Annotated in this window: 40 protein-coding genes, 1 tRNA gene and 4 pseudogenes (1 of these 45 running past the window's edge); 23 read left to right on the top strand and 22 right to left on the bottom strand. The window is 67.1% G+C overall.

Annotation, left to right across the window (positions count from 1 at the left end):
• The 3 genes in view from phaR to KA711_17780 are tightly spaced (at most 44 nt apart) and all read left to right on the top strand, a layout consistent with a single transcriptional unit that may run on beyond the window.
• Positions 1–197: the final stretch of a polyhydroxyalkanoate synthesis repressor PhaR gene (gene phaR, locus KA711_17770; GenBank protein MCM0610814.1), read on the top strand. 244 nt of this gene lie to the left of the window's left edge; 197 of the gene's 441 nt are visible here — the last part of the coding sequence; its start codon lies beyond the left edge, outside the window; its stop codon occupies positions 195–197.
• Positions 198–241: 44 nt separating this feature from the next.
• Positions 242–1,684, top strand: coding sequence for a 30S ribosomal protein S12 methylthiotransferase RimO (gene rimO, locus KA711_17775; protein ID MCM0610815.1), 1,443 nt, complete (start codon positions 242–244; stop codon positions 1,682–1,684).
• Positions 1,685–1,689: 5 nt separating this feature from the next.
• Positions 1,690–2,853, top strand: coding sequence for a PLP-dependent transferase (locus tag KA711_17780; GenBank protein ID MCM0610816.1), 1,164 nt, complete (start codon positions 1,690–1,692; stop codon positions 2,851–2,853).
• Positions 2,854–2,873: 20 nt separating this feature from the next.
• Here the strand turns inward: KA711_17780 and smpB are convergent, their stop codons facing one another.
• Entirely contained in the window at positions 2,874–3,344 is a 471-nt protein-coding gene (gene smpB / locus KA711_17785) for an SsrA-binding protein SmpB (GenBank protein ID MCM0610817.1), read from the bottom strand.
• 50 nt (positions 3,345–3,394) lie between these two features.
• Between smpB and KA711_17790 the strand changes: the two genes are divergently transcribed.
• The 7 genes from KA711_17790 to KA711_17820 all read left to right on the top strand — a co-directional run bounded on the left by KA711_17790 (position 3,395) and on the right by KA711_17820 (position 15,644).
• Positions 3,395–3,847, top strand: a complete 453-nt coding sequence (locus tag KA711_17790) for a type II toxin-antitoxin system RatA family toxin (protein MCM0610818.1) — start codon at positions 3,395–3,397, stop codon at positions 3,845–3,847.
• 10 nt (positions 3,848–3,857) lie between these two features.
• Complete coding sequence (locus KA711_17795; GenBank protein ID MCM0610819.1) at positions 3,858–4,157, top strand: RnfH family protein; 300 nt, start codon at positions 3,858–3,860, stop codon at positions 4,155–4,157.
• A gap of 57 nt (positions 4,158–4,214) precedes the next feature.
• Entirely contained in the window at positions 4,215–5,687 is a 1,473-nt protein-coding gene (gene guaB / locus KA711_17800; GenBank protein MCM0610820.1) for an IMP dehydrogenase, read from the top strand.
• A 49-nt stretch (positions 5,688–5,736) separates the two neighbouring features.
• Positions 5,737–6,954 carry an MFS transporter gene (locus tag KA711_17805; GenBank protein ID MCM0610821.1) on the top strand — a complete coding sequence of 406 codons (1,218 nt, stop codon included), beginning with the start codon at positions 5,737–5,739 and terminating at the stop codon, positions 6,952–6,954.
• Between the two features lie 5 nt (positions 6,955–6,959).
• Positions 6,960–8,546, top strand: a complete 1,587-nt coding sequence (gene guaA / locus KA711_17810; GenBank protein MCM0610822.1) for a glutamine-hydrolyzing GMP synthase — start codon at positions 6,960–6,962, stop codon at positions 8,544–8,546.
• Positions 8,547–8,843: 297 nt separating this feature from the next.
• Positions 8,844–10,103: a tyrosine-type recombinase/integrase gene (locus KA711_17815; protein MCM0610823.1), complete on the top strand. Its 1,260-nt coding sequence runs from the start codon at positions 8,844–8,846 to the stop codon at positions 10,101–10,103.
• Positions 10,104–13,328: 3,225 nt separating this feature from the next.
• Positions 13,329–15,644, top strand: coding sequence for a hypothetical protein (locus KA711_17820; protein MCM0610824.1), 2,316 nt, complete (start codon positions 13,329–13,331; stop codon positions 15,642–15,644).
• Here KA711_17820 and KA711_17825 read toward each other — a convergent pair.
• The 5 genes and pseudogenes from KA711_17825 to KA711_17845 form a co-directional block, all read right to left on the bottom strand.
• A complete protein-coding gene (locus tag KA711_17825) occupies positions 15,641–16,054 on the bottom strand; it encodes an AlpA family phage regulatory protein (GenBank protein MCM0610825.1) in 414 nt (137 codons plus the stop codon). The two genes, KA711_17820 and KA711_17825, sit on opposite strands and share 4 nt — an antisense overlap.
• Positions 16,055–16,172: 118 nt before the next feature.
• Positions 16,173–16,649: pseudogene (locus tag KA711_17830) on the bottom strand (IS630 family transposase).
• A gap of 414 nt (positions 16,650–17,063) precedes the next feature.
• On the bottom strand, positions 17,064–17,831 hold the full coding sequence (gene istB / locus KA711_17835; GenBank protein MCM0610826.1) for an IS21-like element helper ATPase IstB: 768 nt from the start codon (positions 17,829–17,831) through the stop codon (positions 17,064–17,066).
• The gene (istA, locus tag KA711_17840) at positions 17,828–19,483 is read right to left on the bottom strand and encodes an IS21 family transposase (protein MCM0610827.1); all 1,656 of its coding nucleotides are present in this window, start codon (positions 19,481–19,483) and stop codon (positions 17,828–17,830) included. The genes istB and istA overlap by 4 nt, the downstream gene beginning before the upstream one ends.
• 151 nt (positions 19,484–19,634) lie before the next feature.
• Positions 19,635–20,288, bottom strand: coding sequence for an IS630 family transposase (locus KA711_17845; GenBank protein MCM0610828.1), 654 nt, complete (start codon positions 20,286–20,288; stop codon positions 19,635–19,637).
• A gap of 59 nt (positions 20,289–20,347) precedes the next feature.
• Here KA711_17845 and KA711_17850 point away from each other — a divergent pair, with 59 nt between their 5' ends.
• Both KA711_17850 and KA711_17855 read left to right on the top strand, forming a co-directional pair.
• Positions 20,348–20,983, top strand: a complete 636-nt coding sequence (locus KA711_17850) for a peroxiredoxin (protein ID MCM0610829.1) — start codon at positions 20,348–20,350, stop codon at positions 20,981–20,983.
• A 93-nt stretch (positions 20,984–21,076) separates the two neighbouring features.
• Positions 21,077–21,571 (top strand): DNA starvation/stationary phase protection protein, encoded by a 495-nt coding sequence (locus tag KA711_17855; GenBank protein MCM0610830.1) that lies wholly within the window; start codon positions 21,077–21,079, stop codon positions 21,569–21,571.
• Between the two features lie 39 nt (positions 21,572–21,610).
• Here the strand turns inward: KA711_17855 and KA711_17860 are convergent, their stop codons facing one another.
• Entirely contained in the window at positions 21,611–21,793 is a 183-nt protein-coding gene (locus KA711_17860) for a hypothetical protein (protein MCM0610831.1), read from the bottom strand.
• Positions 21,794–21,819: 26 nt separating this feature from the next.
• Here KA711_17860 and KA711_17865 point away from each other — a divergent pair.
• From KA711_17865 to KA711_17905, 9 genes and pseudogenes are all read left to right on the top strand, one after another.
• Positions 21,820–23,021 (top strand): IS3 family transposase gene (locus KA711_17865; GenBank protein MCM0610832.1). Its coding sequence is split into 2 segments (ribosomal slippage): positions 21,820–22,081 and positions 22,081–23,021, totalling 1,203 coding nucleotides; the frame shifts between segments, so codons are not numbered across the junction.
• Positions 23,022–23,060: 39 nt separating this feature from the next.
• Positions 23,061–23,402: pseudogene (locus tag KA711_17870) on the top strand (DUF932 domain-containing protein).
• 112 nt (positions 23,403–23,514) lie between these two features.
• Entirely contained in the window at positions 23,515–23,871 is a 357-nt protein-coding gene (locus tag KA711_17875) for a hypothetical protein (GenBank protein ID MCM0610833.1), read from the top strand.
• A gap of 244 nt (positions 23,872–24,115) precedes the next feature.
• Positions 24,116–24,400, top strand: a complete 285-nt coding sequence (locus KA711_17880; protein ID MCM0610834.1) for a prevent-host-death protein — start codon at positions 24,116–24,118, stop codon at positions 24,398–24,400.
• Entirely contained in the window at positions 24,397–24,708 is a 312-nt protein-coding gene (locus tag KA711_17885; protein ID MCM0610835.1) for a type II toxin-antitoxin system RelE/ParE family toxin, read from the top strand. Before KA711_17880 ends, KA711_17885 begins: the two co-directional genes overlap by 4 nt.
• Positions 24,709–24,848: 140 nt before the next feature.
• Positions 24,849–25,028, top strand: a pseudogene (locus KA711_17890) (hypothetical protein).
• 197 nt (positions 25,029–25,225) lie between these two features.
• On the top strand, positions 25,226–26,077 hold the full coding sequence (locus tag KA711_17895) for a ParA family protein (protein MCM0610836.1): 852 nt from the start codon (positions 25,226–25,228) through the stop codon (positions 26,075–26,077).
• Complete coding sequence (locus tag KA711_17900) at positions 26,061–27,050, top strand: ParB/RepB/Spo0J family partition protein (protein MCM0610837.1); 990 nt, start codon at positions 26,061–26,063, stop codon at positions 27,048–27,050. The genes KA711_17895 and KA711_17900 overlap by 17 nt, the downstream gene beginning before the upstream one ends.
• A gap of 196 nt (positions 27,051–27,246) precedes the next feature.
• Positions 27,247–28,377: a Fic family protein gene (locus KA711_17905; protein ID MCM0610838.1), complete on the top strand. Its 1,131-nt coding sequence runs from the start codon at positions 27,247–27,249 to the stop codon at positions 28,375–28,377.
• A 589-nt stretch (positions 28,378–28,966) separates the two neighbouring features.
• Here the strand turns inward: KA711_17905 and KA711_17910 are convergent.
• From KA711_17910 to KA711_17980, 15 genes and pseudogenes are all read right to left on the bottom strand, one after another.
• Positions 28,967–29,591: pseudogene (locus tag KA711_17910) on the bottom strand (IS1634 family transposase).
• 530 nt (positions 29,592–30,121) lie between these two features.
• Positions 30,122–30,955, bottom strand: a complete 834-nt coding sequence (locus KA711_17915) for an ATP-binding cassette domain-containing protein (protein ID MCM0610839.1) — start codon at positions 30,953–30,955, stop codon at positions 30,122–30,124.
• 5 nt (positions 30,956–30,960) lie between these two features.
• The gene (locus tag KA711_17920) at positions 30,961–32,184 is read right to left on the bottom strand and encodes a helix-turn-helix transcriptional regulator (protein ID MCM0610840.1); all 1,224 of its coding nucleotides are present in this window, start codon (positions 32,182–32,184) and stop codon (positions 30,961–30,963) included.
• Positions 32,181–32,765, bottom strand: coding sequence for a nitroreductase (locus tag KA711_17925; protein ID MCM0610841.1), 585 nt, complete (start codon positions 32,763–32,765; stop codon positions 32,181–32,183). The genes KA711_17920 and KA711_17925 overlap by 4 nt, the downstream gene beginning before the upstream one ends.
• Positions 32,765–33,193 (bottom strand): DsrE family protein, encoded by a 429-nt coding sequence (locus tag KA711_17930; GenBank protein ID MCM0610842.1) that lies wholly within the window; start codon positions 33,191–33,193, stop codon positions 32,765–32,767. Before KA711_17930 ends, KA711_17925 begins: the two co-directional genes overlap by 1 nt.
• On the bottom strand, positions 33,190–33,621 hold the full coding sequence (locus KA711_17935; protein ID MCM0610843.1) for a glycine cleavage system protein H: 432 nt from the start codon (positions 33,619–33,621) through the stop codon (positions 33,190–33,192). Before KA711_17935 ends, KA711_17930 begins: the two co-directional genes overlap by 4 nt.
• 39 nt (positions 33,622–33,660) lie before the next feature.
• Positions 33,661–33,753: transfer RNA gene (locus KA711_17940), tRNA-Sec, on the bottom strand.
• Between the two features lie 16 nt (positions 33,754–33,769).
• On the bottom strand, positions 33,770–35,713 hold the full coding sequence (gene selB / locus KA711_17945) for a selenocysteine-specific translation elongation factor (protein ID MCM0610844.1): 1,944 nt from the start codon (positions 35,711–35,713) through the stop codon (positions 33,770–33,772).
• A 4-nt stretch (positions 35,714–35,717) separates the two neighbouring features.
• A complete protein-coding gene (locus tag KA711_17950; protein MCM0610845.1) occupies positions 35,718–36,605 on the bottom strand; it encodes a putative selenate ABC transporter substrate-binding protein in 888 nt (295 codons plus the stop codon).
• Positions 36,606–36,704: 99 nt separating this feature from the next.
• Positions 36,705–38,147, bottom strand: coding sequence for an L-seryl-tRNA(Sec) selenium transferase (gene selA, locus KA711_17955; protein MCM0610846.1), 1,443 nt, complete (start codon positions 38,145–38,147; stop codon positions 36,705–36,707).
• On the bottom strand, positions 38,147–39,178 hold the full coding sequence (gene fdhE / locus KA711_17960) for a formate dehydrogenase accessory protein FdhE (GenBank protein ID MCM0610847.1): 1,032 nt from the start codon (positions 39,176–39,178) through the stop codon (positions 38,147–38,149). The genes selA and fdhE overlap by 1 nt, the downstream gene beginning before the upstream one ends.
• A 70-nt stretch (positions 39,179–39,248) precedes the next feature.
• Positions 39,249–39,872 carry a formate dehydrogenase subunit gamma gene (locus KA711_17965; protein MCM0610848.1) on the bottom strand — a complete coding sequence of 208 codons (624 nt, stop codon included), beginning with the start codon at positions 39,870–39,872 and terminating at the stop codon, positions 39,249–39,251.
• On the bottom strand, positions 39,872–40,762 hold the full coding sequence (gene fdxH, locus KA711_17970; GenBank protein MCM0610849.1) for a formate dehydrogenase subunit beta: 891 nt from the start codon (positions 40,760–40,762) through the stop codon (positions 39,872–39,874). The genes KA711_17965 and fdxH overlap by 1 nt, the downstream gene beginning before the upstream one ends.
• A 1-nt stretch (position 40,763) precedes the next feature.
• A complete protein-coding gene (fdnG, locus tag KA711_17975) occupies positions 40,764–43,904 on the bottom strand; it encodes a formate dehydrogenase-N subunit alpha (protein ID MCM0610850.1) in 3,141 nt (1,046 codons plus the stop codon).
• Positions 43,905–44,630: 726 nt separating this feature from the next.
• Positions 44,631–45,875, bottom strand: coding sequence for a GAF domain-containing protein (locus KA711_17980; protein ID MCM0610851.1), 1,245 nt, complete (start codon positions 45,873–45,875; stop codon positions 44,631–44,633).
• Positions 45,876–46,032: 157 nt separating this feature from the next.
• Here KA711_17980 and KA711_17985 point away from each other — a divergent pair, with 157 nt between their 5' ends.
• Both KA711_17985 and KA711_17990 read left to right on the top strand, forming a co-directional pair.
• Complete coding sequence (locus KA711_17985) at positions 46,033–48,165, top strand: PQQ-dependent dehydrogenase, methanol/ethanol family (GenBank protein ID MCM0610852.1); 2,133 nt, start codon at positions 46,033–46,035, stop codon at positions 48,163–48,165.
• Positions 48,166–48,598: 433 nt separating this feature from the next.
• Entirely contained in the window at positions 48,599–48,838 is a 240-nt protein-coding gene (locus KA711_17990; protein ID MCM0610853.1) for a hypothetical protein, read from the top strand.
• The last annotated feature ends 102 nt before the right edge of the window (positions 48,839–48,940 follow it).

The following is a 48,940-nucleotide window of genomic DNA, read 5'->3' on the forward strand; positions in this document are numbered from 1 at the left end:
CGATGCAGGGCGTGATGGGCCAGATGCTCGAGCACAACCTCGGCCAGTTCGCCGAGATCCAGAAGCAGTGGCTGGCCGGCCAGCCCGGGGTGGTTCAGGCGCTGATGGAAGGTTATGCCGAGCAGGGACGCAAGATGCTGGAGCAGATGCAGCGCGGCGGGGGCCTGTTCCCGGGGATGTTCCCGCCCTCGCGCTGATCGGCGGCGGCAGGCCCTCCTGCAGCCTGCGACACAATCCGCGCATGACCGACCCCACCGAGGCCGCCGCGCCGGCTGACGCCGCCCGCGCCCCCACCATTGGCTTCGTCTCGCTGGGCTGCCCGAAGGCCCTGACCGACTCCGAGCTCATCCTCACGCAGCTCAGTGCCGAGGGCTACTGCACGAGCAAGCGCTTCGAGGGTGCTGACCTGGTGATCGTCAACACCTGCGGCTTCATCGACGACGCCGTCAAGGAGAGCCTGGACACCATCGGCGAGGCGCTGGCCGCCAACGGCCGTGTCATCGTCACCGGCTGCCTGGGGGCCAAGCTGGCCGACGACGGCGGCAACCTCGTGCGGCAGATCCATCCCAAGGTGCTGGCCGTCACCGGCCCGCACGCCACGCAGGAGGTGATGGACGCCGTGCACCACCACGTGCCCAAGCCGCACGACCCCTTCGTGGACCTGGTGCCCGAGGTGCGTGCGCAGTTCCGCGGCGATCCGGCGGACCCCGGCAAGGGCGCCGGCATCAAGCTCACGCCGCGCCACTACGCCTACCTCAAGATCAGCGAGGGCTGCAACCACCGCTGCACCTTCTGCATCATCCCCAGCATGCGCGGCGACCTCGTCTCGCGGCCGGTTGGCGATGTCCTGGGCGAAGCCCGCGCACTGTTCGACAGCGGCGTCAAGGAGCTGCTCATCGTCAGCCAGGACACCAGCGCTTACGGTGTGGACCTGCAGTACCGCACCGGCTTCTTCGATGGCCGCCCGGTGAAGATGCGGCTCACCGAGCTGTGCGAACAACTGGCCCGGCTGGCGGAGCCCTACGGTGCCTGGGTCCGGCTGCACTACGTGTATCCCTACCCGCATGTCGATGAACTGCTGCCGCTGATGGCCGATGGCCGCATCCTTCCCTACCTCGACGTGCCTTTCCAGCACGCTCACCCTGACGTTCTGCGCCGCATGAAGCGGCCCGCCAGCGGCGAGCGCAACCTCGAACGGATGGCGCGCTGGCGCGCACAGTGCCCGCAAATCGTGGTGCGCTCGACCTTCATCGCCGGTTTTCCGGGCGAGACCGAGGCCGAGTTCGGGCACCTGCTCGAGTTCCTGCGCGAGGCGCAGATCGACCGCGCCGGCTGCTTCGCGTATTCGCCCGTCAAGGGCGCGGCGGCCAACGCGCTGCCCGGCCTGCCGCCGGTCGAGCTGCGCGAGGAGCGCCGCGCCCGCTTCATGGCCGTGGCCGAGGAAGTGTCGGCCCGGCGGCTTCAGCAGCGCGTGGGTGCCACGATGCAGGTGCTGGTCGACCATGCCCCGGCGCTGGGCCGGCGCGGCGGCGTGGGCCGCAGCTACGCCGATGCGCCCGAGATCGACGGCACGGTACGCCTGCTGCCGCCCGAGAAGGCCAGCCGGACGCTGAAGGTGGGCGCGTTCACCCGCGCACGCATTGTGGCCACCGAGGGCCATGACCTGGTAGCGGTGCCGGCGTGACCGACCTGGCCACCGCGCTGGTGCACGACGGCTACGAGCCGCCCGCGGGCTTCCGCGCGCCGCAGCCGGGCATCTTCAAGGCCAGCACCGTCATCTTCCCCAGCGTGGCCGCTTTGCGCTCGCGCGACTGGCGGCGCCGCGACGGCTACACCTACGGGCTGCATGGCACGCCCACGACTTTTCTGCTCGAGGAGCGCATCGCGCGGCTGGAAGGCGGGCGCCACACGGTGCTGGTGCCCAGCGGCCTGGCAGCCATCGCGCTGGTGGGGCAGGCGCTGCTGGCGCCGGGCGACGAGGTGCTGCTGCCCGACAACGTCTACGGCCCGAGCCAAGAGTTTGCGCGTCACGAGCTGGCGCGCTGGGGTGTCACGCACCGGCTGTACGACCCGCTCGACGCCGCCGGCTTTGCGGCGCTGCCAGGCCCGGCCACCAGGCTGGTGTGGCTGGAGGCACCCGGCTCGGTGACGATGGAGTTTCCCGACCTTGCAGCCCTGGTGGCCGCGGCGCGCGCACGGGGCGTCATCACTGCACTGGACAACACCTGGGGCGCTGGCGTCGCCCTTCGCGGCTTCGAGCATGGCATCGACATCGTGATGCAGGCGCTGACGAAGTACCCCAGCGGTGGCGGCGACGTGCTGATGGGATCGGTGACGACGCAGGACACGGCCCTGCACGAGCGCATCAAGCTCACCCACATGCGCCTGGGCCTGGGCGTCGGCGCCAACGACGCCGAGGCGGTGCTGCGCGGTCTGCCCTCGCTGGCGCTGCGCTATGCCGCGCAGGATGCCGTGGCCCGCCGCCTGGCCGCCTGGCTGGCCACGCAGCCGGCGGTGGCCCGGGTGCTGCACCCGGCCCTGCCCGGCGCACCCGGCCACGCACACTGGGCCCGCCACTGCCAGGGGGCGGCGGGTCTGTTCTCCGTGCGCTTCCGTCGCGACATCGAGACTGCGCGCGTGCACGCCTTCTGCGATGCCCTGCGCCTGTTCAAGCTGGGCTACAGCTGGGCCGGGCCCGTGAGCCTCGTCGTGCCCTACGACCTGACGCAACTGCGCGGCGCCGCTGCCGGCGCAGACGCCGGCACGGAGCTTGTGCGCTTCTCGGTGGGGCTGGAGTCGGCCGACGACCTGCAGGCCGACCTCGCGCAGGCGCTCGCGCTGCTGCCGGGCTGAGCCGCCGCCCCGAGCGCGCTTCAGCCGGCGCGGCCGGGCGACGACACCTTGTGGCGCATCAGCCGGCCCTTCTCGCGCTCCCAGTCGCGCTTCTTCTCGTCCTCGCGCTTGTCGTGCTGCGCCTTGCCTTTGGCCAGCGCGATCTGGGCCTTCACGCGGCCGCCCTTGTAGTGCAGGTTCAGCGGTACCAGCGTGTAGCCCTTCTGCTCGACCTTGCCGATCAGCCGCCGGATCTCCTGCTTGTGCATCAGCAGCTTCTTCGTGCGGTCGGGCTCGGGCAGCACGTGCGTGCTGGCGCTGCGCAGCGCGTTGATGCGGCAGCCGATGAGGAACAGCTCGCCGTCACGGATGTGCACGTAGCCGTCGGTGAGTTGCACCTGGCCGGCACGGATGGCCTTGATCTCCCAGCCGGACAACACCATGCCCGCCTCGAACTGCTCGTCGATGGCGTACTCGTGGCGGGCTCGGCGGTTCTCGGCGATGGCGCTCATGGGCGGGCAGGTGGGGGCGCTACCCCGTCTCTACAATCCGCCGATTCTCCATGAAGCATGTCAGCAAGTCCGTGCTGCTGTGGTACTCGCCGGCCGAGATGTACGCGCTGGTGACTGACGTGCAGCGCTACCCCGAGTTCCTGCCCTGGTGCGACCGCGCCGAGCTGCTGCAGTGCCACGACGATGGCGTCACCGCCCGGCTGGGTTTGCACTACATGGGCGTGCGCCACGCCTTCACGACCCGCAATGTGCAGCGCGCCCCCGAGCGCGTGGCGGTGCAGCTCGTCGACGGGCCGTTCTCGCGGCTCGAGGGTGAGTGGCTGTTCCGTCCGCTGGGCCGCGCGGGCAGCGGGCAGCAAGCCTGCAAGGTGGAGTTTGAGCTCCGCTACGCCTTCGCGAGCCGGGCACTCGAAGCGGTCGTGAGCCCCGTGTTCGACCGCATCGCCAACACCTTCGTCGACTCGTTCGTCCGTCGGGCAGAAGACGTCTATGGCAGCCGCTGAGCCGGGGATGCTGCGCGTCGAGGTGGTCTACGCGCCAGCGCCGCGGACGGTGCACCCGGTGACGCTGCGGCTGCCCGCCGGCAGCACCGTGGCCGAGGCGGTGCAGGCCAGCGCGCTGCTGGCCAGGCACGGGCGGCAGGGCCCGGATGGCCTCGTGACTGCGGTGTGGGGCCGGGTCGTCGAGCCGGCGACGGTGCTGCGCGACCTCGATCGTGTCGAGCTGCTGCGCCCTTTGCAGGTGGACCCGAAAGAGGCCCGACGCCTGCGCTATCGAAGCCAGGCTGAACGCACCGGGGCGCGGCGCCGCTGAGCGTCGCGCCGGGCGGGATTCCTATAATCCCGTTTTGCGTCCGGAGCCCATCTGCCCATGCGCCTACTCGGCAAAGCGCTCACCTTCGACGATGTGTTGTTGGTGCCGGCCTACTCCCAGGTGCTGCCGCGCGACACCCGCCTCGCGACCCAGCTTTCCCGCAACATCGCGCTGAATCTGCCGCTGGTCTCGGCAGCGATGGACACTGTGACCGAGGCTCGCCTGGCAATCGCCATTGCGCAAGAAGGCGGCATCGGCATCGTGCACAAGAACCTCACGCCGCGGCAGCAGGCGGCCGAGGTGGCGCGCGTCAAGCGCTACGAGAGCGGTCTGCTGCGCGACCCCATCACCGTGACGCCCGACACGCCGGTGCGCGAGGTAGTCGCGCTGTCGCGCCAGCACGGCTTCTCGGGCTTCCCGGTGCTCGAGGGCAAGCGGGTGGTGGGCATCGTCACCAACCGCGACCTGCGCTTCGAGACCCGCCTGGACGCGCCGGTGCGCGAGGTGATGACACCCGGCGAGCGCCTGGTGTGGGTGAAGGAGGGCGCCAGCCTCGACGAGGGCAAGGCGCTCATGCACAAGCACCGCCTGGAGCGCGTGCTGGTGCTGTCCGACGACTTCGAGTTGCGCGGCCTGATGACGGTGAAGGACATCACCAAGCAGACCGACTTCCCCAACGCCGCACGCGACGCCATGGGCAAGCTGCGTGTCGGCGCCGCCGTGGGCGTGGGCGAGGGCACCGAGGAGCGCGTCGAGCTGCTCGTGAGGGCCGGGGTCGACGCGCTGGTGGTCGACACTGCGCACGGCCACAGCCAGGGCGTGATCGAGCGCGTGCGCTGGGTCAAGCGCCAGTTCCCGCAGGTCGACGTCATCGGCGGCAACATCGCCACAGGAACCGCGGCGCGGGCGCTGGTGGAAGCCGGCGCCGACGCCGTGAAGGTCGGCATCGGCCCGGGCAGCATCTGCACCACGCGCATCGTGGCCGGCGTGGGCGTGCCGCAGATCATGGCCATCGACAACGTGGCCACGGCGCTGCGCGGCAGCGGCGTCCCCCTGATCGCCGATGGTGGCATCCGCTACAGCGGCGACATCGCCAAGGCGCTGGCCGCCGGTGCCGGCACGGTGATGATGGGGGGCATGTTTGCCGGCACCGAGGAGGCCCCTGGCGAGGTCATCCTTTACCAGGGCCGCAGCTACAAGAGCTACCGTGGCATGGGCTCGATCGGCGCCATGAAGGCGGGCTCGGCCGACCGCTACTTCCAGGAGAGCGACGAGACCGTCAACCCCAACGCCGACAAGCTCGTGCCCGAGGGCATCGAGGGCCGCGTGCCCTACAAGGGCAGCCTCGTGGCCATCGTGCACCAGCTGGCCGGCGGCGTTCGCGCCGCGCTGGGCTACTGCGGCTGCGCCAGCATTCCCGAGCTGCATGCCAAGGCCGAGTTCGTGGAGATCACCACCGCCGGCATCCGCGAGAGCCACGTGCACGACGTGCAGATCACCAAGGAAGCGCCGAACTACCGTGCGGAATGAGCCCGCGGCGGTCGCGAGCAGCGCGCAGGGGGCGCGGCAACCAGCCGCCATGCGCTTCATCATGCTGGTGGTGTTGTTGGACATGATGGCGGTGGGCCTGATCGTGCCGGTGCTGCCGGCCTGGGTGGGCCAGTTCACCAGCGGCCCCGACGAACAGGCCGCGGCCTACAGCCTGGTGACCTTCTCGTTCGCGCTGGCCAGCTTCATCGGCGCGCCGCTGCTGGGCGCGCTGTCCGACCGCTACGGCCGCCGGCCCGTGCTGCTGCTGGGCTTTTGCGGTCTGGCCGTCAACTTCTTCTGGACGGCCGCGGCCACCACGCTGTGGATGCTGGTGGCCTCGCGCGTCGTCGGCGGCGGCATGCAGGCCAACGCCGCGGTGGCCAACGCCTACGTGGCCGACATCACCCCGCCGGAGGAGCGCGCGCGCCGCTTCGGGCTGCTGGGCGCGATGTTCGGGCTGGGCTTCATCCTGGGCCCTGCGCTGGGTGGCATCCTGGGGGCGATCGACCTTCGCCTGCCGTTCGTGGTGGCCGGCGTGCTGGCGCTGGCCAATCTGGTGTACGGGTACTTCGTGCTGCCGGAGTCGCTGCCCGCCAAGCGCCGTGCGCCGCTGGACTGGAAGCGCGCCAACCCCATCACTGCGCTGAAGGCGCTGGCGCAGATCAAGGGCGTGGGCCTGCTGGTGGTGGTGCTGTGTGCGGGCTTCCTGGCGCAGTTCATCCTGTACACCACGTGGGTGCTCTACAACACCTTCAAGTTTGGCTGGGGGCCGGCGCAGAACGGCTGGTCACTGTTCGCGGTGGGCATCGTGTCGGCTTTCGTGCAGGGGGTGCTGCTGTCGCGGCTGCTCAAGCGCTTCACGCCGCAGCGGCTGGCGCTGATGGGCATGGCCTCGTCGACGTTGGCCTTCGCGCTGTGGGGCCTGGCCACCGAGGGCTGGATGGTCTACGCCGTGATCTTCGCCAACCTGTTGGGCGGCGTTGTCGCGGCGTCGTTGCAGAGCGTGATCTCCGGCGCCGCCGGTGTCGACGAGCAGGGCCGCACGATGGGCGCCGTCAGCTCGCTGTCGAGTTTGATGGCGGTGATCGCGCCGCTGATCGGGCCGCCGCTGCTGGCCGTGGTCTCGCACCTGCCCCAGGGCGACTGGCGCATCGGCGCGCCGCTGTTTGTGTGCGCCGCGCTGCAGGCCGTGGCGCTGGCCCTGGCCTGGTGGCACTTCCGCGGCCGCCACGCGCTCCCAGCCGCAAACCCACCGCCCGCGGTGTAGCCACCATGAACCACGACAAGATCCTCATCCTCGACTTCGGCTCGCAGGTCACGCAGCTCATTGCGCGGCGCATTCGCGAAGCGCATGTCTATTGCGAGATCCACCCGAGCGATGTTTCCGACGCGTTCGTGCGCGGTTTCGGCGCGCGGGGCATCGTGCTCTCCGGCAGCCACGCCAGCACCTATGAGGCCGAAGAGCTGCGCGCCCCGCAGGCCGTGTGGGACAGCGGTGTCCCCGTGCTTGGCATCTGCTATGGCATGCAGACCATGGCCGCGCAATTGGGCGGCACGGTCGAGTGGAGCGACCACCGCGAGTTCGGCTACGCCGAGCTTCGTGCGCGGGGTCACACGAAGCTGCTCGACGGCATCCAGGACTTCGCCACCGCTGAGGGCCACGGCATGCTCAAGGTGTGGATGAGCCACGGCGACAAGGTCACGGCGCTGCCGCCCGGCTTTGCACTGATGGCCAGCACGCCCAGCTGCCCCATCGCCGGCATGGCCGACGAGGCCCGCGGCTACTACGGCGTGCAGTTCCACCCCGAGGTGACACACACGGTTCAGGGCCGCGCCTTGCTCGAGCGCTTCGTGCTCGGCATCTGCGGCGCCCGGCCCGACTGGGTGATGCGCGACCACATCGAGGAGGCCGTGCAGGCCATCCGCGCGCAGGTGGGCGCTGAAGAGGTGATCCTGGGCCTGAGCGGCGGCGTCGACAGCAGCGTGGCCGCGGCGCTGATCCACCGTGCCATCGGCGAGCAGCTCACCTGCGTGTTCGTTGACCACGGCCTTCTGCGCCTCAATGAGGCGCAGGGGGTGATGGACATGTTCGTCGGCCGGCTGCATGCCAAGGTGGTGCACGTCGACGCCAGCGCCCAGTTCCTCGGCCACCTCAAGGGCGTGACCGACCCCGAGGCCAAGCGCAAGATCATCGGCCGTGAGTTCGTCGAGGTCTTCCAGGCCGAGGCGAAGAAGTTGCAGAACGCGAAGTGGCTGGCCCAAGGGACGATCTACCCGGATGTCATCGAAAGCGGCGGCGCCAAGACCAAGAAGGCCACCTCCATCAAGAGCCACCACAATGTGGGCGGGCTGCCCGAGACGCTGGGTCTGAAGCTGCTGGAGCCGCTGCGCGACCTGTTCAAGGACGAGGTGCGCGAGCTCGGCGTGGCCCTGGGGCTGCCGCCCGAGATGGTCTACCGCCACCCGTTCCCGGGCCCCGGGCTGGGCGTGCGCATCCTGGGCGAGGTCAGGCCCGAGCACGCTGCGCTGCTGCAGCGCGCCGACGCCATCTTCATCGACGAGTTGCGCGCCACCATCGACCCGGCCACCGGCAAGAGCTGGTACGAGCTCACCAGCCAGGCCTTTGCCGTCTTCCTGCCCGTCAAGAGTGTGGGCGTCATGGGCGATGGCCGCACCTACGAGCACGTGGTGGCGCTGCGCGCCGTGCAGACCAGCGACTTCATGACCGCCGACTGGGCCGAGCTGCCGTACGCGCTGCTCAAGAAGGTGTCGAGCCGCATCATCAACGAGGTGCGTGGCATCAACCGGGTGGTCTACGACGTCAGCAGCAAGCCCCCGGCGACCATCGAGTGGGAATGATTCGGCGTCTTTCAGCGTCTATCGATATCTATCGCAAATAGATGCTAAGTGCTTGTCCCGTATAGAAAAAGTCTGTCGAGATCTATCGAGATCTATCGGGGGGATGCCTTCCAGTTTGACGGTAAATCTGACGGTAAAAATCTGGCGCGAACATCCTCCAAAATTTTTACCGTCAGCGCTAAAAGGCTGTTGACGGTAAAAAAATAGTCTGAAACTTTATATAGATCAACAACTTAGCGAAGTTATAGCGGCCAAGTCTTCGTGACGGTAAAATTTCTCCGAGAGGAGGGACTGCCGATGCTGTCCGATGGCACGCTCAGGGGCATCAAGCCCCAAGCCACCACCTACAAGATCGCCGACCGGGACGGGATGTACGTGACCGTCTCCCCGAGAGGCACGATCACTTTTCGTCTCGACTACCGGCTCAACGGCCGGCGGGAGACGCTCACGATCGGCCGCTATGGGTCCAAGGACGGGATCTCGCTGCTCATGGCGCGCGAGCGCTGCATGGAAGCGCGCAAGGCGATCGCCGAAGGCCAATCCCCCAGCCAGGAAAAGCAGCGCGAGAAGCGCCGGATGTCCGAGGCCAAGACCTTCGACGAGTTCACCAAGCGCTGGCTCGAAGAAGCCAGGATGGCCGACAGCACCAAGTCGATGCGCAAGAGCATCATCGACCGGGACATCATGCCGGTGTTCGGCAATCGGGTGATGGCCGAGATCGGGCCGGAAGACCTGCGCAACCTTTGCGCCAAGGTCAAGGCGCGCGGCGCACCGGCGACCGCCGTGCACGTGCGCGACATCGTCAAGCAGGTGTTCGGTTTCGCGGCGCTGCATGGCGACAAGGCGCCGAATCCCGCGGACGAAGTCGGCCCCTCATCGATCGCCACCTTCGTGGCCAAGGACCGCGCGCTGTCGCCGTCCGAGATCCGCGTCATGCACCGGGTGCTGGACGCCACCGCGACCCTGCCGACCATCCGCCTGGCGCTGCGCCTGATCCTGCTGACGCTCGTGCGCAAGAGCGAGCTGATCGAGGCCACCTGGGACGAGGTCGACTTCGAAAACGCCGTCTGGACGATTCCGAAGAGCCGCATGAAGGCCGGCAAGCCCCACAACGTCTACCTGTCGCAGCAGGCGCTCGACATCATGGTGGCGCTGCGCACCTGTGCGAGCGGCTCGAAGTTCCTGCTGCCCTCGCGCTACGACGCCGATCGCTGCATGTCGAAGGCTACCTTGAACCGGGTCACCCAGACCGTCGCGGAGCGAGCCAAGGAAGCGAAGCTCCCGCTGGAACCCTTCACCGTGCACGACCTGCGCCGCACCGGCTCGACCATCCTGAACGAGTTGGGCTTCAACAGCGACTGGATCGAGAAGTGCCTGGCGCACGAAGACGGGCGCTCATCGCGTGGCGTCTACAACAAGGCGGAATACGCAGAGCAGCGGCGTCACATGCTGCAGGAGTGGGCGGACATGATCGATGCCTGGGTGGCGGGGAAGTCGCATACGCCGACCTTGCTGCCGCCGACCATGAAGGTGGTGACTACGGCGGCGCCGATATGAGCGGTTGCAACGCAACTCCTGCGATCGGGCGCTGCCACGGCGTCTCCAGACTGAACGCGGCTCACTTGCGGAGCCCCAGTCTAGGCACAGAATCGGGCACATGCGGCCAGTCGGTTCCCAGGATGAGGGCTGCTCAACTAATTCTTGAAGCGAGCGATGCCGCAATCACCTGAACTCGCCGGCGGCGAGGGTTTCACTTTTGAGGGCGACGCGGCTGCTTTCTATCTCGCCGCACTGCTCGCCGAGGCATACGCACCCGGCATCGATGATCGAATCGTTGTCGGCGTGTCGGTCCAGCAGCGGGACTTCGGCGAACCGCTCGATGATGTGATCGTCGACTTTGAAGACGCGGCAAAGAACCCCGCTCGCCTGAGCCTCCAGGTCAAGCGTTCGCTCACGATCAGCAAGGCGAAAACGAACACCGACTTTTGCGACATCATCCGCGACAGTTGGGCCACGCTCGGGAAGCCTAACTTCCGCATCAAATCAGACCGCTACGGGGCAGCAGTTGGCACGGTCGCCCCTTCCAAAGCGCGGACGCTTAAGACCCTTTGCGATTGGGCCCGTGAAAGCCTGACGGCTGCCCATTTCGACGCTCGCTTTGCACAGGGCGGTAGCGCGAGCGAAGACATCAAAACTGTCAAGAACGATGTCGCCGCCCTGCTGGAAGAGGCGAAAGGGGCACCGTGCACGAGTGACGAAGTGCATCTGTTTCTTGCTCACTTCGTGCTCATCCAATTCGACTTCCTTCGCGAAGGTGCCACCGATCCCCCTGACGCCATTAACCGCATCCGAGATTGCCTCGCACCCGATGACGCGGCCAAAGCGCCCCTCGTCTGGTCGCGGGTGGTTCAGCTAGCCCGCGCGTCGGCCGGCAAATCAGGCCACTTTGATCGAGCGCGGCTTGTGCGCTCTATCTCATCCGTCGCACGCCTTCGCGGCGCGACCTCTTGTCGCCTCGACCTCGACAAGTTGACGGCGCTCGCAAGGAGCTACGCGCATCTCATTCCGGACGATGTTGGCGGAACGAAGCTCGACCGAACCTCACTCCTTGAGAGCATAGACGCCAAGCTCGCCAGGGCGCGTGTCGTCCAGGTCCGCGGTCTGCCAGGAAGCGGGAAATCAGTTGTGGTGAGGCGCGCAGTAGAGCGCGCGATAGAACTCGGTCCGATCCTCTTCCTCAAGGCCGAGCAGCTCGAGGGCACAAGCTGGATCAGCTACGCGACCTCTCAGGGTCTCTCGGGTGCTCCCCTGGAGCAGCTTCTCGTGGAGGTCGGGGCAGCCGGCAGCCCCATACTTTTCATCGATGCGATCGATCGCGTCGAGAAAGAACACCAGCCCATCATCCTCGACGTGATCCACGCCATAGTGGAGTCGCCCCTGCTTGATAACTGGCGCGTTGTCGTCTCACTTCGCGACACTGGCATTGAAGTGCTTCGCAATTGGCTGGGCAACTACCTTGATGCCTTGAAGGTCGAGACGCTTGGCGTTGATCAGTTGAGCGACGACGAGGCCGAGACGCTCGCAAAAGCCAAACCGCACCTGAGGCCGCTTCTGTTTGGATCAGCAAGGGTGCAAGAAATCGTCCGACGCCCCTTTTTTGCGAAGGTGCTGAACCAGAGTTACGTGGCTGATCCCAGCGTCCCGACATTCGCTCCCCAGTCCGAGGTGGATCTGATCGAGAACTGGTGGCGTCGGGGCGGCTACAACGAGACTGGCCAAAGCGCGATTGAACGCCAGCGCGCATTGCTTGACTTGGCACGTGTTCGTGCGCGCCAGCTTAGCCAGCCGATTGGCATTAGCCAGCTCGCTTCGGTCGCACACATCGATGACCTACGATCGGATGGCATTCTCCAGAATGCTCGCGAAGGGATCTCCGTCCGCTTCGCTCATGATATTTTCTTCGAATGGGCCTTCTTCCATGTCCTGGCCGAGCGCGGGGCCCAATGGATGGCAGAGATCAAGGCCAGCGGCGAGCCGCCGGCGGTCGCGCGCGTCGTAGAACTTGTCTCCCAATGGGAGTACGCGCAGGGAAAGGACTGGTCTGCGTATCTCGCCCAAACTGAAGGTTCGGACCTGAGGTCGCAGTGGCTGCGAGCGTGGCTGGTTGGCCCTCTCGGAACCGCGAGGTTCGAAGCTGATGAGAACCAGTTCGCAAGGGCCGTCTTTGCCGACGACTTTCGGCTTTTCAGGAAGGCACTCGTCTGGTTTCAGGCTGAGAAGACGTCCCCAAATCCGAACATCCTCGCTGGTGCGTTTCCACAGGAGCAACGCGAACGCTTCGCTGTTCTTCTCGGTTGGCCTTCCGACTTCGCCGCGTGGCGTCGGCTTATCGACTTCATTCTGCGACGCATCTCGGACATTCCGGCGAGGCTCTATCCGGAGATCATCGCTATCTTCGAGGTCTGGCAGAACGCGCTAGCGGACTTTCGCAACCCAACGTCTCGCGCTCTTCTGGAGCAATGCGCAGCCTGGCTTACCGGCATCGACGCGATCAGCACCGCCGACGGCCCCGACGGGACCGTTGGGTACTGGGCGACGGTGCCAGACCTGGGTGCTTTCAGAAAGTCTCTGGGCCGGCTCATCCTCAGAGCATCGAGAGTCGAGCCGATCTTCGCGTCCGACTATTTGCAGCGGGTCACCAAATTCGAACGCATCCGTGACGATGTTTTCATTGACATCACCGCTTTCTCTCCCGTCCTTGCTCAATCGCTTCCCAAGTCAGTCGTCGAGCTCTCGCTGGCGTTCCTACGCGAGGAGCTTCCGAACGATCAAGTCGCCCGAGAAGAGCAGGAGCTTCGCAACGCAGCCGAGTGGCGAAGGGCCATTCTGGCCAAGCCGGAAGCAGAGCGTACGCGGCAAGAGCAAATGGCACTCTCGGGCGGGTTCCATCTGAGATCCATTGGCGACTTCAGTTACCACGACTGGGAAAGGCTATCGATTCACGACGACCACCGAAGCTTCTGGCCTCCTTCGCCGCTTCGAGAGCCCTTTCACTCGCTCTTCCAATCATCGCCCGACGAGGGACTGCGACTCCTTCGGGAACTCTGCAACCACGCGATGACCGCGTGGCGACAGCTGCATCGTCACTCACGGGAGCGTGGCGGCACCCCCATACCGCTCGAACTGACGTTTCCTTGGGGCAGCCAAAGGTTCTGGGGCACCGACCGCGAGTACCTTTGGTTTCGGTCGACGTGGGCGCCGAAGGCTATCGGTTGCGGGTTTATGGCGTTGGAGGAGTGGTGCTTCGCCGAGCTTGGGCGTGGCCGACCCGTTGACGAGCTGATCCAGCAAGTCGTCTACGGTAACGAGTGCATCGCGATCCTGGGCATTGCGTCGATGCTCGCCCTCCATACCGAGACGGTTTCCGAGGCGACCCTGCCGCTCGCCACCTCGCAACGCCTGCTGGCGGCGGACCACACCCGTATGGCGCAAAACCTATCGTCAACGACAAGCCTGATCGGTTTCACTCTCCGCGCCGATAAGCCCCACATTGAGGCGATCCAAGCAGCAAACGCGCGGCCGGTCCGCAAGACGCAGCTTAGTTGGATGGTGCCCAGGTTCATCTTTGCGACGGGGCCAATCCGCGACCGAGCCCGCGAAGCGATTCTCAATTTCCAGAACGATCTGCCCTACCAGTACGAAGAGCACCGCGACAATCCGAGGGCTCGGGAGCACCTCACAGCTCAGGCGCTTGAGTATGCCGAGCTGGCAGACACGAAAAACTATGAGGCCTACCGCACACGGGAGGATTCGAACCAGGTTGCGATTGTTCATGTCAGTCCTTCTGCCGCTAAGCCGGAGAACGTCGCTAGAGCAGAAGAGGCATCAATGCGGCTCAGGGAGATGAGCCTTTGGACGTGGGCGTCCAAGTCTCTCGAAGAGAGAGCATTGCACGGCATCTACACGGTCGAGGGTGCCCTCGGGGTGGCCAAGGAGTCGGATGCAAGTGACTTGTTCGAGCGCGCGAGCGACGAGAACGAAGAAGAGCAGCGGGGCATGCGTCGAGGTGCGGTCGCCGCTACTGCAGCTGTCGTGCTCAACTTCCGAGAAGGGCGCACCCAAGAAGATTTTGAGTGGGCTCGTGAAGTCCTAGGGCGTGCGATCCGTCTGCCTGAGAAGCCCGATCTGATGTGGTCGCCTGGTTCCGTGATTCCGTGGCATCAGGCGATATACGTGGCGCGAGGCCTCGCAGCGGATCTCCGCGAAGGAGCGGCCGCGCGCGGTGCGGCGCGCGATTTGCTCGGGCTGGTTGCGCACCCACTTGAAGTAGTTTCGTTGGCTGCGCTAGAAGAGGCTTGCAAGCTTTGGACAAACGACCCCAAGCTGACTTGGGCAGCACTGACTTTGGCACTCGCGCTCTGCCATGTTCCACCGCGGCCGCGCGATCAGCTCCGTCAACACGGTGAAGCGCTGCACTCGCCAAGTGAAGTGCGAACGGCGGTCGACGCGGCGCTCGATTTCTACGAGAACGGCAGCGGATGGGCCTTCCTTGCGTTGCCGCCTCCAGCTTGGGTGAAGGTCGAACCTGCGAATGACCTGCGTGGGCGTCAAGGCTATGGAGAGTACGACGCGAATGATGCGGCGAACTCGGCCGAGGTGTGGGGTGAACCCGATGTCTTCTGGCACTCAAAGCAGGCAGCAGAGATCCTCAAACGCATGCCCTTCGATGAGGTCCTGAGTAGTAGCGCGAGAAGTGTTCTCCTCAACTTCCTCAACGGTGTGCTCGACTGGACTAATCAGAAAAACGCGCCGCCTTGGGTGAAGGCGGGGCGGCGAGATCGTTCCGCGACCAGCATCTTTGAATGGACCCACGCCCTAGGGTCGAGTCTCGGCCGGGTGGCCGGGCTTCTCCCGCTGAGCGACTTTCAGGCGCGCTTCCTCGATCCGATTGTGGGACTCGAGGGCGACAATTGCTGGGCACTCCTCTCTCCGTTCGCGCGCACCTACGTCTGCGCCTACATATACGATGCGCCCGTCGTTCCTACCGACGCGGTCGCGACGCTTGAATTCTGTCTCGGGCGACTCCTCCGGGACTCGGCCTTTAAGCGCGACGCCTACCGTAGCGGAGAGTTCTCGGGCTTCGATCAGCCTGAGCTTGTTCGCACGTTGATGTTCGTCGCAGTCGAACGTGCGGATTTGGCCGCTCGCTACGTCAACGGCGACTGGTCCGAAATCGGCCGCATTCTGCCCCTGATTGATCGTTTCGTTCGCGCCGGCGGATGGGCTGCTTCCGTGATGGACCCGTTCTTGACGCTCTGTGAGCGCGCTAGGGCCAGCTGCCCGGCCGAAACTTTCGCGGACCAAGTGCTCGCAATTCTCGGGGACGGACCCGACAACCTAAAGGGTTGGCATGGAACGATTATTCCGGCGCGCATCGCGGAGCTGGTGCAGCACTTCGCACATCGTGACGCGCCGATGACGCTGGCTCTGGCTCAGAAGTGCCTGCGGATCCTCGACATGCTGGTCGACATGGGCGACCGGCGAAGTGCGGCGCTTCAGCTTGGTGAGGCCTTCCGCGAGATTCGTCTGTCGGCCTAGCTCTTCACCTGTATCGGCCGTCGCCCCCTTTGCCGGTAGTCCGGCATCGGCGCCTTCTTCGACCCATTGCTCCCGGCCTGCCGCCGGCTCTGGATCCAGGCCAGCACTTCGCCCAAGTCCCACACCACGCAGCGCGCGGTGAGGAAGAACCGTTGGGGAAAGTCGCCGCGGCGCTCCAGCTCGTAAATCGTCGAGTCCGCCAGGGGAACGATCTGACGTAGCTCGCTGCGGCGGATCGTGCGCCTCAGCCCCTTGGGGTCGGTAGGCGCGGCCTTGTACAGCTCCCGGATCGCCCGCGCGTCGAACGCGCCCAGTGGCTCGGTCTCGCGCACTGCCTCCCCGAGCACTTCGGCAGCGTCTCGGTCGGCGGCACGATCGTCATCGATCTCTCCGTCGAGCCGAGGAGCCATCCGCTCCGGCTTCGCGACTTCGGCGGCCCGAGCCGTGTACGTGAACTGACTTCCGCGTTTCATTCGCACCCCCGCTCTCGGTCGAGAAGCTGCCCTGGCTTCCGGCATCTGGCCGCACCTAGTGTAGTGTTGCGTTCTGTTTGGAACTTAAGCGCGCATTGGCCCGAATTACCTTCTGCAGGATGTCGGCGGCGCTCTTGGTCCAGATGAACGGCTTTGGTTTGGTGTTGTGCTGGGCGACGTACTTTTCAATGGCAGTGATCAACTCGGGCACGCTCGTGAACACGCCACGGCGCAGCCGATTGACTGTGATGTCCCGGAAGAATCGCTCCACCATGTTCAGCCACGACGCTGAGGTCGGCGTGAAATGCATGTTGAAGCGTGGGCGCTTGGCCAGCCATTCCTGCACCGCAGGGTGCTTGTGCGTGGCGTAGTTGTCGGCGATCAAGTGCAGCGTTTTGTCCTTGGTCGTTTCACGATCGATCTTGCGCAGGAACTTCAGCCACTCTGCGTGCGTGTGACGCTGTTGGCATTGGCCAATGACGGTGCCGTCCAGCACGTTGAGCGCCGCGAACAACGTGGTTGTGCCATTGCGCCCCTGATGGCCACTTCAAATTCCCCCACCTGTGGCCACTCAAACTCCCCCAGGCAGGACGGGCGGATTATGGGTTTCCTGACCCCCTGTGCGTTGATCGCAATGCCGCGATGCCGGCTGGCCGCCTGAGCGGGCTTCAGTCGCTGGTTGGGCTCGTGCGGGGCGGTGGCCATCGAGGGTTTTTCTATCCCCTTCTTCAACCGGCTGTTGAGGCAAGCGAAGCGCGTCAGGCCGTAGGCATCGGCCGGGGAGCGGTGGGCAAGCCACGGACCCCGCAGGGGCCGTCCACAGGCTTGTCCTGTGGGCGGGTGGCTTGTCCACGGCGGGCGCGAATGGCCTGGACTGGATCGGGGGGGTGTCGGCCCGGGCCGGGGCCTTCGCTGCGGGCCCCTGGCCGGCCAGGGGCCCAGCGGCTCAGGGGCTGGCGGCGGCGTTGAGCGCGATGCGCGCGGCGGCCTCCTTGAGGCGGTAGCTCTTGCCCTCGAACTCGAGCATTGCGGCGCGGTGCATGAGGCGATCGAGGATGGTGGCGGCCATGGTGGCGTCGCCGAGGTACTTGCCCCAGTCCTGCACGACACGGTTGGAGGTGACGACGATGCTGCGGCGCTGCTTGTAGCGTTGGTGCACGACGGTCTGCAGCAGTTCGGCGCTGGCCTCGGAGATACGCCTGGCCAGGAACAGGTCGTCCAGCACCACGAGGTCGGGCTCGACGAAGCTGCGCAGCAGCGCGGCCTGCTCGGCGGTGCTGCCCAGCGCGTAGCTGGCGAACTCGGTGTCGGCCTCGACGTAGCGCACGTCGAAGCCCTGCAGCGTGGCCTGGTAGGCCACGGCCTTGGCCACATGACTCTTGCCGGTGCCGGGCTTGCCAATGATCAGCGCGTTGCCGCCCTCGCCGATGAACTTCAGCGTGTGCAGCTCGAAGCAGGCCTGGCGCGGCAGCTTGGGGTTGAAGCGCCAGTCGAAGTCGTTCAAGGTGGGCCGCTCGTCCAGGCGCGAGTGCTTGAAGCGCCGCTCGGTCAGGCGCGAGCGGCGCCGGTCGAGCTCGTCCTGCAGCATGGCAGCGAAGGTGTCCAGGAAGGGTTCCTGCGTGCTCTGCGCCTGCATCACGCGGGTGCTCAGGGTGGCGGCGATGCCCGACAGGCGCAGCTCGCGCAGGGCGCGTTCGATCTCTTGCATGGTCATGTGTTGATCTCGGTGATGGTGGTGTTCGAGGTGCTGGTGTCGGTGCCAGGCTGTGCGGCGCCCCGCGCGAACAGCTCGGCGTAGTCGTCGGCGCTGCGGATCAGCGGGTGCTCCTGCGTCAACGCGAGCTCGCCCTGCACCGGGGCGGCATCGGCGTGGTCGATGGCCGCCAGGGCCTGGGTGACCAGCCGCTCGGTGGCGGCCTTGACGTGCCGGTAGCTGTAGATGCCGTCGGCCAGGGCCCGCGCGCAGGCGCTGTTGACCAGGCGGCGGGGGTAGCGCTCGGCCAGGCTGACGATGCCCCACAGCTTGCGTTGGCCGACACGACCCTCGATGGCGAACAGCAGCTCGCACAGCCGCGCCGCGTCTGCCCCGATGGCCTTGGCCTGGGACAGGATGTGGCGCGTCTCGCGCGACGGGTTGAACACGCGTTCGTCGGCGGGCAGTACCACGGTGCCCGGGCGTTCGGCGCGGGTGTGGGTCCGCAGCAAGGCCTGTGTCTTCAGCTCGCGGATCTCGATGCGGCGCTCGAACACGCGCACCAGCACCCGGCTGCCGATGGGTGCCGGGCGTGCGGCGTAGCTGCTGTGATCGACGCGCACGCAGCTGTCGTCGCAGACCGTTCGCTGGGCTTCGGTGAAGTACTGCATCCCCAGCAAGGGCAAGGGCTGCAGATGCGGCTTCTCTTCCTCGAACATGGCCTGCACCTGGCGGCGTTCGCTGCCGTGGATGCGCAAGGCCGCCCACTTGGCCTCCCAGTGCTCCAGGAAGGTGTTCTGCTCTTCGATGGACTCGAAGCGCCGGCCCTTCAGCGCGGTGGCCTGGGTGTGGCCGATGGCGTGTTCCACGCTGCCCTTGCGGTTGGGGTCACGCACCCGCGCCGGGTCGGCCACGACGCCGTAGTGCTTCAGGGTCGCGGCATAGACCGGGTTGAGTTCGGGCTCGTACAGGTCGGGCTTGAGCACGCCCTCCTTGAGGTTGTCGAGCACGACGTAATGGCAACTGCCGCCGAAGTGACGCCAGGCCTGCTCGTGCAGCCGGGCCCAGGCCTCCTGGCTGGAGCGCCAGACCACGCAGCGGTAGCTGCGCCGCGAGTAGCGCAGCGTGGCCACGAACAGCCGCGGCTTGCGCCAGCGGTCGCTGCCCGGCACGCGCGTGAGCGCACCCTCGCCGTAGTCGACCTGCATCTCCTCGCCGGGCAGGAAGGCCAGGCGGTCGAACTGCTCGGGCTCGCGGTGGCGCAGCCTGTTCGTAAAGCGCTTGACCGAGTTGTAGGCGCCGGCGTAGCCGTGCAGATCCACCAGGTCCTGGTAGATGGCCATGGCGTTGCGGCGCAAGCGCAGCTGGGCCTCGATGAAGGCGCGGTGAGGCTCGCAGGCCGATGCCGTCGCCGCAACCGGTGTCGGCGCTGATGGCGGTGCTGGGGCCGGTGGCCGGGGTGGGGGAATCTGCTGCGCCGGGCCGGCGGCCACCCCCAGGGAGCCGGTGGCCACCCCGGGGGAATTTGCCACAGCGGCGGCGGCGAACCGCTGCTGGTAACCGCGGATCGTCTTGCGATCGATCCCCGTCACGCGCTGGATCTCTCGCTGGCTGGCGCCGGCCTCCAGCAGGGTCCAGACGGTTGTCTGTAGATGTGGCTTCAAGACGTTCACTCCTTGTGTCCCCTCGACATTGAGGGGGCGGAAAGTAACGTCCTGCTCAGCCCTGACTGGCCGGCCTCGCCGGCCCGTTCAGCGCCTCATCGAAGCGCGATCAGGGTGGGGGAATTTGAGGTGGCCATGGGTGGGGGAATTTGGGTGGCCATCAGGGATTGCGCTTGTAGTCGTGCGTCATCGTCTGCGCGCGCCCCTTCTTCATCGGCAGGCCCGGCTGCGTGCGGTCCAGCGCCTGTACTTGGCTCTTCTCGTCGCAGCAAAGCACCAACGCGTGCTCGGGCGGGGACATGTACAGGCCCACGATGTCTTCGAGCTTCTCGACGAACTTCGGGTCGCGGGACACCTTGAAGCCGCGCACCAAGTGCGGCTTCAGGCCGTTGGCCTGCCAGTGGCGCATCACCGTGCTCGGGCTGACCTTCAGCACTGCAGCCATCTTGCGAGTGCTCCAGTGCGTGGCAGCCACGGGCGTGCTCTGCGTGGTCAGCTCCACCAACTTGGCAACGTCCATCTTCACGGGCGGGGCGCCGCGCGGCAGGTCCTGTTCAATCCCCGGAAGGCCGGACTGCAGATAGCGCTCGCGCCAGCGAGCAACCTGCACGCGCCCTACGCCCAGTTGCTCGGCGATGTCCTTGTTCTGAAGGCCCTGTGCGGCCAGCAGGACGATCTGTGCACGCTGGGCCAGCCTGACGCTGGTGCGCTTGGAGCGCGCAAGCCTCGTCAGTTCGACCTCTTGCTCATCCGTCAACTCTATCCCTGGGGCAACTCGCAATTTTTCGCTCCATTGCAAACCGAAGTAGAGCATTGGAGGTGGAAAACTCAATTAAGTTCCTTCAAGAGTCGAACACTACACTAGGAGCCGCCATGATCGCATCGAACTTTCCCCACCTCAACGAACCCGCGCCTGATTTCAAGGCGCTCACGACCCATGGCGAGCGCACGCTGGCCGACTACAAGGGCAAGTGGCTGATCCTGTTCTCGCACCCGGCGGACTTCACGCCCGTGTGCACCACCGAGTTCATCGGCTTCGCCAAGGCAGCCGGTACGTTCAAGAAGATGAATTGCGAACTTCTCGGCCTGTCGATCGACAGCGTGTTCTCGCACCTGGCCTGGACACAGAACATCCAGGAGAAGTTCGGTGTCGAGATCCCGTTCCCGATCATCGAGGACATCAAGATGGAGGTCGCCGGTGCCTATGGCATGGTGCACCCCGGTGCAGCCGACACGCAGGCCGTGCGCGCGACCTTCTTCATCGACCCGACCGGCGTGCTGCGCGCGATGGTGTACTACCCGATGAGCAACGGCCGCTCGATCGACGAATTCGTGCGCCTGCTGCAGGCCATGCAGACCAGCGACGCGAACAAGGTGGCGACGCCCGAAGGTTGGAAGCCGGGCGACGACGTGATCGTCCCGGCGCCGAAGACGCCTGACGCGATCGCCAAGCGCAAGGCTGAAGGGCTGAACATGGTCGACTGGTACTTCACGACCAAGAAGCTCTGATCCAACAAAGTAGCGCGGCCGCCTGCGATTTGCCATCATGAAGCGCCGCGCTGGACAGCGTACAAGCAAGCACCCCCAAAGGAGTCACGGACCATGAGCACCAAGAAGAGCCGAACCCCGGCCATCGACATCGGCATCAGTGCCGGCCATCGCGAGAAGATCGTCAAGGGGCTGTCGGCCTTGCTGGCCGACAGCTACACGCTGTACCTGATGACCCACAACTTCCACTGGAACGTCACTGGTCCGCAGTTCAACAGTCTGCACGCCATGTTCATGGCGCAGTACACCGAGCAGTGGACGGCGCTGGACCTGATTGCCGAACGCATCCGCGCGCTCGGGCACCCGGCGCCGGGCACCTACAAGGAGTTTGTCAAGCTCGCCTCGATCAAGGAGGTCGAAGGCGTGCCCAAGGCCACCGAGATGATCCGCCACCTCGTCGCGGCGCAGGAAGCGACGGCGCGCACGGCGCGACAACTGTTTCCGGTGGTCGAGGCGGCAAATGACCAGCCCACCGCCGATGTGCTGACGCAGCGCCTGGACGTGCACGAGAAAACGGCCTGGATGTTGCGCAGCCTGCTCGAGGATTGAGTTGCTGTCCGGGGCCCTCATACTCGGTGTTTGCTTTCGTCAGGGCCTGGACGCGCGCCACTGCCGCCACAACTTGAGCGCCACGATCAACAGAGGCGTTGCATGCAGGGCCAAGTCGAAGATGTCGAGCAGACGCACCAGCGAACCTTGGGCCAGCATGCGCAGCTTCTCGATCAGGTGAGGTGGCCTTGCCCCTGAAAAACGTAGTCCATAGCTGATGATGAAATCACAGAGATGGAGCACGAGAGATGAGCAAGCAAGAAGGCAAGCGCCGCAGGGCGAGGTACACGTTGGAGTTCAAGCTGGAGGCGGTCAGGCTGGTCAAGGGCGGGCAGGACGCGGCCGTGACGGCACGGGTTCTGGACATCCCGAAGGCCACGCTGGGCAACTGGATCAGGGCGGCCGAGAAGGGTGAACTGCAAGGCGCTGGGGACAGGCCGGTCAGTGCCGAGCAGATGGAGTTGGCGCGGCTGCGGGCGGAGCTGGCGCGGGTCAAGATGGAGCGCGACATCTTAAAAAAAGCGACGGCGTACTTCGCGAAGGAGTCACTGTGAAGTACGCCTGGATCGACAAGCTCAAGACGGTGTGGCCCGTCACGCTGATGTGCCAGGTGCTGGGGGTGAGCGTCAGCGGTTTCTTCGAGCACCGCCAGCGCAGCAGCAAGGCAGCACCGCCGGAGCCCGGCCCCAGGCGTGTAAGCAACGAGGCCCTGGTAGCGCACATCCGCGCGATCCACGCCGAATTCAAGGGCGAGTACGGCTGGCCCCGGGTGTGGAAGGAACTCCTGGCCAGGGGCGTGCGGGTAGGCAAAGACCGGGTGCAGCGGCTGATGAAGATGCACAACATCCGGGCGCGCGGCAAGAGGAAGTTCGTCGTCACCACAGACAGCAAGCACAGCCTGCCGGTGGCCGAGAACCTGCTGGCCAGGGACTTCACGCCCGAAGCACCAGACCGCGTCTGGAGCAGCGACATCACCTACATCGCCACCGATGAGGGCTGGCTGTACCTGGCGGCGGTGATCAACCTGTTCAGCCGCCAGGTGGTGGGCTGGAGCATGCAGCCGCACATGCAGACCAGCCTGGTGACGGATGCGCTGCGCATGGCGTGGTTCAGGCGACACCCAGAACCCGGACTGATCTTCCACAGCGACCGTGGCAGCCAGTACTGCAGCCATGACTTCCAGGCCGCTCTGAAGGGCTATGGGATGCGAAGCTCAATGAGCCGCAAGGGCAACTGCTGGGACAATGCGCCCACGGAAAGCCTGTGGGGCAGCCTGAAGGTCGGGCGGCTGTACGGTAAGCGGTTTGCCACCCACCGCGAGGCGATGGACGAGGTGATCGACTGGTTGACGTTCTACAACCACCGGCGGCTGCACTCCACACTGGGCTACATCAGCCCCATGAAGTTCGAAGCCAACTGGCGCGCGGGCCAGGTCAAGAAAGCCGCGTAACCGAGTCGCTATGGACTACGTCGGACAGGGGCAAGGCCAATGAAGGCGCTGCAGCTCGCGCCACCCGAAGAAGTCGCCTTCGCGACGGCCGCGCTGGCGTTGCGTTTCGGCGAGCGCACCGTCGAGGAAACCGGAGGCCATCGGCCCGCCCCGGTGACGGCCGAGCAGCTGATCGAGGCGCGCCGGCCCGAGGACATCGGCCACAGTCTGTGGACGACTTTCCAGCGCGTGCAGGAGAACGTGATCCGCGGTGGCCAGCCCGGCCGCAGCGCCCAAGGTCGCCGCCTGCAGACCCGCCCCGTGGGCAGCATCGACCGGGGCGTGAGCCTCAACCGTGCGCTGTGGATGCTGGCCGAGGAGATGCGTAAGCTGAAGGCCTGAACCCGTGAGCCGACCGCGCTGGATTCGACCCCGAATCCAGCGCGGTCGCAGCCGCGCACCAGTCCGTCCATCGGTGCGCAGCAGGCTGCGCCACTTCGCGCGAGGTGATGACATGAACACGGCACCCGAAACGCTCGACGATCTGGACACGTTCGCCGTCCGGTCCGGCGAAGCCACCCGCAAAGGCGCCGAGGCCTTCGCGCGATTGCTGGAGCTCGCCGAAACCCGCGACTCCGGCCAGATCCCGCGCGTCGCTCGTTTCCTTGCTGCGCTCTACAACGGCCAGGCCTTCCAGCTGGACCCCTTCGAGCTTCGTGCCGTCGACATCGCGATCAGTGACGACATGCTGTGCTGCCTGGACGCGCTGCGCTGGGGTCGTGCCGACCTGTACACGCTGATCCCCGACGGAGACGCGCGCGCGCGCGCCGTGATCGAGCTGTGGGGCCTGCGTTGGCCGGAAGGTGAGTGATTGGGGCACGTCAGCTTGTCTCCCTATCAACCGCCGCCGACTCGGAGGTGCGGGGAGAATCGCACGGCCGCTCGCCGGCCTCCACTGCGTGTCGGCCGGCTCGCGTGGCCCGGCTGCACCCCATCGAGGGGTGCGCGCCGGGCCGACCGCAGCATGTGCGGCATCGACGCTGCTGCCCGCCGCTGGCCGTGGGCGAGTGGCCCGGGTAGAATGCATCGCAACTGCAACGCATCACCGCCTCGCCATGAAAACCGCCACCCTGCCGTCGCTGCGCGTCGAGCCCGAATTGCGCGAAGCCGCCGAGAGCGTCCTCCAGGAGGGCGAGACGCTGTCGGGCTTCATCGAGGCATCGGTGCGGGAGACGATCCAGCGGCGCCGCGTTCGTTCGGAATTCATCGCGCGTGGCTTGGCCTCCCGCGAGGAGGCCAAGCGCACGGGTGTGTACATCGACGCCGACGTGGTGCACGCCGAACTGGCCAAAAAGCTTGCTCAGGCCCGAACGAAGCTGCAGAAGAAGGCTCGTGCGTGAGCTTTGCCGTCCGGTACACCCAGTCAGCCCGGGACGACCTGGCGCGGCTGTACGAGTACCTGCTCGATCGCGCCACGACGGCCGAGGACCTCGATCTCGCAGAGCGGGCGCTGGCTGCGATCACTGGCGCCGTGGAGAGCTTGAAGCGCTCGCCGTTCATCTATCGCAAGGCCGACGACGACCCGTTCCTGCGCGAGCTGCTCATTCCCTTTGCTAGCAGCGGCTATGTGGCGCTGTTCGAGATCGAAGACGCTGCGACGGTGACCATCCTGGCCGTGCGCCACCAGCTGGAGGATGACTACCACTGACGCCGTAGGGCGCAGGAGCGATTCCTACAACTGGCCGACCTGCGCGTTACCCAAGCCTTCAGCGCGCCCACAGCCAGGCCGCGAGCGCCCTGGTCAGGCCCGATGCGCCCACTGCCGTGGCAGCGCGCGTCAGCCAGACCTTCCAACTGGACCCCTTCGAGTTTCGCGCCGTCGACGTCGCGATCAGTGACGACATGCTGTGCTGCCTGGACGCGCTGCGCTGGGGCCGTGCTGACCTGTACACGCTGGTTCGCGATGTTGACGCCCGCGTGCGTGCCGTCATCGACCAGTGGGGACATCGCTGGCCCGCCGACCCGTGACGCTCGGCTCGCCGTCAGGTCAGACGCCGGGTTGATGGCGCCTCGCGCGGCCGGTTTTCAACGGCGCGCGCTCGCCGGCTGGCGCCGGCTCGCGCGATCCCGGCGCAGTTGCCCACTTCGGGCCATCGAGGCGCGGCGGCCGGGAAGCCTCCTCCTCCGCGGCTCATCCCCCACCTGATCGCGCCGGAGGATCCCTCATGAAGACACTCGTTCTCGCCAACCAGAAAGGTGGCGTCGGCAAGTCTGCCGTCGCGACGCTGATGTCGCACTACTTTGCCCAGCATGGCCAGCGCGTGCTGGCGATCGACTTCGACCACCAGGGCAATTTCAGCGGCTCGATGAGACGGTCGAGCCGGGTCCAGGATGCCGGCATCACGGCGGACCGCCTCTTGACCGAGTCGGTGTCGGTGATGCCGATCGCCGACCTCGTGATGGTGGCCGGCGACACGCCGCTGTCGATGCTGGAGCTGCAGTCCACGAACCACACACCGTTCGCGCGCAACCTGCGCCACTTCCTCGCGGTCATGGACAAGCAGTTCGACGTGTGCGTGATCGACACCAACCCCGGCCCGGATATTCGGGTCATCTCGGCGCTGGCGTCGGCCGACTTCGTGCTGTCGCCGATCCAGCTGAACCAGGAAGCGATGGAGGGCGTGCACGGCTTGCTGAACCACCCGCGCGCCGGGGTGCGCAAGATCAAAGCCGTGCTCAACCCGAAGCTGCAGTTGATCGGGTTGCTGCCGACGATGGTCGAGTCCACGCCGTTCCAGCGCGCCAACTTCCTTCAGATCGTGCAGCGCTATCACCCGCTGCTGATCCGCATCGGCGACGGGCCGGGCGACTTCGCATCTATCCCTCGCCGTTCATCGATCGCCGAAGCCCAGGCGCATGGCGAGGTGCTGTGGGAAATGAAGAAGAGTGCCGCCCGGGAGGCGTGGAAGGAGATCGAACCCACGCTGCGAGCGCTGGCAGGCATCGTCACGGGGCGGCAGCAGGCCCTTTCCCATGCCAGTTCGCAATCTGGAGCAGGCCATGACACTGCCGCTTGATGGTCTCGACCTGCTGAACGCGCCGGCCATCATGACGGCCGGCGCGCCACTGCAACTTCCCCTCGATCTGATCGACGAAGACCCCGATCAACCGCGCAAGGACTTTGATCAGGTGACCCTCGCGGAACTGACCGACTCCGTCAAGGCGCGCGGTGTGTTGCAGGCCATCTCGGTACGCCGGCATCCAGTGACGCCCGACCGCTGGATGGTGAACTTCGGTGCTCGGCGGCTGCGCGCCTCGCGCCTGGCAGGCAAGCCCACGATCCCTGCGTATGTCGACAACGCGATGGATAGCTACGACCAGGTGATCGAGAACGAACAGCGGGAGAGCCTGAGCCCGTTGGAAGTGGCAATGTTCGTCCAGAAGAAGCTGCAGTCGGGCGCGCGTTCCAGTGAGATCGCCAGAACCCTGGGCAAGTCGCGCGGCTACCTGACGTTCATCGGCGCCCTGATTGATCCACCCGCCTGGCTGTTGGACCTGTACCGCAGTGGGCGATGCCGTGGCATCAGCGAGCTCTACGAACTGCGCAAGCTGCACGAGTCGCAGCCCGAGGCCGTCGCGCAATGGATCGAGGGCAGGGCGCATGTCTCGCGGGCAGATGTGCAGGTGCTCAAGGAGCGGCTCGCCCCCGCCGCACCGGCTGAACCAACCCCGCCGCCTGTACCCGCGCAGGCGGGTCCGGCCGCGCAGCCCGGCCTGTTGGCTTCGCAGGCACGCCCTGCCAGCGCGCGCACTGACTTGCTGGCTCCAGCATCGCCGACCATCAGTGGCGAGGTCAGCCAGCCTCCGGCGCGTGCCGTGGCACTGCTGGGTGAAGTCGATGGTGTCCAGGTTCGCGTTCTGCTCGATGCCAAGGTCGAAGGCGTGGACTGCGTGGCGGTCAGCGCTGTCGAATCTGCGAAGCGCTGGCACGTGGCCGCCAGTTCGATCGCCTGTCTCCGACTTGAAGTCCTGGCGATTCCTGCAGGCTGATCGCTTTGTATAACGCGCTATACGCGCTGCCACCGGCGCGGCCAGACCGGGCTCGCTTGGGCGGTCACTCGTTGCTGCTGCCCACAGGCTGACTGAGTCGTGTCGATAAAAGTGAAAAACATTGACATGATTGGTTGACGTGTCGTCCGCAGCGACATAAGGTGCCGACATGTCGCCAAAGTAGCATTTTTGCATCATGACGGACCTCGATTCCCCGTGGCGCCCTGAGCTGCCGCACAACCAGTTGCCCACGTTGCCCCCCGCACGCGAGCTGGAAAGCCGCGCCGTACTCAAGGCATGCATCGAGGCCCGTGCCGCCCTGGCCGAGTTGAAGCAAGCCGCCGAGCTGATCCCCAACCAGGCGATGCTCATCAACACCATCCCGCTGCTGGAAGCCAAGGACAGCTCCGAGATCGAGAACATCGTCACCACCACCGACCAGCTCTTCCAATACGCCCAAAGCCCCGCGCAGGGCCAAGACAACGCCGACCCGGCCACCAAGGAAGCGTTGCGCTACCGCACTGCCTTGCAGCGCGGCTACCAGTCACTGAAAGACCGGCCGCTGTGCACCGCGACCGCCGTGGATGTGTGCCGCATCCTGAAGGGCGTGGACATGGACATCCGGCGCACGCCGGGCACGCAGCTCATGAATGACCGCACCGGTGAGGTGATCTACACCCCGCCCGAGGGTGAAGCGCGCCTGCGCGACATGCTGGCCAATTGGGAGCGGTTTCTGCACAACCAGACCGAACTGGACCCGCTGATCCGCATGGCTGTGGGCCACTACCAGTTCGAGGCCATCCACCCCTTCACTGATGGCAACGGGCGCACAGGCCGCGTCATCAACATCCTCTACCTGATTCAGGAAGAGCTGCTGAACCTGCCCATCCTGTACCTCAGCCGCCACGTCATTGCGCACAAGGCCGACTACTACGGCCTGCTGTTGGGCGTGACGCGAGACCAGGCATGGGAACCCTGGCTGCAGTTCATGCTGCAAGCCGTCGCACAAACCGCCAAGTGGACCACCGGCAAGATCGCCGCCATCCGCAAGCTGGCCGAGCACACCACCGAGCACGTGCGCGAGCGGCTGCCCAAGATCTACACGCGCGAACTGGTGGACGTGATCTTCGAGCAGCCGTATTGCCGCATCGGCAACCTGGTGGACAAGGGCATCGCCCAGCGCCAGGCGGCATCCCGCTACCTGCATGATCTGGCTGCCCTGGGCGTGCTGCGCGAAATGCCGTTCGGCAAAGAGAAGCTCTTCATCCATCCCAAGCTGATGCAACTGCTCAGCCGCGACAACAACCAGTTCCAGCCCTACGCCTGAAAGCGCCGCCGATGGCCGAGAACACAGTGATGATGTCCTCAGGCCCGGCGAGATCCTGTTCGCAGATGGCCCTGGCTGGGCTTTGCTTGGCCAGCAACCGCACGCGGTGTGACGCGCCGACGTGGCATCGAACGCGGCGTGCATCAGGCCGAAGCTGACCGAGCTGGCCAGGTCGACATTGGCCGGCGGCATCACCAATCTGGCCGTCTTCAACGGACAGTGGTGGCGACAGGACCATCGGGCCACCCTGTATAGCGCGTTATACAAAAGGCCCTGGCTCATCTTGTACGGTCCGCGCGCTTGCCACTCTCGGCTGCGAGCCTGGCTGGCCCAAGGGGCGAGGTACAGCGCCAGGCGCTGATCGGGCGGCTGATGCCATGCACGATTTCGACCCGAATCCAGCGCGGGCAAGGGCTGGGTCGAAGCCAATACTGAATGCGTAGGTGAGTGCAGAGATAGGCGCGGTGGCGCCGGTGTCTGACACGCACGGCATGTCAGGAGGCTCGGGTATGGCACCCTCGTCACGTGATCGCATCAGCGTCGATTTGCATGGCCTGAAAGCCGCGCTCTTCGAGCGTGCTCACCCGAGTTCGGCCACCACGACCAGGCGGCGGATGTGCGGGAGCGCGCCAGCACCTTCTTGAGCGTGGGCTCCAGCGTCGGCGCCTCGGCCGTATTGCCGTCGAAGACCTCGCGATGGATCGGCATACCGTTGGCCGTCTGCACCACGCCCAGCATGAACTGGCGGGCGATGACGCCTTCCTTGGAGATGCCGAAGTGCCGCACGTCGCCGTCTTGCTGGCTGTGGCCCTCGGCGCGGAGGGTCGTCAGGTCGTAGAAGACCACCGAGAGGTCTTCGTCGATGAGCGGGCGCAGCAGCTGCTGGTGGCTCTGCTTGGCCAGGTCGATGCCCGGCATGCTCACCGTCTGCAGCCAGCGCAGCACACCCAGCTTGGACTCCGGATCGCTAAGCCGGTTGAAGGCCATCACCCGGATCGCCTGCTCGACGGCGGTGGTGAAGCGGGCGCGCCGGAACACCGCCCCCAGGGCATTGAAGCCCAGCTCATGCCACAGCGCATCGAGGGCCCAGACATCCCCCAGGCACGGGCCGACTCGAAGCGCACCTGGAGGTCGCCGCCCGTGGCAACTGGGCGCCCCTTGGCTCGCAACAGGCCATCCGGTAGCGAGTCGACCTGACCGCCGCGCTCGTCGATGCCCAGCATGCCGGCGTAGGTGAGGGCGATGGCCAGCACACCGGCTGCTGGCCCCAGGCCCAGCACGCGCACAAACACCAGCGCCCACACCAGCTCGGGCACGCTGCGCAGCAGCACCAGCAGCCCGCGCACGGCTTGGCGCAGCGCCCAGGCCGCCGAGTGCATGCGACCCGAGAGCGACGAGATGGACACGGCCGCTGTCGATAGCAGCGTCAGCGGTACCGCCAACACCAGCGCCAGCACCAAAGCGGCGGTGGCGATGGCCACGGTGCGCCAGGTTTCACGCAGCACCATCAGAAGGAAATCGGGCGCGGTAGCCGGTGGCAGAAAGCTGCTCAGGAAGTTGAGCGTGACCTTCAGGTTGTCGGGCTCGAAGAAGAGCCAGAGCCGGAAGTCCACCGCCACCAGTGCCGGGCCCAGCAGCGCCAGGGCGGCCAGGGTCCAGAGGACACGGCCGCGCCAGGCGGGGTCGCGGTAAGGGTTCACGGCGGCCGGGCCGGCGCTCAGCAGGGCAGGCATGCGGCGGGCCTTCAGCAGCGCGCGATCTGCAGCACCCGCTCGTCTGGCGACTTGGCGCCGCCCGCAGGCGGCAGCGCGCCGCTGAGCTCGTGTTCGAAGCTCTGGTACAGCGCAGCCAGCCGCTCGCCCGTGACCTCGGCTGCCGGCAGGTCGAACACCAGCCGCCCATCACGCAATCCCAGCACCCGCGGAAAGTGCGCCAGCGCCAGTTCCACCTGGTGCAGAGTGGCCAGTAGCGTGGTGTCGCGTTGCTGCGCCGCCTGCGTGAGCGTGCGCAACGCCTGCTGCGCGCGCGTGGGGTCCAGCGCCGAGAGCGGCTCGTCGATGAGCCACAGCCCGGCCGGCGCCAGCAGCGCACGCGCCAGGCCCACACGCTGGCGTTCGCCGCCGCTCAAGCGGTCCACACGCTCCCAGAGCTTTTCGCCCAGGTCGAACGGCTCCAGCGCGGCGTGCGCGGCCTCGGCACTGCGCGGGCGCAGCAGCGAGGCCACGCTGGCCCACAGGCCCATCGCCGGCAGTCGTGCGGCCAGCACGGCCGTCACCACGCGCTGGCGCGGTGGCAAGGGCGGTGTCTGCGGCGCCAGGAAGAGCTGTGCACGCAGGCGGCGCAGCGCCGCGGCGTTCAAGGCCCAGGGGTCTTGCCCGCCCAGCAGCAGCTGCCCGACGCTCGGCTTGAGCGCACAGGCCGCGGCGTGCAGCAGCGTGGTCTTGCCGGCGCCTGAAGGGCCTATCACCGCCACCTGCTCACCGGCGGCCAGTTGCAAGCTGAGGGCCCGCAGCGCCGGCGCTGCGCCGCTGCGGGCGGCGGGGTGCTGCACGTCCAGCGCGTGCAGTTGCAGCTGCAGGCCCATCAGCTCCCCACGCCGGCAATGCCGGTCGTCGCCACGTTTTCGCTGTACCGCCACCAGGGCAAGGCCGTGGTCATCGACAACACGCGCCCGGGCGCTGCACCGAGTTCATAACCGGGCAGGGCGGCCGCCAGCTGCTGCCAGCCCGCCGAGCCCAGCACCTGGCACAGGCGTTGCACCGCGGGCGTCTGCAGGCTGGGCTTGAGGCAGGCGAGGAAATAGTCTTCGCTGGCCAGCGGCAGGAAGTGCAGGCCGAACTCCAGCGCCGCGGCCTCGATGCCCAGGCCAGCATCGGCCAGGTCGCCGGCCACACTGGCGGCCACGGCCACGTGGGTCTGCTCGATGTGGTCGTGGTAGCCGGCCAGGCGAGCCGGATCCAGGCCTTCGCGCGCCACGAGGTGGTTCATCAGCAGCCGCGTGCCCGAGCCCACCTGGCGGTTCACCAGGCGCAGGCCCAGGCGCTGCACATCGGCCAGGCCGAAGACACGCCGCGCGAGTTCGGGCCGCAGCATCAGGCCCTGGCGGCGGCGGCAGAAGCCGATCACCTTGTTCAGGCCGGGCTGCAGCAGCGGCTTCATCGCCTGCGCGTAGGCCGAATCGGCATCACGTTCGGCCGGCACGTGGAAGCCGGCCACCACGCACTGCCCGGCGTTCAGCGCGCGCAGGCTGTCCACGCTGCCTTGCACGCGCAAATCCAGGTGCAGCTGGGCGGTGGCGGCGGCGTGCTGCTGAAGGACCGAGAGCGCCGTGTCGTGGCTGGCGTAAAGCGTCAGCAGCAGCTGTTGATCGTCGCGGGCTTCGGCCAGCATCCGGACGAGTTCGGCCCGCAGTGCTTCCAGCTGCGGCTGGATGCGCGTGCGCGCGCGGCGCTCGGCCCAGAGCAGGCGTTCGCCGAAAGCTGTCAGGCGCGCGGGCTGGCCCTGCGTCCAACTGATCAGCGCTTCGCCCAGCGTCTGCTCCCAGTCTTTCAGCGTGCCCCAGGCGTAGCGGTAGCTGCAGCCCAGGGCGCGCGCGGCGTGCGAGATGGAGCCGGCCTCGTGCACGGCCTGCAGCAGGTCGAACAGCGGGTTGTCGATCTGCGCGCCGCGCTGCGCGCCGGGTTTCAGCACGTACTGCAGATGGGCGTTGAGCGCGTTGGGGGCTGTGGCTGCTGCGCCGGGCGCAGGCGCATCGGGCGAGGCTGCCGAGGCCGCCGCTGGGGCTGGGCGGGTGCGTGTGGGGCTCATGGCGTGGCGGTGCCGGGCCACCACCCCAGCAGCGTGGTGGGCGCGGGCTTGTCGTGCTTCAGCGCGGGTGGACGGCGCGGCGTGCCCAGACCTATCCAGCCCACCAGCGTTTCACCGGGGGCACAGAAGGCGTTCACGATGGCCGGTGCGCGCACCTTGTTGCCCGAGAGGATCTTGCCTGCATAGCCCAGGCCGTGCGCTGCGCTGAGGAAGTTGCTGAGGGCGCCGCCCACGGCGATCCACTGCTCGTGCACGGGGGCCAGCGGGTGGCCCTGGTCGATGCGCGCGATGACGGCCACGCTCATGGGCGCGCGCAACGCGCGCTCGCGCTCGATGGCCAGCGTCTCGGCGGGTTTGCCGGTTTCACGCGCCACCTGCTCGAACAGATCGGCCAAGGCCGCGCGCGCCGGTCCGGCCACCACGCTGAAGCGGTAGGGCACGAGGCCGCCGTGGTCGGGCGCGCGAAGCGCGGCCTGCACCATCAGCGCCAGTTCCTCGGCGCTGGGCGCAGGTTCGTCCAGGTGCTTCAGGCCCAGCGAATGGCGGCTCAGCAAGAGCTGCAAAGCGGCGGTGTCGGGCATCAGTACACCAGGGTGCGCCAGCGCAGATCACCCGCGCGGGCCATGAACTGCACCGCGCCGCCGTGGCCGCGGCATTCGGGGATGAGCGGCGCACCGGCCAGGCCTTGCGCGTGCAGCGCTTCGGTGCAGACAAAAAGCTGGGCGCCGTGCGCGTGGGCCTGGCGCAGGTGGTCCAGCACGGTGTGCGTGGCTTGCGGCGCGGCGCGCAGCGTGGCGGCCACGCCGGGCACCAGCAGGTGCACGCTGCGCGCGGTGAAGTAGATCTCCACCGGCAGCTCCAGTGCAGCCGCGGCAGCAGCGTGGAAAAAGGGCGTGGCCAGGCGCTCGGGCTGTGCGGGGTCGGCGGCCCACAGCAGCAGCGCCACGCCTGCGGCGGCGTGGTCCAGATAAGCGTTGTTGGCGCCTTCGGCCAGCCTGCCTGTGTTCATCCGTCCACCCGGTGCAGCCAGGCGTGGTGCTCCATCGCGGCAACCACGGCCCGGCCGTGCAGCAGTGCGCCGCTTTCGGCCTGCCAGGCCGAGGGCTGCAGGCGCGCGAGCCAGCCTTCTTCGTAGGGGCTGCCGTGCACCAGCTCGGGCGCGGTGGCCAGGCGTTCATTGACCGCCAGCACGGTGCCGCTGATCGGGCTCTTCACCGAGACGATGGACTTGGCCAGCTCCACCACCGCGATGCCGCGCCCGCGCTCCACCACGGTGCCCACGCCCTTGGGCCGGCACATATACACCTCACCGGCCAGCTGCACGCCCAAGGCGGTGATGCCCACCGTCGTGCTGCCATCTGCTTCGAGCCGGGCCCAGACCTGGTGCTGGATGTCGTAGTGCAGTTCGTCAGGGCAGGGCAGGCCGGCGGCCATCATCGTGGGGCCTCCACAGCAGCAGGGCGAAGGGAATGTGGGCGGAAGGGAATGGGAGTCGAACCCACCCGGCGACGCATGGCGCCACCCACCGGGTTTGAAGCCCGGCCGACCCACCAGGGTCGTTTCCCTTCCATGCGAAAACGTATCGTCATGGGAGCACCGCATTGTCCAGCAGCGTGCTGTCGCTGCGCAGGCGGTGCACATCGCCCACGCGGCGCAAGAGGCCGATGCGGTCGAGGTATTCCAGGATCTGGATGGCGCGCTTGCGCCCGAGCTGCGTGGCGTCGCGGAACAGGGCGGCCGTGACCTCGCCGCCGTGCGCCTGCGCGATGGCCTGCACCAGCGCCACGGCCCGTGCCAGGATCTCGGGCGTGAGGTAGAGGTCGCGCACGATCTGGTGCAGCTCGGCGCGCTGCGCCAGGCGGGCCATGGTCACGCGCAGCAGGGGCTCGGGCTCATTGATTTCCTTGGCGAGGTCGCGCACCCAGGCGCCCTCGAAACCCACGGCCGCCAGGCGCGGGCCCACCTTCTGCGCCAGGCGCTCTTCGGTGGCCGAGAGGCGCACGCCATGTGCCGGCAGGTGCACGAAGGCACCGCGCATCGCCACCTCGCCGCGGGCTTGCAGATCGCTCAGCAGCGCGCGCCACAGCGGCTCGGGCAGGCGCGGCAGGGCCAGGCGGCGCAGGCGCGCGGCGTCGGGGCCGAGCTCTTCGGGGGCTTTCTCGTGGAAGGCAGCCAGGGAGGCCAGCACCTTCTCGCGGGCGGCTTCGGCCTGGGCCGCGCCCAGGGCCCAGTCGTTGCGCGCATCGGTGTGGCGCAGCGCGCCGGTGGCGGCGGCCAGTTCCACACGCCGGCCCTGGGCCGCCGCAAACCGTTGAAGATCCACGCCCTGGGGCGATTGCACCAGCAGCCCGCGAAGGCGTTCTTCGGCGCTGGGCGTGGCCAGCGCGTCCAGCTCGGCCAGGCGCTGTGGCGTGCGGCGGTAGCGCGCCGGGGCCAGCGGGTCCAGCACCACGCCGCCGGCCAGCGTGCGGCTGGCCGAGGCGTCGCGCAGCACCACGCGGTCGCCGTGCCATGCGCCCACGGAGGCCTGCAGCACCAGCTGCACACGCGCGCTGGCGCCGGGGGCGAGGCTGTCGCCATCGAGCACGGCCACGCTGCCCATCACCGCGGCCGAACCCAGGTGCACGTGCACCGGCGTGCCGCTGCGCAGCGCGCGTGTTTCGGCCTGCCACAGCCGCAGCTGCACGTCGATGCGCTGCGTGGCCAGCGCAGCGGCCGGTGCCACCAGCCACTGGCCGCGCTGCACCCGCTCCTTGGCGACACCGGCCAGGGCCACGGCGCAGCGTTGGCCCGTACCGGCCTGCGTGACGGCGCGGTTCTGCGCGTGCAGGCTGCGCACGCGCACGGCTTCGTCTGGCGCGCCGGGGGGCACCAGGCGCAGCTCGTCGCCGGCGGCCACCTGCCCGGCGTGCGTGGTACCGGTGACGACCGTGCCGACGCCGTCCAGCGTGAAGGCGCGGTCGATGGCCAGTCGGAAGGCCGCGCCGCTGCGCTGCTCCGCGGCCCGCGCGGCAGAGGCCGCGTGTCCGGCGGCGGCGTCGCGCAGCAGGCTGCGCAAGGCCTCGATGCCCAGGCCGCTGGGCGCAGCCACTGTCAGCACGGGGCAGTTTTGCAGCGTGGAGCCGATCAGCAGCGCCTGCGCCTCGGCCTGCACGGCCTGCAGGCGTTCGGCGTCCACGCGGTCGGCCTTGGTGATGACGACCGCGCCGCGCTGCAGGCCCAGCAGCGAAAGCACCGCCAGATGCTCGCGCGTCTGCGGCATGGGGCCGTCGTCGGCGGCCACGAGCAGCAGCGCGAAATCGATGCCCGTGGCGCCGGCCAGCATGGTGTGCACCAGCCGTTCGTGGCCGGGCACGTCGATGAAGCCGATTCGCTCCAGGCCCTGGCCGGCTTCCATGAAGGCGTAGCCCAGTTCGATGCTGATGCCACGTTGCTTCTCTTCGGGCAAGCGGTCGGTGTCCACGCCGGTGAGCGCGCGCACCAGCGTGGTCTTGCCGTGGTCGATGTGGCCTGCGGTGCCGACGATCATGGCCTTACTTGATGAGCCCCGCGCTGCGGCCGGCGGCTTCCAGGCCCTTGTAGTTCTCGGGCGCGGTGGGCACGAACTTGGTGGCGCGTGCCAGGCCCAGGATTTCCTTGCCTTCGGCGTTGTCGGCGCTCAGGCCCAGCAGCGCCTTCTGCACACGTTCACGCTGCGCCGCGGGCATGTCGGCATGCACCGACCAGTTGTAGTTGAAGTAGGGCGGCGTCGTGTAGAACACATCGACCTTGTTCGTGTCGACCCGGTTCTCGCTGACGAACTTGCGCCACACGGTGATGTCGAGCGCCGCGGCGTCGACACGGCCGCTCACCACCGAGGCGATGGTGGCGTCATGCGCGCCCGAGAAGGCCACGCGCTTGAAGTCACGCTCGGGCTCGATGCCCGCGGCCAGCAGGAGGCTGCGCGGCATCAGGTGGCCCGAAGTGCTGCTGGCCGAGCCGAAGCTGACCTGCTTGCCCTTCAGGTCCTCGAGCTTGGTGATGCCCGAGGTCTTCTGCGTGATGAAGACCGAGCGGAATTGCGTGTCTTCTTCGCGCTGTGCGATGGGCACGATCTTGTCGCCCGAACGCAGCTTGGCCTGCACGAAGGTGAAGCCGCCGAACCACACCATGTCGACCTGCTTGTTCACCAGTGCTTCCACCGCGGCGGGGTAGTCGCTCACGGGCACGAACTCGACCTTGGTGCCCAGCGTGCGCTCCAGGTACTTGACCAGGGGGCCGAACTTGCGGATCTGCTCGCTGGCGGCTTCTTCGGGGATGGTGGTCACCTTGAAGACGGCTTGCGCCTGGGCCAGCGTCGCGGCGGTCAGTGCCGTGGTGGCCAGGGCCAGGGTGGCGAGCCGGCGCGCCCGACGGGCGACGCGTTGGAAGAACGGGGTCATGGTGGGGTTTCCTTGAGAAACCGGGGTTGGGATCATGGCGGCATGGCGCGTAAAGCCTGCGGGTACCGTGTCGCCGCGGCGGACACGCAGGCATGGACTTCAAGGCAGGGCCAGGCGCAGCGACTCCAGTTGCGACAACAGGGCCTGCGGGTCTTCCAGCCCGCGCAGGTCGAGCAGCAGCCGGTCTTCGGCGATGCGGCCCACCACGGGCAAGGGGAGCGTGCGCAGCGCGGTCGCCAGTTCATCGAGCGCGCGCCCGGCACCCTTCTTCTGCGAAGGCGCCAGCGCCAGGCCGGCCGAGGGCAGGCGGTCCACCGGCAGCGAGCCCGAGCCGATCTGGCCCAAGAGATCGACCACCTGCACCTCGAAGCGCGGAGCGACGGCCGCGGCCACGGCCGGCAGCAGTTCGGTGGCCAGCGCGCGCAGGCTTTCGGCGGTGCGCGTGAGCAGGCGCAGCGTGGGCAAGTCCTGCGCCAGGCGTTCGGGCCGCAGGTACAGGCGCAGCGTGGCCTCCAGCGCCGCCAGCGGCAGCTTGCTCATGCGCAGCGCGCGCTTGAGCGGGTACTTGCGGATGCGTGCGATGGCCGCCTTGCTGCCGACGATCAAACCCGCCTGCGGGCCGCCGAGCAGCTTGTCGCCGCTGAAGGTGACGACATCGCAGCCCGCGGCCAGCTTTTCTTGTGGCGTGGGCTCCCGTGGCAGGCCGTAGGCGGCCAAGTCGACCAGCGAGCCGCTGCCCAGGTCGCTGGCCAGCGGCAGCCCTTTGGCGTGGGCGATGGCGGCGAGCTCGGCCTCGTCGACCGCGGTGGTGAAGCCCTGCACGGCGTAGTTGCTGGTGTGCACCTTCATCAGCAGCGCAGTGCGTTCATTGATGGCGCCGGCGTAGTCGTGCGGGTGGGTGCGGTTGGTGGTGCCCACTTCCACCAGCGTGGCGCCGGCCGCGGCCATCACATCGGGCATGCGGAAGGCGCCACCGATCTCCACCAGCTCGCCACGCGAGACGATGCACTCCCTGCCGCGCGCCAGGGCGGCGATGGTGAGCAGCACCGCTGCGGCGTTGTTGTTGACGATGGTGGCGGCCTCGGCGCCCGTCAGCGTGCAGAGCAGCTCTTCGACGAGGTTGTCGCGGTCGCCGCGGCCGCCGCTGGCGAGGTCGTACTCCAGGTTGTTGGGGCCGGCCATCATCGCCAGCACCTGCTGCAGCGCGCTGTCGGCCAGCAACGCGCGGCCCAAGTTGGTGTGGATGACGGTGCCGGTGAGGTTCAGCACCCGGCGCATGTTGAGCGCCAGGCGGGCCTGCACTCGGGCGGCCAGGGCCCGCAACAGCGCCGGCATTTGCACCGCGTTGTGCCCCAGGGTGCCGGCCAGCGCAGCGCTGCGCTGGGTTTCGAGCAGTGCACGCGCCTGTGCGGCCACCAGCGTGTGGCCGTGTTCGGCCACCAGGGCCGCCGCTTCGGGTTCTCGCAGCAGGCGGTCGACGCCTGGCAGATCCTTCGGGCTGGCCTTGGAACCGTCGACGACGGATTCGGCGGGCCGCGCCATCAGGACGCCCCGGGGTCGGGCGGCGGCGCCGCGCTGGTCTCTTCGGCAGGGTCGCCGAAGAGCAGCATCAGGTTCAGGCCGTGGCGGTGGTAGCCGGCTTCGGACACCAGCAGGTCCAGCGTGAGGCTGGCCAGGTCGTCGGCCAGCGGCTCCACCATCGGGTCGCGGTCGCTGTGCACAATCTTGAGGTAGTGGCCGCACTCGTCGCAGGTTTCGGCCTGCATCACGGCCTGGGCGGCGCGGCTGCTGCCCTGGTCGTCGGCATCGGCGGTGTCCAGCGACTGGTAGGCCAGGCTCTTCTCCGACAGGCAGTGCGGGCACTTGATGCGCACCATGTGCCACTCGGTGCTGCACAGGCCGCAATGCAGATAGCGCTGGCCCAGCGATTCACCGGAAGAGCGCGTGACGCTGGCCACCGGGCGGCTGCCACAGCAGGGGCAGGCGGTTTCGTCGTCGATGCGGCCGAAGGGCTGGCCATGGGCCGGCGCGTGGGCCAGGCCGTGGGCATCCACCTTCAGCACCAGCTCGGTGAAGCAGCATTGCAGGGCCGCGGCAATGAGGGGTGCGCAGGCCAGGTCCAGGCCCGTCATCACGCCGTGCAGCAGCGCATCGGCCTGGCGTTCGAGGAAAACCTCGTCGGCTGCGGCCAGGGTGTCCAGCGTGGGCAGCACGCCGGCCGGTGCGCTGCCGCGCAGATCGGCCACCAGCGCGCGCAGCACGCTGTGCCAGGCCGGGTCGCGCGGCCAGTCGGTGGCCAGCAGCGGGGGCACGCCCGCGCGGGCGGCGCGGTCGATCGCGTCGCGGTCGGGCAGGGGCAGCGTGGGCATGCGCGCCAGCTGGCGCTGCTGGGCCTGCGCCAGATCGGCCATGAAGTTGAGGAAGTCGCCCATCGCGTGGCCGCGCGCCAGCTGGCGCAGCCGCATCGCGCGTTCGGCGAAGACGGTGCTGCGTTCGGGCAGGCGCAGGAAGGCCGTTTCGCCACCCGCGCGGGCGGCGATCTCTTCGGGGGACATCACCCGCACGGTGGCCATGACTGGACTCAGTGTTTCTCCTGGACAAGAAAAGAGGGCGCTGACAAAGCGCCCTCTGTGCGGGTGGGACTCAGGGTCCCTTGGTCATGTCCCGATACCACAGGGCATGGTTGGCCTTGGCCCAGCCTTCGGTGACCGTGCCGCGGGTCATTGCGCGCGCCGTGCCCTTGACCCAAATGACGGCGTACACATGCATGATCGTCGCCGCGATCAGCACCACAGCTGAGACGGCATGCAGCAGCAGACCGATGCGCTGCACTTCGATGGGGAAGAACGGCGAGAACCAGGGCCGCCAGAAGAGGAAGCCCGAGAGCAAGAGTACCGCCAGGCTGACGGCCATGGCCCAGAACACCAGCTTCTGGCCATAGTTGTACTTGCCCACGGGGGGCATGCTGGCCTTGTTGCCCTTGAGCATCTCACCCATGTGCTTCTTCCACTCGCGATCGGCGTCGTTGACGACGTTGTCGCGCCAGAGCTTGAGGAACAAGCCCAGGAAGCCCACCACCATCAGCACGCCCAGGAAGGGATGCAGGATGCGCGCCCACGAGCCACCGCCGAACAGGTGCACCAGGAAGTACAGCGACGGGTGGAAAAAAGCCAGGCCGGAGAGTCCGGCCAGCACGAACATCATCGCGATGAACCAGTGGTTCATCCGATCTCCGTCCTGGTAGCGCTGCAGCATTTTCTGAGCCATCACGCTTCCTCCTTCTCGGGCTTGCCGGCGTCAGCGGACTTCTCCTCGATCGGACCCACCTTCATGTAGTGGAAGAAGCCGGCGACGACCGCGCCGATCATCCCCGCCACCGCCAGCGGCTTGGCGATGCCCTTCCAGACCGAGACCAGCGGGCTGACGCTCGGGTCCTTGGGCAGGTCTTCCAGCTCGGGCCGGTCGGCGTGCTTCAGCACGTACATCACGTGCGTGCCGCCGACTCCTTGCGGGTTGTACAGGCCTGCGTTCTGGAAGCCGCGCTCCTTCAGCTCGCCCGCGCGCTTTTCGCCGTAGGTCACCATGTCGTCCTTCGTGCCGAAGGTGATGGCGCCCGTGGGGCAGGTCTTCACGCAGGCCGGCTCCAGACCCACGCCCACCCGGTCGGAACACAAGGTGCACTTGTAGGCCTTGTTGTCCTTCTGGCTGATGCGCGGCACATCAAAGGGGCAGCCCTTGACGCAGTAGCCGCAGCCGATGCAGTTCTCGCTGATGAAGTCGACGATGCCGTTGCTGTACTTGACGATGGCCCCAGGCGCCGGACAGGCCTTCAGGCACCCGGGGTCCTCGCAGTGCATGCAGCCGTCCTTGCGGATCAGCCACTCGAGGCTGCCGTCCTTGGGCTCGACCTCGAAGAACTTCATGACGGTCCAGCTGGTGGGCGTCAGGTCGCTGGGGTTGTCGTAGACGCCGATGTTGGTGCCGACGTCGTCGCGCAGGTCGTTCCAGTTCATGCAAGCCACCTGGCAGGCCTTGCAGCCGATGCACTTGGACTCATCGATGAGCTTGGCGACCTGCGGCGCGTTGGTACGCACCTGCGGGCTGGGAGTGGTGGTGGCCGAACGGCCGACCACGTCGAGCGATTGCATGCTGCCCATGTCAGGCCACCTTCTCGATGTTGACCAGGAACGCCTTGAACTCCGGCGTCTGCGAGTTGGCGTCGCCGACAAAGGGGGTCAGTGCATTGGCCAGGTAGCCGTTCTGCGTCACGCCCTTGAAGCCCCAGTGGATGGGGATGCCCACGTGGTGGACTTTCTTGCCGTTCACGTCCATGGCCTTCATGCGCTTGGTCACCACGCAGGCCGCCAGGATCTCGCCTCGATTGCTGCGGACCTTGACCATGTTGCCCTGCTTGATGCCTTTTTCCTTGGCCAGGTCTTCACCGATTTCGATGAAGGGCGCCGGCTGCACGACGGCGTTGCTCGTCGAATGCTTGGTCCAGAAATGCAGGTGCTCGGTCAAGCGGTAGGTGGTGGCCGCGTACGGGAACTCCTCCTTCTTGCCAAAGGCTTCCAGGTCACCCTTGTAGACACGCGCGGCGGGGTTGCTCACGGCCTTGGGGTTGGTGGGGCACATCAGGTTGACGCCCACAGGGTTCTCGAAAGGCTCGTAGTGCTCGGGGAACGGGCCTTCGTTCATGCCCACGGCGTACAGCCTGGCCACGCCTTCGGGGTTCATGATGAAGGCGCCCACGTTCTGGTCGGGCGCGGCGTCGGGGCGCATGTCGGGCACGTCGGCACCGCCTGCCCAGCTCTTGCCGTTCCAGGCCAGGTACCTGCGGCTCGGATCCCAGGGCTTGCCGTCCTTGTCCGCGCTGGCGCGGTTGTAGAGGATGCGGCGGTTGGCCGGCCACGAGAAGCCCCAGCCCGGGAACACGCCCAGGCCCGTGGGGTCGGCGGTGTCGCGCCGTGCGGTGAGGTTGCCCGTGGGGCCCCAGCAGCCGGAATAGATCCAGTTGCCGCAGCTGGTGCTGCCGTCGTCGCGCAGCATGGCAAAGCCTGGCAACTGGTCGCCGGCCCTGACCAACGGCACTGGCGGCGGCGCGTTGGGTGCCGGCGGCGGCACCGGAATGGGCTTGCCCTTGGCGTCCAGCTTCGGCGGTGCGGGCAGCGCAAACACATCGGCCAATGCCCTGCCGTTGATCTCGCGCAGGACCTCGCCCGGCTGGGGCACGTTGGCGTTGATGTAGGGCCAGGCCAGCGCCGCGATGGGCTCAGGCAGTGTGCCGCCGTCCTTGGCGTACATGCCACGCAGCTTGACGAAGAGGCGCGCCATGATCTCGCTGTCGGTCTTGGCTTCGCCCGGCGGGTCGACGGCCTTTTCCTTCCAGTTGATCACGCGGCTGCTGTTGGTGAAGGTGCCGGTCTCTTCGGCAAAGCAGCTGGTGGGGAAGCGGAAGACCTCGGTCGCGATCTTCGCCGGGTCCACGTCGTTCAGCGGGCCGAAATTCTTCCAGAACTCGCTGGTCTCGGTCTCCAGCGGGTCCATCACCACCAGGTACTTCAGCTTGGCCATGGCGGCCGACAGCTTCTTCTTGTTGGGCACCGCCGCCAGCGGGTTGAAGCCCTGCACGAGAAAGCCGTTGACCTTGCCCTGGTGCATGCGCTCGAAGATGGCCATGATGTCGTAGGCCGTGTCGCGCTTCGGAATCCAGTCGTAGGCGAACTGGTTGTCCGCCGTGGCCTTGTCCCCGTAGTAGGCCTTCATCAGGCTGGTGTGCCACTTGGGAAAGTTCTGCGTGAAGGCCATCTGACCCGGACGCAGCGGCTTGCCGGTGCGCGCCGTCAGGTAGGTCTCACGGTCGACGTCCGCATCGGTGGGTGCACTCAGGTATCCCGACAACACTTCGGAGTAGGCACACATGTCGGTGATGCCCTGCACGTTGGCGTGGCCGCGCAGCGCGTTGACGCCACCGCCCGGCCGGCCCATGTTGCCCAGCAGCAGCTGGATCATGGCCATGGTGCGGATGTTCTGGCTGCCCACCGTGTGCTGGGTCCAGCCGAGCGCATAGCAGATCGTCATCACCTTGTCGACCGCCGAGGTCTCACCCAGCATTTGCGCGATCTTCAGGAACTGGTCCTTGGGCGTGCCGGTGATGCTGCTGACCAGTTCAGGCGTGTAGCGCGAGAAGTGCTTCTTCATCTGCTGGTACACGCACAGCGGGTCCTGCAGGCTGTCGTCGACCTTGACGAAGCCGTCTTCGCCCACCTGGTAGCCCCAACTCGCCTTGTTGTACGAACGCTTGGTCTCGTCGTAACCGCTGAAAAAGCCGTTGTCGTACTTGTATTCCGGCTTCACCAGGAAGGTGATGTCGGTGTTGAGCTTGGCGTAGTCGAGGTGGATCTTGTTGTTGGACAACAGGTAGTTGATGACACCGGCCAGGAAGGCGATGTCGGTGCCCACGCGGATGGGCGCATAGACGTCGGCCACCGCGGCGCTGCGCGTGAAGCGCGGGTCGACCACGATGAGCTTGGCCTTGCGCGTCTGCATGGCCTCGGTCACCCACTTGAAACCACAGGGGTGCGCTTCTGCGGCATTGCCGCCCATGATGAGTACGAGATCGGTATTCTTGATGTCGTTCCAAGAATTCGTCATCGCTCCACGTCCAAACGTCGGGCCCAGACTGGACACCGTCGGTGCGTGTCAGATACGCGCTTGTGTATCGAGTGCAACCATCCCCAGGCCACGCGCCGTCTTCACGGTGATGTAGCCCGATTCATTGGAAGACGCCGAAGACACCAGCAGTGCGGTGGTGTTCCAGCGGTTGACGGTGACGGACTTGCCGTCCTTCTCGACCGTCTTCACCAGGTTGGCGTCACGGTCGGCCTTCATGTGCTTGGCCACGCGGGTGAGCGCGTCTTCCCAAGACAGGCGCTTCCAGTCGGCAGCGCCGGCTTCACGCACCTGCGGGTAGAGCACACGGTTCTTGGACTGGATCATGTCCATCACACCGGCGCCCTTGGGGCACAGCGTGCCGCGGTTGACCGGGTGGTCGGGGTCGCCTTCGATGTGGATGATGGTCGACTTGACGTTCTTCGCCTTGTCGCCCAGCGTGTACATCACCAAGCCGCAGCTGACCGAGCAGTACGGGCACGTGCTGCGGGTTTCAGTTGTGCGGGCCAGCTTGAAGCTTCGCGTTTCGGCCAGCGCGGCCGTGGGTGAAAAACCCAACGCGACGAGGCTGGATCCGACCAGCCCCGCTCCACTGACCCGGAGGAAGCTTCTCCGGTTCATGTCCATCGTGCGTACTCCTGTTTGAGCCAAGGGTGACCCATTCCGAGATGCCTGCTACACGGCAGAGCGCCTAGACATTTGAACGTATTCGATGAGGATTCGCCTTGGTCTAAATGCCTATGAACGAATACGCATAAGACGCCCTCCTTGCGTGGTTGGGTCGGGCCGACTTTCTGTGCTGTACTCAGGGAAGACGGGCACTGCGGGGTGTCTGGCGGACCTGGCGCACTGGCAGGCCGAGTGCGACAAACTGTCGCTGGGTTTGGTTGTGTCTCGTTGATGACGTGGCTGCACTGTCAAGTGGCTACGTCAGTTTCATGACGCTGTGTCCGTCGCTGCCGCGGCGGGACCAGTCCCCGGACGCCGAGATGGCGGGCCACTTCAACGCGCGAGCTGCGGCCGTTCCGCGAGGCGCCGCAACGGCGGCTGCAGGGCAGGGCGCTTGGAAGGGTGGCGAGTTGAATGAGTGCTCACGCAGCGGCCAGAGTGGGTCTCAAGGCAGCCGAGGCCGACAGCGGCGCTGTCACGCTGGCACAACGCCTTGACTCCGCTGCCAGACTCAACAACCACCGGCGCTGACCGTGGCCAGACGGGCTGGTTGGGCGCGGTGCCGACGGTGTGCCGGAGTTCGTCGAAGCTCCGGCGCCAGCTGACGAAGCGATGCCTATGGTTTCCGCGGGCGCCAGGGCCAGCGCGGGGCCGGCCAACAGCGCTGCGACCAGGGCCGCCAGCCTAAGCGCCGCTGCCTTCTGCTTGCGGATCGCGGGCTGCAGCCAGCCGGCGGTAGAGAAGGCCGCGCGACACGCCCAACTCGCGCGCCGCACGGGAGACGTTGCCTCCGTTGCGCGCCAGCGCCTGCAGCACGAGGCGCTGGTCGTGTTCGGCCAGCGTGGGCGCGGTGTTCGGTGTGGGCACAGGAGTCGCTGCCGGGGTTGATGCCTCGGCGACTGGCGGCGCCAGCGTGGGTGCAGGCGCAGCTGGCGCGCGGCGGCCGTCGCTTTCGTCGCTGCTTTGGCCGGGTGCCATCTGCAGCCGCGCACGCAGCCACACCTCCAGGCCGTTGGCCAGATGCAGCGCCTGTGGGCCACGCGGGCCAGCGCTGGCCATCAACGTAGGCAAGCCGTGGCCAAACACCTCGGCGGCAGGGCGGCCTCGCGGCTCGGTGTCACCCAGCAGGCTGCGCGCGGCGCGGTTGGCCCAGGCCACGCGGCCTTGCGGGTCGATGCCGGCCAGCGCTTGCAGCGGCGTGCCGAGCAGGCGCGGGTCGGCCTGGAAATGCAGCACGAGCGTGTCGCCGTCGGGTTCGGCCAGCAACGCGTCTTCGATGCTGCTGGCGTACAGGCCCACGAGCGCCGCGGCGTCAAAGGCGAAGCTGTGGCCTTCGGTGGAGAGATCGAGCACGCCGGCCAGCCGGCCGTGGCGGTCGTGGATGGGGGCGGCCGCGCAACTCAGGCGGCCGCAGAGATCGAAGAAGTGTTCTTCGCGCGTCACCGTCACGGCCTGGCCCGTCCGCAGCACCAGGCCTGGCGCGGTGGTGCCTACCGCGTCTTCGCTCAGGTTCACGCCCAGGCGGCTGGCCAGTCCGAGCACCGGCTCAGTTTCGCCGGGTACCGGCGAGCTGTGAACCACCAGGCCTTCGCCGTCGCAGAGAAAGGTGCGCACGCCGGTGTGGGCCAGCGTGGCCTGCAGGCGTTCCAAGGCCGGGCGCGCGGCTTGCAGCAGCGGGCGGCTGCGCTGCAGCGCACCGTGCCGGCGTGAGGGTGTGACGGGATCGAAAGCCAGCCGTTCGCCGGGCCGGCGGTGCGCCACCAAGCAGCGCTGCCAGCTCTGGATGATGGGTTCGCCCACCAGACCCGTCGGCCGCTGGCCGTCGACAAACAGGCGCTCGCGCGCCAATGCAGCGCGCTGCGGCGCCGTGGCGAAAAAAGCCTGCTCGGGCAGCGCCAGGGCAGTGCGGGCGGGGGGCGGGCGGTGCATGCGCGGCAGTTTGTGCCGGGACGGAACAGCCGCTCATCCGGGAAAGCCCGTTGTTCCCGCGCCGTCGCCGGCGCGAGAAGCTGCGCGCCAGCCACACGGTGGCGCCGGGCTCGGCCGCACCTGGGCGCGGTTCCAGAACAAGCACAGGAGACCACACATGAAGACCTCTCTCCGCTACGCGGCGGCCCTGGCCCTCGGTGTCGCCGCCATCGGGCTGGCCCCGGCCTGGGCCCAGACCACCAAGCCGGCGGCCACGGCCGCCAAGGGCTCGGCCGCCCACATCAAGGCCGTGACCACGCGCGTGGACACCGGCTTCATCCGCGCCAACGCACGCACCACCGTCGACTGGCCCAGCTACGGCCTTGACCACGCCGAGACGCGCTTCTCGCGCCTGACGCAGATCACCACCGCCAACGTCGGCAAGCTGGGCCTGGCCTGGAGCTACAACCTGGAGAGCACACGCGGTGTGGAGGCCACGCCGGTGGTGGTGGACGGCATCATGTACGTGACTGCCAGCTGGAGCATCGTGCACGCCATCGACGTGCGCACGGGCCAGCGCCTCTGGAGCTTCGACCCGCAGGTCGACCGTGGCTACGGCTACAAGGGCTGCTGCGATGTGGTCAACCGCGGCGTGGCCGTCTACCAGGGCAAGGTGTTCGTGGCCAGCTACGACGGCCGCCTCATCGCGCTGGACGCGGCCACCGGGGCCAAGACCTGGGAGGTGGACACCATCATCGACCGCAAGTTCAGCTACACCATCACCGGCGCGCCGCGCGTCTACAAGGGCAAGGTCATCATCGGCAACGGCGGCGCCGAGTACGGCGTGCGCGGCTACATCACGGCGTACGACGCCAGCAGCGGCAAGCAGCAGTGGCGCTGGTTCACGGTGCCGGGCGACCCGAGCAAGCCCTTCGAAGACGAGAGCATGGCCAAGGCCGCCAAGACCTGGGACCCTGCGGGCAAGTACTGGGAAGCCGGCGGCGGCGGCACGGCCTGGGACACCATGGCCTTCGACCCCGAACTCAACCTGATGTACGTGGGCACCGGCAACGGCAGCCCCTGGGCGCACAAGAAGCGCAGCCCGGCCGGCGGCGACAACCTGTACCTGGCCAGCCTGGTGGCGCTGAACCCCGACACCGGCAAGTACGTCTGGCATTACCAGCAGACGCCGGGCGACAACTGGGACTTCACGTCGACGCAGCCGATGATCCTGGCCGACCTGAAGATCGCCGGCAAGAACCGCAAGGTGATCCTGCACGCGCCAAAGAATGGCTTCTTCTTCGTGGTCGACCGCAAGAGCGGCGAGTTCATCTCGGCGAAGAACTTCGTCGATGTCAACTGGGCCACGGGTTATGACGCCAAGGGCCGGCCCATCGAGACCGACATCGCGCGGGTGGCCGACCGCCCACGCGAGATCATTCCCAGCGCTTATGGCGCACGCAACTGGCACTCGATGAGCTTCAACCCGCAGACCGGGCTGGTGTACATGCCGGTGCAGAACGTGCCCGTCACGCTGCTGGACAACAAGGCCTGGAAGTTCAACGCCGCCAGCCCGCTCGAGCCGCACAGCAACCTGGGCTGGAACCTGGGCATGTTTGCCAACGCCGAGCCGCCCAAGAGCGCGCCCTTCGGCCGCCTGCTGGCCTGGGACCCTGTGAACCAGCGCGAGGCCTGGCGGGTGGAGAACGTCTCACCGTGGAACGGCGGCACGCTCACCACGGCGGGCAACCTGGTCTTCCAAGGCACGGCCGACGGCCGCTTCATCGCGTATGACGCCCGCGACGGCAAGAAGCTCTGGGAAACGCCCACCGGCACCGGCGTCATCGCCGCACCCAGCACCTACATGGTGGACGGCAAGCAGTACGTGAGCATCGCGGTGGGCTGGGGCGGCGTCTACGGCCACACCACGCGCCACACCGATCGCAAGGGCCCGGGCACGGTCTACACCTTCGTCATCGACGGCCAGGCCAAGGCGCCCGAGTTCGTGGCCTACCGCCTGGGCGAGCTGGTGCAGGGCGTGGCCTACGACAAGAACCACGTGGCAGACGGCACGGCGCTCTACGTCAGCAACTGCGTCTTCTGCCACGGCGTGCCGGGCGTGGACCGCGGCGGCAACATCCCCAACCTGGGCTACTCGGCGCAGGCGGTGATTGCCAATCTCGACAAGTACATGTTCGGTGCGTTGGCCAGGAACGGCATGCCCGATTTCACCGGCAAGCTGCAGCGGGCCGACGTGGAGAAGCTCAAGGCCTTCATCCAGGGAACGGCGGACGCCATACGGCCCAAGTGAGGACTTGAGTGAGGGCCGAAGTGAGGTCACAGCGCTGAGCCAGGCGCGCAGCTGCTGTTGCAGCCGCCCACGCTCCTAGGAGCGTGGTTGGCCACGGTCAACGGCCATGTGAGTGGTTCACTGATGGGTCGCTGGGCGCCCGAACCAGGCTCGGCACTGACAAGACCACCGGCTTCCTGCCTGTCACGACCGACCTCTGACCGATTCCGGATGCAAGCGCGCTGCGCCGGTAGCGGACTTTGGCTGCCAGCGAATCTGGCTCGATACCCAAGTCCAGGATCGAGCGTGGCGCCACCGCAATTCACTGAGCAGCTGAAGACGACCACCATCCCATCGATTCGGGTCGGGCCCGACTTTCGAGCTGAAGTCGAGGCTGCGCAGACTGAGGGCGAGACGCTCCCCCGGTTCGTCGAAGCCTCGGTGCGTGCCCGTGTTGAGCGCCGTCGCATGCAGACCGATTTCGTCGCGCGCCGAGATGCGGGAACTGGTCATTCATTTCGGACGAACTGGCTACCTGGCGCTGTGCGAGATCGAGGACCACTCCAGCGTCGCCGTGCTGGCCGTGGTGCACCCGCTGGCCGAAGTGCACAAGGAAGGGCCTCAGGAGAGTCGCCAGAGGTCAGAACATGAACACATGGGCGGACAAGCGCTGTTGACACTTTGCCGACACTGAGGGAAAAACCAAAAAGGCCTAGAAGCCGAAGCTCCTAAGCCTTTGATTTGCAAAGAATTTTTGGCTCCCCGACCTGGGCTCGAACCAGGGACCTACGGATTA

It is taken from the genome of Ideonella sp. WA131b (assembly GCA_023657425.1).
GTDB lineage: Bacteria > Pseudomonadota > Gammaproteobacteria > Burkholderiales > Burkholderiaceae_C > Rubrivivax.

Excerpts from the sequence above, each read along its gene's own strand:
- selA (MCM0610846.1), bottom strand. The coding sequence starts at position 38,147 with ATGGCGCGGCCCGCCGAATCCGTCGTCGACGGTTCCAAGGCCAGCCCG.
- KA711_17895 (MCM0610836.1), top strand. The coding sequence starts at position 25,226 with ATGAAGACACTCGTTCTCGCCAACCAGAAAGGTGGCGTCGGCAAGTCT.
- istB (MCM0610826.1), bottom strand. The coding sequence starts at position 17,831 with ATGACCATGCAAGAGATCGAACGCGCCCTGCGCGAGCTGCGCCTGTCG.
- rimO (MCM0610815.1), top strand. The coding sequence starts at position 242 with ATGACCGACCCCACCGAGGCCGCCGCGCCGGCTGACGCCGCCCGCGCC.
- KA711_17935 (MCM0610843.1), bottom strand. The coding sequence starts at position 33,621 with ATGATGGCCGCCGGCCTGCCCTGCCCTGACGAACTGCACTACGACATC.
- KA711_17925 (MCM0610841.1), bottom strand. The coding sequence starts at position 32,765 with ATGCCCGACACCGCCGCTTTGCAGCTCTTGCTGAGCCGCCATTCGCTG.
- KA711_17790 (MCM0610818.1), top strand. The coding sequence starts at position 3,395 with ATGAAGCATGTCAGCAAGTCCGTGCTGCTGTGGTACTCGCCGGCCGAG.
- KA711_17825 (MCM0610825.1), bottom strand. The coding sequence starts at position 16,054 with ATGGCTCCTCGGCTCGACGGAGAGATCGATGACGATCGTGCCGCCGAC.
- KA711_17875 (MCM0610833.1), top strand. The coding sequence starts at position 23,515 with ATGAACACGGCACCCGAAACGCTCGACGATCTGGACACGTTCGCCGTC.
- KA711_17920 (MCM0610840.1), bottom strand. The coding sequence starts at position 32,184 with ATGAGCCCCACACGCACCCGCCCAGCCCCAGCGGCGGCCTCGGCAGCC.
- KA711_17930 (MCM0610842.1), bottom strand. The coding sequence starts at position 33,193 with ATGAACACAGGCAGGCTGGCCGAAGGCGCCAACAACGCTTATCTGGAC.
- KA711_17950 (MCM0610845.1), bottom strand. The coding sequence starts at position 36,605 with ATGACCCCGTTCTTCCAACGCGTCGCCCGTCGGGCGCGCCGGCTCGCC.
- KA711_17980 (MCM0610851.1), bottom strand. The coding sequence starts at position 45,875 with ATGCACCGCCCGCCCCCCGCCCGCACTGCCCTGGCGCTGCCCGAGCAG.
- KA711_17985 (MCM0610852.1), top strand. The coding sequence starts at position 46,033 with ATGAAGACCTCTCTCCGCTACGCGGCGGCCCTGGCCCTCGGTGTCGCC.
- smpB (MCM0610817.1), bottom strand. The coding sequence starts at position 3,344 with ATGAGCGCCATCGCCGAGAACCGCCGAGCCCGCCACGAGTACGCCATC.
- selB (MCM0610844.1), bottom strand. The coding sequence starts at position 35,713 with ATGATCGTCGGCACCGCAGGCCACATCGACCACGGCAAGACCACGCTG.
- guaB (MCM0610820.1), top strand. The coding sequence starts at position 4,215 with ATGCGCCTACTCGGCAAAGCGCTCACCTTCGACGATGTGTTGTTGGTG.
- guaA (MCM0610822.1), top strand. The coding sequence starts at position 6,960 with ATGAACCACGACAAGATCCTCATCCTCGACTTCGGCTCGCAGGTCACG.
- KA711_17965 (MCM0610848.1), bottom strand. The coding sequence starts at position 39,872 with ATGGCTCAGAAAATGCTGCAGCGCTACCAGGACGGAGATCGGATGAAC.
- KA711_17820 (MCM0610824.1), top strand. The coding sequence starts at position 13,329 with ATGGCGTTGGAGGAGTGGTGCTTCGCCGAGCTTGGGCGTGGCCGACCC.
- KA711_17815 (MCM0610823.1), top strand. The coding sequence starts at position 8,844 with ATGCTGTCCGATGGCACGCTCAGGGGCATCAAGCCCCAAGCCACCACC.
- KA711_17855 (MCM0610830.1), top strand. The coding sequence starts at position 21,077 with ATGAGCACCAAGAAGAGCCGAACCCCGGCCATCGACATCGGCATCAGT.
- KA711_17845 (MCM0610828.1), bottom strand. The coding sequence starts at position 20,288 with ATGCTCTACTTCGGTTTGCAATGGAGCGAAAAATTGCGAGTTGCCCCA.
- fdxH (MCM0610849.1), bottom strand. The coding sequence starts at position 40,762 with ATGGGCAGCATGCAATCGCTCGACGTGGTCGGCCGTTCGGCCACCACC.
- KA711_17805 (MCM0610821.1), top strand. The coding sequence starts at position 5,737 with ATGCGCTTCATCATGCTGGTGGTGTTGTTGGACATGATGGCGGTGGGC.
- KA711_17905 (MCM0610838.1), top strand. The coding sequence starts at position 27,247 with ATGACGGACCTCGATTCCCCGTGGCGCCCTGAGCTGCCGCACAACCAG.
- fdhE (MCM0610847.1), bottom strand. The coding sequence starts at position 39,178 with ATGGCCACCGTGCGGGTGATGTCCCCCGAAGAGATCGCCGCCCGCGCG.
- KA711_17880 (MCM0610834.1), top strand. The coding sequence starts at position 24,116 with ATGAAAACCGCCACCCTGCCGTCGCTGCGCGTCGAGCCCGAATTGCGC.
- KA711_17900 (MCM0610837.1), top strand. The coding sequence starts at position 26,061 with ATGACACTGCCGCTTGATGGTCTCGACCTGCTGAACGCGCCGGCCATC.
- KA711_17850 (MCM0610829.1), top strand. The coding sequence starts at position 20,348 with ATGATCGCATCGAACTTTCCCCACCTCAACGAACCCGCGCCTGATTTC.